Genomic DNA, 56016 nt, shown 5'->3' with positions numbered 1-56016 from the left:
CGTGGCGAAAATGGTTAGACTTCGCTACGCTTGCGGGACCTCAAAGGGTCGTCCATGGTGGACGGCTCAGCACCAGGAGGGTCACGTGAAGTTGTCGATCGAGACTCGTCCCTCGGATCAGCGCGAGGCAGTGCTGACACTGAGTGGCGAAATCGACTATGAGACCGCTCAGGAGCTCCGCACCTCGGTGAGCTCAGTGCTCGACGGAAGCATCGACCTCCTCGTCATCGATCTCGCGGGGGTCACCTTCCTCGACTCCACCGGCATCGGCACCCTCGTCGTTGCCAAGCGCATCTGCCACAGCATGGGCGTCAAGCTCGACATTCGCCGGCCCAACCCCTTCATCGCGCGCCTGTTCGCGGTGGTGGGAGTGAGCGACATCCTCGGCGTGCCGATCCCGCCCGGCACGGTCTCCGGCCGCCTCCCCGCCCCTCGCGGCGGGGTGACCCAGCCGGCCTGACCGCTACAGAACGTAGTTCCTCTCTCGGCTCCGGCCGCACTCCTTGACGACAGCGCGAGGAGCGCCCCGCCCACACCCCAGCGGCGGCGCTCCCGCGCTCGAGCCGTCACAGTCAGTGGCACCGAGTATCGCCCTCTTGACGGAGCGTCACAGAATCACCCTCCGGGGTGACCGTCGGCGATTTTTCATAAGACTGTCATGTTTCTCTTGTGCCACCACTGATCTTCACCACTGCGCGGCACTTGAGCACCACCAGGCGGCTCTGGTCGCCACGCGACGCCCGACCGCCTCCACCACGGGGTCGTTCCCGTCCGCAGTGGTACTGCAGCGCCCCTCGGCACGGGTTCAGGGGCCCGCGGGCGCGCCGTGCGTTCCAGTCGCACATTGAGCGCCGCCAAAGACCACACCGGAGTCGTCCCGGTCGCAGGAACTCTGGCCTTCTTGGCAGGCGCATCGGACGTGACCTCGCCGCCGCCGCGATGCCGGCCACTTGGAAGCGGTCTGCTGTGGTCGTTCACCGGCTTTGGCCCGCCAACCGCCCATACAGCCTTACCCCGCCCGCTTACCCTCGCGAGATCCGCACACCGACGCGGTGCAGCACCGCCGCGCCGGCCCCGCCACGACGACGGCGGGGTCACCGACCAGCGCGGTCAGCTGCCGGGTCCGCCGCGCCCACCGGGTGGTCAGTTCAGGCACCTGCTCGCGGAACGTCTGCTGCGGGCAGTCCGCGGTCAGGCACCGCAACCTTCGGACCGCAATTCCACCACGACGCCACGCCCAGCAACTGGCAGCGCAGCAAGCCGCCGACGGTGATACGGATGAACGCGTCCGGTCAGTCCACCACACGCTGGGCACTCCACCGGCGTCCTCTGCGTCCTCGCCGACACCCGCACAACCCGGCCCTCATCGACCACCTCATCGATGAGCAGCGAAGACAGCTCCGGCAGCAGCGCTCTGACCCAAGCAAGATCGCACCGCCGTCAGTGGTCCGCGCCGCCATCGACCTCGATCGGCCGGCACCACCGTTTCTGCGCCAGAGCCGTTTCTCTTGCAGTCCCGACACTTCGTGTCACGACTTATCGGAAATATGCCCCGACGCCGGATAAATCCGATAAGTCGCGGCGCGGAGCGCCCGACTTATCGAAGAAGCGGCGCGGCGCGGAGCGCCCGACTTATCGAAGAACACCAGTGGCGAGCGGCGAGGGCAGAGATCGGATACACGGCCGGACCGAGGCCGGGAGCTGGGTGGGGGGTTGTGGTTCGCGTGGGGCTTCGAGGGGTCTCACGGCGCCTCTGGGGCGTTGTGAGGGCCGGGAGTAGCAAGAGGACACCCCCGGGCGCCTTGGCGGCCGGGGGCGTCCTCAGTGGAGTTGGCGAGCGGGGTCAGCGCTGTTCTTGGTAGGAGGCTCCGCCGTCGGCCTCGGCGCTCAGTGGCTTGGCGCCGCCCGGGGGTGGGGCGTCCAGGGAGTGGCCGGGGGCGTGGGCGGGGAAGCGGGCGTCGAAGGCGGGGCGCTCCGAGCGGATGCGCGGCATGCTGTCGAAGTTGCGCAGTGGGGGTGGGCAGGACGTGGCCCACTCCAGTGACATGCCGTGGCCCCACGGGTCGTTGACCTCGACGACGCGGCCGGTCTTGTAGGACTTCCAGACGTTCCAGATGAACGGCAGGGTCGACAGGCCGGTGATGAACGAGCCGATCGTGGAGATCGTGTTCAGCGTGGTGAAGCCGTCGGTGGCCAGGTAGTCCGCGTAGCGGCGGGGCATGCCCTGGGTGCCGAGCCAGTGCTGCACCAGGAACGTGGTGTGGAAGCCGATCGTGGTCAGCCAGAAGTGGACCTTGCCCAGGCGGTCGTCGAGCATCCGGCCGGTCATCTTCGGGAACCAGAAGTAGATGCCGGAGTAGACCGCGAACACGATCGTGCCGAAGAGCACGTAGTGGAAGTGGGCGACCACGAAGTAGGTGTCCGACACGTGGAAGTCGATCGGCGGGCTGGCCAGGAGCACGCCGGAGAGGCCGCCGAAGAGGAAGGTCACCAGGAAGCCGATCGCGAAGAGCATCGGTGTCTCGAAGGTGATCTGGCCCCGCCACATCGTGCCGATCCAGTTGAAGAACTTCATGCCGGTCGGGACCGCGATCACGAAGCTCAGGAACGAGAAGAACGGCATCAGGACCTGGCCCGTGGCGAACATGTGGTGGGCCCACACGCTCATCGACAGGGCGCCGATCGCGATCGTCGCGCCGACGAGGCCCTTGTAGCCGAAGACCGGCTTGCGGCTGAAGACCGGGATGACCTCGGTGATGATGCCGAAGAACGGCAGCGCCACGATGTAGACCTCGGGGTGGCCGAAAAACCAGAAGAGGTGCTGCCAGAGCATCGCGCCGCCGGTCTCGGCGTCGTAGACGTGTGCGCCCAGGCGGCGGTCGGCCTCCAGGGCCAGCAGCGCGGCCGCCAGGATCGGGAAGACCATGATGACCAGGACGCTGGTGACCAGGATGTTCCAGGTGAACATCGGCATCCGGAACATCGTCATGCCGGGCGCGCGCAGGGTCAGCACCGTGGTGATCATGTTGACGGCGCCGAGGATCGTGCCGAGGCCGGAGAGCACCAGGCCGACGATCCACAGGTCGGAGCCGACGCCGGGCGAGTGGATGATGCTGTTGAGCGGCGCGTAGGCGAACCAGCCGAAGTCGGCGGCGCCGCCCGGCGTGATGAAGCCGATCAGCGTGATCGAGCCACCGAACGCGTAGAGCCAGTAGGCGAACGCGTTGAGCCGGGGGAACGAGACGTCCGGGGCGCCGATCTGCAGCGGCGTGATGTAGTTGGCGAACGCGAAGACGATCGGCGTCGCGAAGAACAGCAGCATGATCGTGCCGTGCATGGTGAACAGCTGGTTGTACTGCTCAGGGGAGAGGAACTGCAGGCCCGGACGGGCGAGCTCGGCGCGCATGAGCAGCGCCATGAACCCGCCGATCATGAAGAACACGAACGACGTGACGAGATACATCAGGCCGATCTGCTTCGCGTCCGTGGTGCGCAGCAGCCGAGCGAACGCCGAGCCCTTGACCGGCTGGTGCACCGGCCATGGCCTGGTGACGATCGGCTTCGGTGCGACGGTGGTCACGAAAGGCCTCCTGAGGCTGTTGAACCAGCTGGCAAGCCAGCTCCGCAGGGGACCGGGCGATCGCACCAGCGATCAACAAGTCACCCCGCAGGCAGAATAGTCCTCTCGCCCGACGCGAAATCGCTGGGGTTCAGCTACCGCCCTTGGCCCCGAAGTCGAAGCTGATGGCGCCCGCCGCGATCGCGGCCAGCACCAACAAGATGATCCCCCAGAAGATCAGCCGATCGGCGGGAGTCGGGCTTTTCACCGCGCCGAAAAGCCGGCTGCTGATCGGCTCGGCCGGCAGGGCCGCCACCGGCACCGCGATCGGCTCGGTCAGCGCGGTGTCCGGATTATCCGGGACGGGGGCAACCGGGGCCGGGCGCGCCGGGCGGTCGCCGAGGGCCTGCAGAACGATCAGCACGGCGCCGGCGAGGACCAGCAGCACCCCCAGCACGGCGACGATCACCGCGATCCAGTCGCGCATCGGGGCCTCCAAGTCAGAGATCTACCTGCCTCAGCAGGCTAGAGACCGGGAGGGAGTCAGTACAGACCCAAGGGAGACCCGGCTCACGGCGCGGCGCTGAAATTTACAGACAGAACCCCGGTCGCGAAACCTTGCGGCAATCTCGTGTTGACACCGCAGAAACCGTGTATGACGCTGCGGTATGGAAGCGCTCCCAAAATCGACGACTTGCTATCTGAGGAGGTCGCGATGTCGATTACCGCCGCTCCAGAAACGCTGGATCCCACGCACTCCCCCATGCGTGACACCGCCGAACACCCCACTCTCGCCCACGTCGCCGCCCTTGCCGGCGTGTCTTCCGCTACTGCCTCACGCGTGCTCAACGGCTCCGCCCGAGTCTCGCCGACCGCCCGTCAGCAGGTTCGCGACGCCGTTGATCAGCTCGGTTACGTCCGTCAGCGCGCCGCCCGCGCTGTGGACCGCCGCCCCCGTTCCGTCGCCGCCGTGGTGTGTGAACCCAACGCACGCCTCTTCGCCGATCCGTTCTACTCCCGGGTGCTGGCCGGCGCCAGTGCCGCGTTCGCCGAGCGGGACATGCCCATGCTGCTGGCCGCGGGTGAACGGCCGGCATCGCTGCAGCGCTACCTCAGCAGCGGCCACATCGACGGCGTGATGCTGATCTACTGCCGCAGCAGCCACCCCCTCGTCGTCACGCTCCCGGCCCTGGGCGTCCCGGTCACCCTGATCGGCCGCCCGCTGCAGGGCAGCGCACTGTCCTACGTCGACGCGGACAACCGGGGTGGCGCCCGGCAGGCCGTGGAGTACCTGGCCCGCACGGGCCGCCGGCGGATCGTCACGATCGCCGGGCCGCCGGACGTCTCGGCCGGGGTGGACCGGCTCGCCGGGTTCCGCGAGGGGCTCGAGCGCGCCGGACTGGACCCGGGCCCGATCGCGTACGGCGACTTCACCCGCCCGGCTGGAGTACACGCGATGACCCGGCTTCTGGATCATCGCCCCAACCTCGACGCCGTGTTCTGCGCGTCCGACCTGATGGCCGTCGGGGCACTGCACGCACTGCGCCAGTCGGGCCGGCGGGTCCCGGAGGACGTGGCCCTGGTCGGCTTCGACGACCTGCCCCTCGCCGCGTTCACCCAGCCGCCGCTGACCACCATCAAGCAGCCGGTCGAGGAGATCGGCGCGGCCGCGGCCCGTCAGCTCCTCGCGCAGATGAGCAACGAGTCGTGGGACGAACCGCCGGTCCTGCCGACCACCCTGGTGCGCCGGCAGAGTGCCTGACCGCCCGGTCCTGCCGCCCACACCGGCAGGACCGGGAACAGAAGCTGCATCCAAGCGCCGCTATCCAGCCGAATGACTGGGTATGCGGCTCTTGGACCTGGTGGACGCGGCCCGGGATCTGGACTGCGGCGCCGTCGCCGGCATCGTCGTCACCCTGACGGCGCGGCACGGTGTCGCCGCGACCTGGACCGGGGCCTGCGTCCCGGCCCTGCGCCGGGTGGTCGCCGGCCCGGGCCCGATCGACATCGCGGCTGAGCACACCCTCAGCGTGGGCATCGCCCGCGGGCTCGACCTGGTCACCGTGCCCCGCCACGACGACATCCGCAGCAACCACGTGCTGCTGGCCTGCGCGCCCGGCGAGCGGCACGACCTGGCGCTCAAGGCGCTGTCCGCGGCCCTGTTCGAGCTGCGGGTCGGCACCTTCGCGCTGGGCGCCGACCTGCCGTGGGAGTCTTTGTTCCTGGCGATCGAGCGGACAGTACCCACAACCGTCGTTGTCTGGTCGCAAACGGCGGACACCGCCGACCCCGCCGGCCTGCTCACAGTCGCGGGCTGCTTCCCCGACACCACGTTCTGCGCGAGCGGCCCGGGCTGGCTCGCGGCCGGGGTGGTGCCCCGCCTCACCCAGGCCGGGCTGCCGTATCTCACCTCCCTCGACCTGGCCGTATCCGCCTGCGCCCGGGTCCGCGAGCCGCTAGACATGGAGGCGTGAAGGCGATCACGCTCACCGCAGACCATCACCTGGCCCTGCAGGACCTGCCCGATCCGCGACCGGCCCCGGACCAGCTCCTGCTGGAGATCCGGGCCGCCGGCGTGGACCGGGCCGACCTGGAGGGCCCCGAGGGTGTACCCGGCCGGGAGGTGGCCGGCGTTGTGGTCGCCCGGGGCCCCGAGGTCACCGCGTTCGTGGTGGGCGACGAGGTGTACGCGTGGGCCGACGGCGCCTACGCGGAGCGGGTCACGGTTCCCGAGCGAGCGGCCGCCCACAAGCCCGCCGGTCTCACTTTTGTCGAAGCGGCGGCGGTACCGCGTGCGGCTGCGACCGCACTCCAAGCGCTCCGCGCGGCCGGCACCGGGGAGGGCGACGTGGTCCTCGTGCACGACGCGGCGAGCGGCCCCGGCCACTTCGCGGTGCAGATCGCCCGCGCCCTGGGAGCGGAGCGCGTCCTGGGCACCGCTCCCCCGGAGGACCACGACTTCCTGCGGGAACTGGGCGCCGAGCCGGTCATCGCGCCCGAGCCGGTCGACGTGGCCGTGGACTTCGCCGGCGGGGACACGACCGCGGCCGTGCTCCGCGAGGTCACCGACCCGCCGCGCGCGGTCTCGACGGTGAACCCGGCGATCACCGCCGCCGGCGGCCGCTACGTGCCGCCCACGCCGTCCGCGGCCGACCTGCGCTGGCTGGCCGACCTGGCCGACCGCGGGCTGCTGCGGGTGGCCCTGCACCGCGAGCTCCCGCTGGCCGAGGCGGCCGACGCGCATCGGCTCCTCGGGACGGGCAACGTGCGCGGGAAGCTGGTCCTGACGCCGTAGGGCTCGGAAAGGGCATCGAACCCGTCCTGGTTTCAAGGTCAAGGTGGCGTGGCCAGATGTAACGTGGACGTAACGTTGCGTGATCTGTCTGGAGTCGGTCATGGGCATTGAGCTGTCGATCGTTGCGGGGCAGTGTTATGCGTCGTCCAGCGTCAACGCCCACGGTGAGGATCGGCATCCGACCGGCGAGGCCGAGGTCGAGCTTTTCGGGCTGGGTGAGGACGGGCTCATCGACGCCGTCGCGGCTTGCCTCGGGCGGCGGCCGGACCGGGTGCAGATCGATGGGCTGCTGCACGGTACCCATGGGTGGACGCCGGTCGCCACGACGTTCAGGGTGGCCAGCGCTTCGATCACCGGGGTCGGGTCCGAGCCGGTCGAGCTGCCGCTCGGGGACGGGGCGCGGCTCACCGCCACCGCGGCGCATCTCTGGTCGCCGAACGGCGGCGTGGTGGCGGCGGAGCAGGTCGGGTACCACATCGAAATGCCAAATGGGCAGCGGCTGACCTATGAGCACGCCTGGGGTGCCGACACCATCGAGTCGTCGAGCGTCGAGCTCGCCCAGAAGCCCGCGACCGGCCCGAACGCCACCGAGGACCTGCTGCTCGCGCTGCGGATCGAGCTCGGGGTGCGGATCGTCTACGACGCCTACCTCAGCGGGGACGTGGCCGTGCAGTTCCGCGAGGGCCACGAAGGGCACCGGGTGTGGGGTGTCGACATCGGCACGATCATGGCCGCGGGCGGGCTGCCCAACGGGAAGAACTTCGCGGAGAACATGAGCGTGCGGTACCTCGCCGGGGCCCGGGTCGTGCACGCGGGGCCCGGTGGCGAGGTCAGTACCGTCGGCGGCCCCGGCATCCGCGCCGGCGAGGATCTCGCGCTGATTCACGCCTGAAAGGCGTATGGCTCGGCATCGCGCCTCACCACTACGTTGGCCGTCGTGGCCTACCTGCTGTCGCTGAACGTCGGCGCCCTCGTGCCGACCACGCACTCCGACGTGCCCCTGACCGGCATCGACAAGCAGCCGGTCGACGGGCCGGTCGCGATCACGGTGCCGGGGCCGCGCGGGACCGAGCCCACGGGTGTGGCGGGTGACCGGGTCGCGGACACGCGCCACCACGGGGGTCCGGATCAGGCGGTATACGCCTACGCCCGCGAAGACCTCGACAAGTGGGGCGCGGAGCTGGGCCGTGACCTGGCCAACGGCGTGTTCGGCGAGAATCTGACGACGGCCGGCCTCGACGTCACCGGCGCCCGCATCGGCGAGCGGTGGCTGGTCGGCGACGAGACCGTGCTGGAGGTCACAGCGCCGCGCATCCCGTGCCGGACCTTCGCGGGGTGGCTGGGTGAGCGGGGGTGGATCAAGACGTTCACGCAGCGCGCGCTGCCGGGGGCCTACCTGCGGGTGATCACGCCGGGGCGGGTGCGGGCCGGCGACGACATCCGGATCGTGTACTCCCCGGCGCACGACGTCACGGCCGGGCTCGCGTTCCGGGCGCTGACCCTCGAGTCGGAGCTGCTGCCCCGGCTCGAGGTCGCGGTCGACACGATGTCGGCGGACACGCGGCGCAAAGTGCTAGGCCGTCTGCAGCGAGCGCTTTGACAGCCCCATGAAGTACCCCTCGATGACCGACCGCACCGGAGCGTCCGGCTGATCGGCGGCGCCGAGGGTGACGAACAGCGGCGTGTAGTGCTCGACCGTCGGGTGCGCGAACGGCATGCCCGGGGCCTGGCTGGCGAACCGGCTGAGGGTGTCGACGTCGCCCTTCGCGAGCGCGTCGGCGGCCCAGGCGTCGAAGTCGGAAGACCAGCCGGGAGTGGTACCGCCCCCGCCCCAATGTTCCCGCTTGAGGAACGGCAGCCCATGGGTCATGAACCCGGACCCGATCACGAGGACGCCCTCCTGGCGCAGGGGGCGCAGCCGGCGGCCGAGCTCGAGGAGCCGGTCGGGGTCGTGGGTGGGCAGGCTGAGCTGGAGCACGGGGACGTCGGCGAGCGGGTACATGACCATCAACGGCACCCAGGCGCCGTGGTCGAGGCCACGGCTGCGGTGCTCGTGCAGGGGCTCCGTGTCGGGCATGACGGCCGCGACCCGCTGGGCCAGGTCCATGGCGTCGGGCGTCTCGTACTTGAGTGTGTAGAAGACAGGCTTGAACCCGCCGAAGTCGTACACCAGCGGGGTCTTCGCGGGCGTGGCCGACACCGCGAGCGGCGCCGACTCCCAGTGCGCGCTCACGATGAGGATGGCCTTGGGCTTGGGCAGGTCCAGCGCCCAGTCGGAGAGCTGGCGCATCCACGCCGCGTCCTCCAGCAGCGGCGGGGCGCCGTGGCTGATGTACAGGCTGGGCAGCGCCCCGTCCTCGGGCGTCCACGCGCGCTGCTCACGGCTCGCCGGAACCGTCGCGGCGAGGTGCTGCTCGAGAAGGGGAAGCTCGTTCATGTTTCCAGAGTACCGCTTTAGTTGAGCATTCAACAAGAGTCGGCGGCCCGGTGGAGTGCGGCGGCACGGGCTCGGGTGCCGTCCAGGCCGTACACCAGGATGAGCTCTCGATCTTTTCGCCCGTGACGGTCGGTCGCCGTCGCGCGCTCCACGACGACGCGGGTGGTGGTGAGCTGATCGTCGACGGCGATGTCCATCTCGGCGACGCCGATGTCCACCTGACGGACGATGAGTTCTTCCATGAGGGAAAGCGTGGCGCCGCGACCGGCCCCGGACGCCGCCCCGGCCGGGTGATCAGAAGCGCGCGCGGGCGGCCGTGGTGACGAGCAGCTTGCCCTCGTGCAGGTGAGCCTTCTCGTCGGCGGTGACGTTGGGGTCGGCGGAGCGGCGCTTCACGGCCGCCTCCAGCTGCGACAGCGGGTTGTCCCGGGTGCAGCTCATCAGCGTGTCGAGGAACGGCTCGGCGTGGTTGTTGAACTGGTGGCCGGGCAGGACGGCGACGGTGGCGATGATCAGCGCGGTCATCGCCACGTCGAGCTCCGGCGGGCCCTCGCAGCTGTTGCGCCAGTCGATGACCACCGGGCCGCCCTCGGTCATGATCACGTTTTCGGGGTGCAGGTCCAGGTGCAGGATCCGGGTGCCGGGGTCGGTGGCCGCGCGGACCCGAACCTTGTGCAGCCGCTCCAGCAGGTCGGCCAGCACGGTCGCCCCGGCGTGCAGGTCGAGGGTGCCGTCACGCAGCGCGCCCATCATCGTCGGGCCGTCGAGGCGCTCCATGACCAGGTCGGCACCGTGGGCCTCATAAATGCGCGGCACCGGGAACCCGTGGTCCGACACGTACCGCATGATCGCCGCTTCTCCGGTCACATCCCCGCCGCGGCGGTAACGCCGGAGCACTCGCCGCTCGTCGAGCGCATATACATCCGCGTCGCGGCCGCTGGCGAGAGGTGCGGTCATGCCGCGACTCTACGTCCCCAGACGGAATCATTCAGCCCTTCGGTGGGCCCATCCACCCGCATGAAAGCGCTGCTGGCGGTGGGAGCGCTCACAGCCAGCCGTTCTCGTCGGCCAGGCGGACGGCCTCGGCACGGGTGCGGGCGCCGGTCTTGCCGATCGCGGCCGACAGGTGGTTGCGCACGGTGCCCTCCGACAGTCCGAGCTGGCCGGCCACGTCGGCGACGGTGCCGCCCTCCCGGGCCGCCCGCAGCACGTCCGCCTCGCGGGGCGTCAGGGGGCTGTCGCCGCTGGCCAGGGTCTCCGCGGCAAGGGTCGGATCGACCACGCGCAGGCCCTGGGCGATGCGGCGCACGGCGTCGGCGAGCTGCTTCGCGGGCGTGTCCTTCACCACGAACCCGGAGGCGCCCGCGGCCATCGCCCGGCGCAGGTACCCCGGCCGCCCGAACGTCGTGACCATGAGCACCTTGCAGGACGGCAGCGCCTTGCGCAGCGCCGCCGCGGCCGCGATCCCGTCCAGGCCGGGCATCTCCACGTCGAGCAGGGCCACGTCGGGCCGGTGCTCGCGGGCGGCCGCGACGACCTCGTCCCCGCGCCCGACCTCGGCGACGACGGTGAGATCGGCCTCCAGGTCGAGCAGGGCCGCGAGCGCACCTCGCACGAGGGCCTGGTCGTCGGCGATCAGCAGCCGGATCGAGCCGGTCGACGCCGTCACTGGGCGATCGCGGTGATCGTCCGGACCGCGGCCTTGACGACGGCCGCCGCGAAGTCGTAGTCGAGCGTGTCCGCGGTGTCGGACTCGTGGTGATAGTGCGGATTGCGATACTCGGCCGTGTCCGTCACCAGCAGCGAGCGGCGGCCCGCCTCCCAATACGGCACGTGGTCACTGCGCATCGCCACTTCCTTGGCGAACTCCGGAAGCACAAGCGGCAGCGTTGGTACTTCCAGCTGCCGCGCGAACCGCGCCAGAAGCCCTTGGGAGTTGTCGTCGGCGACCAGCGCGATGAAGTCGCCCCGCTCAGGCGCCTCCAGGAAGCCCGCGAGCTCCTCGGGCAGCCGCTGAGCCGCTCCGGTGAAGCCGATCATCTCGAACACGATCGACTCGGTCTTCTCGGTGATGAACGCCTGGTGCGCCGCGCTCCCGTCGAAGTGCGACTCTTCCCCGCCGAACAGGCAGAACCGGATCGTGCGGGCCGGCAGGTCGGCGTCGCGCAGGGCCCGCGCGGCCTCCAGCACCCCGGCCACGCCGCTCGCGTTGTCGTCGGCGCCGGGACTGTTCTCGACGGAGTCCCAGTGCGCGCAGAGCTCGACCGCGTCGTCGGAGGTCCCGCCCTCGATCTCGGCCACGAGGTTGACCTCGTGCAGCTCCCGCCCGTAGCGCTCGACGCGCACCTTCAGCCCCATCGCACTGAGCTGGTCAGTGGCGTAACGCAGGGTGGCCGGCACGCCGGGCAGGTCCTCGAACCGCGGGCCGTGCGCGGTGAGTGCCTCGACGTGCTCACGTAACCGCTTCGCTTCGATCACGATCACAGGATAAATGGAACAGCCCCCGAGGTTCCCGCGCTAGGCGCGTGGGCCGGTCGGACTACACCGGAAAGCCTCGGGGGCTGGGTTGCTGTCTCGTATTCGCCTGACCGCCATCCGGGCGGACACACGAAGTGCGAGTCCAGAGGACGGCGACTAGCGGACAGCCACCTCACGAGTCCCATTGCTACACAACTTTGGACCACCTCCTTTCCCGTGTACAACCAACCTAGCCAGCTCCGTGGATCACCTGCAACGGTTTTTCGGGAGCATCTTGGTTGTCGCCCCTGACCTGCGGAAGCCGCTTGATCATCCGGCGCACGATCAGCAAGGGGATGATCCCGAAGACCCCGAACGAGATGTCGATCACCGACCACCAGAGCGGGATGCCGCGCACGGGCCCGGCGAACAGCGCGAGCGGCACGACCCCGACGCAGGCGACCATGCCCCACTCGATCACCCAGATGTTGCGCACCGGATCGCGCAACGGCCCCCAGAACGCGGCCGCGATCACGAGATGCGCGAAGGCGAGCCAGTCGGTGCCATACATGATGAAGGGGTACTGGTCATTGGTCTCGGTGATGCCCCGGTCCACCCGTGCGATCCAGTCGACCAGCACCTGCGGCGCGGGGGAACCGTCGAGCAGGTGGTGCAGCCAGCGCACCTCGTGCTCGAGCGGGAACGCGGTGACCCCACTGGCCACCAGCCCCACCAGGAAGACCACCAGCCAGATGCGCACCTTCGTCATGCCCGCAGCGTAGGGCCAGCCGCCGCCCCCCGGCGGCCGCCGTCACGAGATCTGCACAACATACGCTCCGTGATGTGAGAGACATCGAGATCCGCGGCGACATGATCCGGCTCGGGCAGTTCCTGAAGCTGGCCGACATCATGGAATCGGGCGGGGAGAGCAAGGAGCTGATCCTCGACGGCGAAGTCACCGTCAACGGCGAGGTGGACACCCGGCGCGGCCGGCAGCTGCACAAGGGCGACGTCGTGCGGGTCCTGGGCGAGAGCCTCCGGGTGGCCTGAGGCCCGCGGAGCCGCACTCAGGAACTTCACAGCGCCGTTTGGGGCGGCCCTCAGGTCGGCGGCGGATAGTTCTCCTTGTGACCGGCGCCGGAAAACCGGAAGCCTCCCTGGATGGTCCACCGGCGCACGGTCACGCCAAACGTTGCTCATGAGCAGTTGCCTGGGTGCTGGGGTGGTCAGCTAGCGGCAACCGTGATGCGGTCGAGGTCGGGGCGCCACCTGCCGGGGGTGCTCCGGCCTCGACTGTTTTCCAGCTTCGCGAGCACACCGCCGGCCGGGCCGCGGACGGATGCATCACCAACGCCGTGTCCGGTGAGCGCACGCGGGCCGGTCCCCGGTCGACCGAGGCACAGGCGGCCGAAAATGCTCCGTTGTCACCGACGCCGACGGCATTCCCGCGGCATCATCGCCGTCGACGGCGGAGCGGCCGCAGATCCTCGAGCTGCACGAGCCGGCGCCGATGAACCGGGACTGGCGTGTGTCCGGCCCTGGACGTAGAACGCCTGGTAGATCTGTCTCGTGGGACACGCGCAGCTCGCTTCGGCCGGGGTGGTCGCGGCGCAGCCGGGCGTTGATCTGCGCCGGCGTTGATCTGCGTCGGGCGTCGCGAGCTGTTCGTCTGGTCCGGTCAGCCCGTGGTGCTGACAATCCGCGGCATACCGCCTGACCACTTCGCCATGGCCAATTCCGCTCAGAGCACCCGAAACGGATTTGTCGCCCGTCGCCGGATAAATCCGATAAGTCGTGGCGCGGAGCGCCCGACTTATCGGGACAGCACGCCCGCGCGCACGCGGCGAGCCGAGCCGAGCCGGTCCAAGCGGGTCGAACTGGTCCTAGCGGGTCGTGGTGCGGAGCGCCCGACTTATCGGGACAACACGCACGCCCGCACGCCGCACGTACGCACGCGGCGAGTGGAGCCAAGTCGAGTCGGTCCTAGCGGGCGGTTGCGGCCTGCAGGGCGGAGGCGGTCTTCTCCGGCGTCACGGCGGTGGCCTTGCGGAGCTTGAGTTCGGCGTTGAACTTCTCGTCGTCCAGGCTTCGCTTCGACGCGGCGGCCAGGTCGGCGGCCTTCGCGGCGTGGCGTTCGATCTCGGAGGCTTCCTGGTAGGCGCGGAACTTGCGGTCCGCGATGACCTTGCGGAGCATCATCTGCTGGGCGAAGGGGTGGGCCTGCGGGTCCCAGCCGTTGCGGTGCATCAGGGCGTCGGCCAGGTGGGAGGCGGAGATGTCGCCGCGGTCGTGGGCGGCGTTGACCATGCGGACCAGGTGGCGGCGGCGGCTTTCCGGGTCGTCCTCGGTCAGCGGGAAGGCGTTGGCGCGGCGGAGGCGGTGCACGTCCTGCTCGGCCTCCTCGAAGGCGCGCCAGGCGGCCTCCTGCGTCCGCTGCGCGGCTTCCCACTCGTTGCGCCGGCGGTCGGCCATCGAGGTCGCGCGCTCGGCGGCCACGCCGAGTTCAGTGCAGTACCGCTGCAGCTCCTGAATCTCTTTGGCACTTCGCTCGGCCTTGGCGAGCTTCTCGCGCTTCCGGTCCGGGTTGTGGATCGCCTTGCGGATGCGGCTCCACCAGGACGGGCCGCCGGTCGCGCGGCGGTTGATGTGGGACATCACGAAGAACGCGATGATGGCGGCGGCCAGCAGGGCGAGCCAGATGGTCAGGGCCTGCTGCATACCGTTTGCGAAGTTTTGCATGACTTGGGCACCTCGGGGGGAACGAGACCGGTCAGGGAGGGGTTCGTCTCATACCGGGTACCCAGGAGGGGCTCGTCCTACTACTGCACCGACCGGCCGACCGGCGAGCCGCGGCTGATCAACCAAGATCCGGTCGACGAAAACCGCCACCGGCTCGGCGACCGGGGCCGGATCGTCCACTGTGGACTGCTCAACGACGGCCACCGAAGCCACCGCCGGACGGCCGGCGGCATGGTCCACTGTGGACGGCAGAGCGAGGACGAGGGCGCAGACAGCCATCGCCAATCGCCGCGCCCCACGCATACGTCAACCTTGCCCGTTATGAGCAAATGTCGCAACCGCGCCGGGTGCGCCTAGAGTGGCGCGGTGGATCTGACCCTCGTCCTCGGGCCGATGAAGAGCGGTAAGTCGCTGGAGCTTGTGAGCCTGCTCTCACCGCTGCAATACACGGACGCGCGGCACCGCGTGTTTCAGAGCGCCCGGCACGTGCGCGACGCCGGTGTGGTCTCGCGCAGCGGTGCCGCCCTCGCGACCGTGAAGGCGACGTCCCTCGCGGCGGCGCTGGACGAGGAGCTCGACATCGTCGGCATCGACGAGGTGCACATGTTCACCCTCGCCGACATGGACGTCGTGCGGCAGCTGCTGATCAGGGGCACCCGGGTGGTGGCCGCCGGCATCGACCTCGATCACCGCGGCGAGCTGTTCGCGCCGGTGCGGGCGCTGCTGGAGCTGGGGCCGGCCGCGGTCACCTACCGGCGGGCGGTGTGTGACCGCTGCCGGTCGTTCTCGGCCGTCTACACGCAGGTGCTGGAGCACGGCGAGCCGATGATCCGGGAGCTGCCGCCGTCGACGGCGCTGCCCGACGACGGGACGTACACCTACGAGGCCCGCTGCCGCACGTGTGTGGTCCGGCCGGCGTTCACGCCGCGGCCGACTCCAACGCGAACTGGGGACTAGGGGTCGGGCGGCCGAAGTGGTAGCCCTGCGCGTACCGGTACCCCAGCCGGTACAGCTCGGCCGCCTGCTCCGCGGTCTCCACGCCCTCCGCGATCGCCTCCAGGTTGAGCCCGTCGCTCACGTTGATCAACGCGGTCGCGATGACGGAGTGCCGGCCGGCCATCGTGACGTTGTCGACGAACGACTTGTCGACCTTGAGGATGTCGACCGGGCACGTCTGCAGGAGCCCGAGCGACGAGTGCCCGGTGCCGAAGTCGTCAAGAGCAATGCGCACCCCCAGCCGGTGTACTCCCTCGAGCGCCTCGATCGCCCGCCCGCCCCCGAACACCGCGGTCTCGGTGACCTCGATCGCCAGTCGATCCGCGGGGAGACCGGTCGCAGCCAGTACCGCGGCCACGACCTCGGCGAAGTCCGGCTCCGCGAGCTGCCGCGCCGAGACGTTGACGCTCACCTTGCCCGGTGCCGCCCGGCCGAGGGTGGCGATCCAGGTCGCGGCCTGGGAGCACGCCTCGAGCAGGATCCACGCCCCCAGCTCGACGATCTGCCCGTTGCGCTCGGCGACCGGGATGAAGTCGGCCGGGCTCATGAACCCGAGCTCCGGGTGGTGCCAGCGGATCAGGGCCTCCACGCCCGCGATCTCGCCCCGCGGCAGGGCCACGATCGGCTGGTACACCAGCTGGAACTGACCCTGGTCGATCGCCTCCCGCAGCTGCGCACCGAGCCGGGCGTGCTCGGCCGCCCGCTGGTCCAGCTCGGGGCGGAAGCGCTCCTGGCGGGACTTGGACTCCTTCGCCGCGTACATCGCGACGTCGGCCCGGCGCAGCAGCTCGAACGGGTCCCGGGTGCCGTCGGCGTCGGCGACGCCGATCCCGGCCTGCACGAGCAGGTGGTGCTCGCCGGCGAAGACCGGCTGGGCCAGGGTCGCGGCCAGCTCCCCGACCACGGCGTCGGCCGCGGCCGGCCGCGTGTCCGGCATGAGGACGGCGAACTCGTCGCCGCCCAGCCGGGCCACCACGTCGCCCGGGCGCAGGGCCCCGGTGAGCCGCTTGCCGACCGCGGCCAGCAGCTGGTCGCCGACGGCGTGCCCGAGCCCGTCGTTGATCCCCTTGAAGTCGTCGAGGTCGATGAACGCGACCTGCAGCGGCCGGTCGGTGCCGAGCTCGCCGCGGATCAGCTCCTCCAGGAACCGCCGGTTGGGCAGGCCGGTGAGGTCGTCGCGCATGGCGAGGTCGCTGAGCTGGTCGGCCTGGGTCTGCACCTGCCCCACCAGCCCCGCCATCCGCACCACTACCAGCAGGAACAGGGCGGCGGCGACGGCGCCGATGGCGAGCCAGTCCAGGTGCGCGACGCCGGCCAGGCCCTGCCCGACGAGCAGCGCGGGCGCGACCAGGGAGCTGACCGCGAGTACGGCCAGCCGTTTGCGTGACAGCAACGACTCGGTGCAGGCGGTCGTCTCGGTCAGTGCGCGCATGGACGGGTGGAGCGCGGCCGCGGCGAGCGCGGAACCGGACATCAGCCACCCGGTGCGCACGAACCCGTTGGGCACCGTCGAGAAGCTCGACAGCGCCGTGTACACCACGTCGGCCCCGAACATCAGCACCAGGCTCGCGGCCAGCAGCCAGAAGCCGGGCGTGCGGGAGAGCCGCCCGGCCAGCATCCGCGCGAGCGACGCGATCAGCACCACATCGCAGATCGGGTAGGCCAGCGATACGGCCCGCTGCCCGGCCGTGAGGTCCAGGGTGTGCACGATCGGGCGCATGGCGAACGTCCAGAGCAGCAGGCCGGCGCCGATCGCGACGATGCCGGCGTCGATCCAGCCGGCCCGGTCGTGGCCCTGCCGGCGCAGGACGAGCCAGATGCCGGCCGCGAGCGCCGGATAGGCGGCGAGGAAGCAGGCGTCGGCCACGGAAGGGTACGGGACGGTGCCGGCGCCCCGCGCGTAGATGGTGAAGGCGATGTCACCGACGGTCCAGGTGACGGCGCTGAGGGCGAAGCAGTGCCAGACCGCGCGGGCCTGGGGACGGTTGCGCCGGATGCCGTACACCAGCGCCGCGGCGGAGACGACGGAGCCCGTCACGTGGACGCCGTCGGCCACGGCGGAGCCGGCCGGCAGCAGCGCGAACAGCACCGCCACCAGGCTCGCTCCGAACAACCAGACGAGCCAGAGGCGTCTGGTCAGCCACTCCCCCACGGGAGGGTTATCGGCAGCAGCCGGTCACGGGTTGAGGGTTGTGACCCGGTTTCATACCCCCAGGGGGTTTCGCCGGCCGCGGGTATGCTTGGCCACATGACTGCGCCGACGCCGCGTGGGTACACCGCCACCAAGGATCAGCTCCAGGGCCGCCTGCGCCGCATCGAGGGCCAGGTCCGCGGCGTGGAGAAGATGGTCGATGAGGACCGCTACTGCATCGACGTGCTCACCCAGATCAGCGCGATCCAGGCCGCCCTGGACAAGGTGGCCCTCGGCCTGCTCGACGACCACGCCCGCCACTGCATGCACAACGGTGCGCAGGAGGGCCGGGCCGAGGAGATGACCAGCGAGATGATGGCCGCCGTGGGACGACTCCTGCGCCGCGGCTGAGGTCTGTTTATCGTCGTTGCGTGCCCGATTACGCCTTCGTGCGCCAGACCGACGGTTTCACCTGCGGCCCCACCGTCGCGCTCGTGGCGTCCGCCGCCCTCGACCCCGGCTACGGCGAGACCATCACCGACCCCGCGGCGGAGCAGCACCGCATCCACAAGGCGGCCAACTTCCTCTGGCCGCGCAAGCTCGGCACCACTCCCTGGGGCGTGGCCGCCGTCATCTCCCGGCACGCCGCCGCCCTCGGGGTCCGATACGGCTGGCGCTATTTCCGCCCGTCCGACCTGCCCGCCGCCATCGCCGCCGTCGAGTCCGACTGGCCGGTCGCGCTGCTGATCGGCGAGACGATCCCCCGCCACTGGATCCTGATCGTCGGCCACGACGACGGGCAGCTCCGGTGCTTCAACCCGGCCCGCGGCGCGGTGACCACCATCCCGGTCGACGATCTGCGCAACCGGCACGTGGAGCCGCTGGGCTTCCCGCGCCCGTTCGCCCTCGTACTGCCGCGCCGAGTCGTCTGACGTAGGTTGCTGCCGTGCTCCCGCTGCGCTACGTCCAGGGCGACGCGACCAGCCCTCAGGCCGCCGGTCCGAAGGTGATCGCGCACGTCTGCAACGACCTCGGCGGCTGGGGCAAGGGCTTCGTGCTGGCGGTGTCCCGCCGCTGGCCGGAGCCGGAGCGCGACTACCGCGCCTGGCACCGCGGCCGCGCCGGGAACGACTTCGGGCTGGGCGCGGTGCGGGTGATCCAGGTCCGCCCCGACATCTGGGTCGCCAACATGATCGGCCAGCACGGGATGCGCACCGGCTCCAACGGCCCGCCCATCCGCTACGACGCCCTCAACCGGTGCCTGGACGCCCTGGCCGGTCATGCCGCCACCCTCGGCGCCTCCGTGCACCTGCCCCGGATCGGCGCCGGCCTGGCCGGCGGCCGCTGGCCCCAGATCGAGCCGCTGATCATCACCAACCTGTGCGCACGCGACATTTCGACGACCGTCTACGACCTGAACTGATTCCGTTCGCTTTCTGGGAGTGTGCAGTGAGGCGCATCCTGAGTCTGTTGCTGGCCGCGAGCATCGTGGCCGGCTGCTCGAACGACGACACCGGCACCTCCGCCCCGGCCGGCCCCGCCACCGGCCCGGTGAAGGCCATGCGGCACGCCGACGCCCAGGGCCTGGCCGACAAGTACCGCACCGAGGCCGCCACCACCCTGGGCGTCCCGGCCGCCGGCACCCCGACGAGCACGCTGGGCTCGTGCGACGGCACCCACACGTTCACCGCCATCACCTACGGCGACCTACCGGTCCCGGCCGACCAGCAGCCGGCCGCCCTGGAGAAGCTGCGCCAGCACTACACGGCCGAGCAGTACACGGTCGCCCCGGCCCCGACCGACGGCTCGACCGCCCTGAACGCCACCACCCCGGACCGCGTCATGATCTCGATCGCCCCCGAGGGCACGGACACCCTGCGGGTCAACGTGGCCACCCCCTGCTACGAGTCCGAGGAGCCCCTCTGAGCTGACACGGTCCGTCAGAAACCTACGTGACGGACCCGCTCGAGGCTGCCATCGCCCGCACCGGTGAGGCCATCCGGCTGGAGGGCGCGGCCGCGCGCTGGCCGTGGCACTTCGCCCGGTCCTGGCTGCTCGCGACCCGGGTCTCCGACCACGGCGGCAGTCCGGCCGAGCTCGACGCCGCGGTCGCCGACTTCCACCAACTGCCGGTCGACGCGCCGGGCCGTCCGAAGCTGGCGGCGGTACTGGTGGCAACGATGCTGCAACGCGCGCTCGTCGGAGCGGACGCGCGCCAGGCGATCGCGCTCGCCGCCGTCGCCGACACCGACCCGGAGCCGCTGCCCAACTGGGCCAAGGCGGCCGCGACGGTCCGCACGATGCACGTCATGCGCCGGGTCCAGCCGGGCGCGCGGCAGATGGATCTCGGCGCCGCGCTGGACGAGATCGACCGGTGCGCGGCGGTCGTCGGCGACGAGGAGCCGTATGCCCACACGATCGCGCTCGCCCGCTCCGCCGTGCACTACCAGCGGATGCTGACCGATCGCGACTTCGGCAGCCTGCAGGAGGCCGTGACCACCCTGACCGGGCTCAGTCGCGCGACCGCCGGCGACCCTCGGCTCGGCCCCCGGGCGGCGCTGCTGGCCGAGAGCTTCGGGGCGATGCAGTCGCTCGCCCGCGGTGACGTGCCGGCGGCGGAGGCGGCGCTGGCCCGGCTCGAGCGCCTCTACGCCGACCTGCCGCCCGAGCTCCGGGGCGGGTCCGCGGCCGCGATCGTCGACACCCTCCGCGCCGGAATCCACATGCTGCACGAAGCGGCCGGCCTGACGGCGGCCGACCGGGAGCGTGTCCGGGCCCAGGCCGACCTTCCGGGTGCCGACCCCGCGCAGCGCAGCTCCAACCTGGCGATGCTCGGCGTGATGGACCTGGCCGGCCCCGGCGTGGGCGGTGACCAGGGTGTCGAGCGTCTGCGGGCCGCCCTCGCCGGGCTGTCGGTCGGGAGCCCGTTCGAGCAGGAGTACCGGATGCTGCTCGGCGCCGCCCTCATCATGCGGTACGAGGAGCGCCACGACCCCGACGATCTCGCCGACGGGCTCTCCGCCCTGGGCCGGGCCCGGGCCCTCGCCGAGTCGCCCGCCCATCCGCAGTGGGCCACCACCCTGCTCGGCCTCGGGCACGCGTATCGGCTGGCCGGCCACGCCGAGCGGGGGCGCGCGGCCGGGGTCGCCGCCCTGCGCGGGCACACCTGGGGTGTCCTGCTGCAGACCGGGACGGTGGAGCGCACGAACGCCGGTGGGCACGCCGCGAGCGACGCCGTCGACGTGGCCCGCTGGTGCATCCACGACAACGACGCCGCGGCGGCGATGACCGCGCTGGACGCGGGCCGGAGCCTGATGCTGTTCGCCGCGACGGAGCACCGCTCGGTCGCGGACCGGCTGCTGGCCCGGGGCGAGCCGGCCCTGGCCGCGCGGTGGCGGGCGGCGATCGCCGCGGCCGACGTCACCGCCCTGCCGCTGGAGCTGCGCCGCAGCATCCTGCACACCCTGGCGGAGGACGGGCGGCTCGACCCGCCGGCGCCGGACGCGGTGCGGCGGGCGCTGGGCGACCTCGGCCTCGACGCGCTGGTCTATCTGGTGCCGGGCGACGAGGGCCTGGGCGCCGCGGTCATCGTCCACGCCGACCGGCCGCCCGAGGTGGTCGGCCTGCCGGAGATCCGGCGCGGCTTCATGCCCGATCTGACGGTCCTCGTCCGGGGCGGCCCGGCGGTGCGAGACCTCCGCCCCGGCTCCGCCCAGGCCGACGTCGGCCCGTGGGCCTGGCGGGCGGCCGTGTCGCCGGTGCTCAAGCGGGTCACCGGCGCCGGCGGCCGGCTACCGCGGATCGCGCTCATCCCCATGCGGGAGCTGGCCCTGGTGCCGTGGCACGCGGCCCGGACGGTCGAGGACGGCCGTGTGGTGCACGCCGTGGAGCGCGCGGTGTTCACCTACGCCCTCTCCGCCCGGCTGCTCTGCGACTCCGCGGCCGCGCCGCCGGTGCCGCCGAGCGACGTCGGCCTGTTCGTCGGCGACCCGGACACCGGCGATCCGGCCGCCGACCTCCCGGCCGCGCGGGCCGAGGCGTGGGCGATCCGGGAGCGGTTCTACCCGCGGGCCCGCTATGTCGGCCGGCGGCCCGACGGCACCGTCAGCCCGGCCGGCCCCGGCTCCGCCGACGACATCGTGGGCCTGCTGTCCGGCCCGGCGGCCGGCTCGGTGCTGCACCTGGCGTGCCACGGCGCGGTCGAACCGGTCGGCGCCAACGCCAACCCGGCACCCGGCGAGGCACCGACCGGCACCGCCTATCTGCTGCTCAGCGGGGCGGAGCGGCTCTTCGCGGAGCGCATCCTGGCCGTCGCCGGGCAGCGGCCGGTCGGGCTGGTCGTCCTGGCCGCCTGCAACACGGGGGTGGCGGGCCGGGGCGGGCGGGACGAGGCGTTCAGCCTCGCGGCGACCTTCCTGGCCACCGGGGCCCGCACCGTGATCAGCAGTCTCTGGCGGGTCCCCGACCGGGCCACCTCGCTGCTGATGTACATGTTCCACCACTTCCTCCGCGCCGGTGCCGCCCCGATGGACGCGCTGCACCGCGCCCAGCTGTGGATGCTCGACGCCGGCCGCGAGGTCCCGGCGGACGTGCCCGCCGCGCTGACCGCCGGACTGGCCGCCACGGACCTGGCCGCCGTGCCCAACTGGGCGGGTTTCGTCCACATCGGGCGCTGACCACAGGAAGGAGCCGACCGTGCTCGATCTCACCGCGCCGGCCGAGGCGATCCGCCGGCTCGCGGGCGCGTCCCGCGCGGAGGCGGCCAGGGCCGCGGCCGAGCTGACCGCCGGGCCGGGCTTCACCCCCAATGGCCTGCAGCTGCTGGTGCGGGCCGCGGCCCGGGCCCGGCTGCACGAGCTCGGCGGCGACGGCACCGAGCTGCGGGCGGCCCTGGCCGACCTCGACGGCTCCGCGGTCGCCGGCCCGGTCCGCGACGCCGTGGCCCGCCACCTGGTGCTGGCCCAGCTGCGGGCCGCCCGGCGCGGCCACCCGGCCGACCCGGCCCGGCTCCGCGACCTGCTCGACCTGCCCGACCTGCCCGACGACCCTGAGGCCCCCGGGACCCTCGACACCCTGCGCGGCCTGGCGCTGGCCGCGGAGACGCTCGCGCGCCCCGGCACCGGCCCGCGCGCGGCGCTGGAGGCTCTCGACCGGCTCGCCGCACCGCCCGAGCTCGGCCCGCTCGTGGCCGAGTATCGGGCCGCGCTGCTCGCGGTGCCCGCGCCGGACCTGGACGCCCAGGCCGACGCCGACCGCGTGGCGGCCGAGGTGCGGGCCCGGCGCGAAGTGCCCCCGCCCAGCTCCAACTGGCTGCGCTCCGAGCTGATCCGGCTCGGCCAGGAGGCGATGGCCGCGGCGCAGCGCTTCGACGTCCCGACCGCGCTGAGCATCCTGCGCCGGGCCGAGCCGATCGCCGAGCAGCTGCCGCTGGACGACCCCGCCGCCAACCGGCTGCGCGCTCTGCTGGAGCAGCTCAAGAACCTGGACATGACGGTGCCGGAGATCCCGGACGGCTTCGGGATCGCCCCGGCCGAGCGGGCCTTCCTCGAAGGCATGGCCGAGTGCGCGCAGGCCGGCGAGCGCAAGGACGGAGCACTGCTGGAGCGGGGTACCGGCCGCATCCGGGCGGCGCTCGGCCTGGCCACCGCCGACGACCCGAAGCGGATCACCTACCTGGCCTCGCTCGGCCAGATGGAGACCCAGCTGTTCCGGCTCGGCCGCGCCTCGGGGCGGCTGCCCGAGGCCATCGGTCACCTGGAGGACGCCGCGGCACTGGCCGGCGGCGCGACCCACCCGCTGTGGTCGATGGTGAGCCACGAGCTGGCCGTGGCCTACCGGCTCGACACCAGAACCCCAGGCCGGGCGGCCGCGGCCCGCCGGTGGGGCCGGCACGCGCTGGACGGCCACGTCGCCGTCGTCCGCGAGCACGAGCGGCCCGACGACGCCCGGTCCGCGGCCCGGCACGCGATGACCGAGGCGACGGAGATCGCCCGCTGGAGCCTGGCCGACGGCGACGCCGCCGCAGCCGCCGCCGCCCTGGAGATCGGCCTGGGGCTGCTGGCCGACCCGGCGCTGGAGCCGCCGGGCCTGGATGAGGTGCGGGCGGCGCTGACCCGGCTCGGCGCCGACGCGCTGGCCTACCTGGTGCCCGCGGACGAGCACGGGCCGGACGTGGCGGTGCTGGTGCCGCGGGCCGAACACCCGTACCACATCCCCCTGTCCGAGCTGGCCGGGCCGCGGGTGGTCCGCATCCCCACGGACGACCCGTCGGCCCGCCGGCTCTGCGACCGCGCGTGGCACGGTCCGTCTTAGCCGCCGGTCCGGCCGCCGCTCCCGAGCGGGACCGCCTCGACTACCTCACGGCGTGGACCGGCGGCGTCCGGGCGGCCCTTCGCTCGGCGCGAGAAGGCGACGATGAGCAGTACCCCACCCAGAAATGCCACTAGAGCGGCCGACGCGGCGGTCACGTGCATCGCGGCGATGAACGCGTCGTTGGCCGCCTGGGTGAGGTCCGGGCGGTGCAGGGCGTCGGCGACCGCGCGGGTGTGCTCGGCCGACGGGGCCGCGGCGTCGCGGGCGGCGTCCGGGAGCGCGGCCAGGGCCGGGGCGATGCGGTCGCGATACGAGGTGGTCAGCACCGTACCCAGCAGTGCGATGCCGAGGACGCTGCCGACCTGGCGGAGCGTGTTGTTGACCGCGGACCCCGCGCCCATCCGGTCCAGCGGCAACGCGGCGATGACCGCGGCGGACGTCGGGGCGATGGTGAGGCCCATGGCGGTACCGCTGACCAGACCCACGAGACAGAACCACACCAGCGGCGTGTCGACGTCGAAGGCCAGGTTGGCCAGGAACGCGGCCGCGACCACAAGGAGGCCGGCGCCGCTGACCCAGGCGATCCCGAACCGCTTGGCCAGCCGCGCGCCCAGGACCGAGCCGGCCGCCACGCCGAGCGCGCCGGGCAGGAACGCGAAGCCCGTGTCCAGGGCGCTCATCCCGCGGGCACCCTGCAGATAGAAGTTGCCGTAGAACATCTGGCCGGTGATCGCGAAGAACAGCGCGGCCAGGGCGAGGTTGCCGGCGCTGAACCGGAAGCTGCGGAACAGCCGGGGGTCGAACGACGGCTCGGGCGTGCGCCACTCGAACACCGTGAACAGTGTCAGCAGGGCGAGTCCGGCGGCGACCGGGCCCCACACCGTCCAGCGGGTCCAGTCGGTGTCCTGACCGGCCTCGATGAGGCCATAGGCGAGGGCGGCCAGACCGGCCGTGGACAGCAGGAGCCCAATGGGATCAGGACGGCGTCGCTGTGCGAGCTTCGGATTTGGTACTGCCAGTGCGATGCCGATCAGCGCCAGCGCCACGACGGGCAGGTTCACCAGGAAGACCGACCCCCACCAGAAGTGGTCGACGAGCACCCCGCCGAGCAGCGGGCCGAGCGCGACGCCGACGCCGCTGGACGCTGCCCAGATCGCGATCGCACCCGCGCGGCGCTCGGGCGGGAACGTGGCCCCGATGATCGCCATCGAGGTCGGCATCATCATCGCGCCGCCGAGGCCCATCAGGCCGCGGGCCAGGATCAGGCCGGTGGCGCCGCCGGCCCAGGCGGCCCAGATGGAGGCCGCGCCGAAGACGAGCAGGCCGAGCACCAGGATCGTGCGGTGCCCGTAGCGGTCGCCGAGCGCGCCGGCGGCGAACAGGGCGGTGGCGAAGAGCAGTGCGTAGGAGCCGACGGCCCACTGGAGCTGGCCCGGGGTCGCGCCCAGGCCGGTGCGCGGGTCGGCGATGCGCTCCAGGGCGATGCCCAGGATGGTCGTGTCGATCCAGATCAGTACCGCGGCGAACACCAGCACCGACAACACGCGCCGCGGCCGGGTTAGACTGATTGACAGGTCCCTGACGGTCATGTCGTCACACTCGCAAGATTGGCAGGTTCCTGTCAATAGCCATGTGGAGGAGAATAGTCGAATGGCCGCCCCCATCGACGCCTGCTCGACGTTCCTCGTCCGCCACGCCTGGCTCACCCTGCGCGGGGTGGTCGCCGAGGCGCTGGTCGAGCACGACCTGTCGGTGGCGCAGTTCGCGTCACTGCTGTTGCTCGACGAGTCCCCCGGGATGTCCGTGGCCGATGTGGCCCGCAAGGTCTCGACCGCCCGGCAGTCGGCCAACGAGATGCTGACCGGGCTGGAGAAGGCCGGCCTGGTCGAGCGCCGGCCACACCCGTCCGATCGCCGCTCCCAGCAGATCTTCCTGACCGACGCCGGCCGGGCCCGGCTCAACGAGGCCGTCCCGGCCGTGCAGGCGGTCGAGGCGCGGCTCTCCAGCGGGTTCAGCACGGAGGATTTGGCAATAGTTAACGCTTGGCTGCACCGGATGACCGAGGCCCCAGCTGCGGAAACAGAAGAGATCCCCACACTCTGAGGCATTGCCATGGGTGTGTCCCGCGTCACATCATGGATGGGGGGCGGGAGGTGCGCATGGAACTGCTCGGCGGCATTCAGGGCATGCAACACGCCATCCGGACACCGGTCGGCGACCCGGCATTCGGGCCCGCGGTGACCCACGCGGTGGCGCAGCTCAAGTTGGCGTTCGCCCGGCATGTGGCGGCGACCGAGGGGCCCAGCGGCCTCTACGCGGGGGTGATCGACGACGCGCCGCGGCTGGCCCCATACCTCAATGACCTCGTCGGCGACCACCGCACGATGTGGTCGGCGCTGGACGAGCTCGAGGGCCGGCTGTCGGACCGGCACCCGCCCGAGGCCGTGCGCCGGCACGCGGACCGGCTCATCCGCGAGGTGTGGCAGCACCGGCAGCGGGGCGCGGACCTGCTGTACGAGGCCTACGAGACGGACCTCGGCGGCGAGACCTGACGGTTCGCTTACGGCACTGGTTTTTCTGGGGCTCCTGATACTTCGGGCTCTACGCTCGAACGATGGGGCAACGCGTACTGGTCGTGGACGACGACCCGACCGTCAGCGACGTCGTGCGGCGATACCTGGAGCGGGCCGACTTCGGCGTGCGGCTGGCCGGGGACGGGCCGATGGCGCTGGAGGAGTACCGCCGCGACCGCCCCGACCTCGTCGTGCTCGACCTGATGCTGCCCGGCATCGACGGGCTCGAGGTCTGCCGGCGGCTGCGGACCCAGGACCCGAGCCTGCCGATCATCATGCTGACCGCGCTCGGCGAGGAGTCCGACCGCGTGCTCGGCCTGGAGCTGGGGGCCGACGACTACATCACCAAGCCGTTCTCCCCGCGCGAGCTGGTGCTGCGGGTCCAGTCGGTGCTGCGCCGCATCGCCCCGGCCCCGGCGCTCGCCCCGGCCGAGCTGGCCGACGGCGACCTGCACGTCGACGCGGCCCGCCGGATCGCGACGCTGCACGGCCAGGAGCTGGCCCTCACCGTGCGCGAGTTCGACCTGCTGGTGTTCCTCATGCGCAACCCGGGCCGGGTCCTGCGCCGGGCCGAGCTCCTCGAGCAGGTCTGGGGCTGGACCTTCGGCGACCAGTCCACCGTCACCGTCCACATGCGACGCCTGCGGGAGAAGGTCGAGGACGACCCGGCCGAGCCGAAGCGGATCCTCACCGTGTGGGGCGTCGGCTACCGGTACGAATATGCGTGACGTCATCCACACGTTCCTGATGGCGCTGGCCGGCTCGCTGGCCGTGGCCCTCGGCGGCCTGGCCGCGCTGCGGGCCCTGCGCCGCCGCTCCGTCACCGCGCACATCGTCGTCATCCTGCTCATCACCGTGCTCAGCGTGCTCGCCGGCGTCATCGGCGCCGCCATGCGCATGTTCATCTCCGACCACGACCTGCACGTCCTGCTGATCGTCGTCGGCACCGCGGCCACCGTCTCGCTCATCGTGGGGCTCCTGGCCGGTCGGCGCCTGGCCCGGGCCAGCATGTGGGCGGCCGAGGCCCGGGACCAGGAGCGGGAGGCCGAGGCCCGGCGGCGGGAGCTGGTCGCGTGGGTGTCACACGACCTGCGCACCCCCCTCGCCGGCCTGCGCGCGATGGCCGAGGCCCTCGACGACGGCGTCGTGTCCGACCCGGAGACCGTCGCCGACTACCACCGCCGGATCAGCGCCGAGACCGACCGGATGGCCGCCCTCGTCGACGACCTGTTCGAACTGTCCCGGATCAACGCCGGCGCACTGCGGCTGTCGCTGTCGGACGTCCCGCTCGGCGACGTCGTCTCCGACGCGATCGCCTCCGCGACCCCCCTCGCCGCGGCCGGACACATCAACATCGTCGCCGAACCGGCCGCCGGCTGGCCCGTCGTCCGCGGGTCGGTCCCGGAACTTTCCCGGGTCGTGAACAACCTCATCCGCAACGCGATCCGCTACACCCCGCCCGACGGCACCGTGACCGTCACCGGTGGCCAGGACGCGGAGGGTGGCTGGGTCGCCGTCAGCGACACGTGCGGCGGGATACCCGAGGCCGACCTGCCCCGCGTGTTCGACGTGGCGTTTCGCGGGGCTCCAGCCCGTACCCCCGAAAAAAGCGTTGGGGGTGGATTGGGACTCGCGATCGTCCGCGGACTCGTCGAGGCCCACGACGGCTCGGTCTCGGCGGACAATGTCGGTGCCGGGTGCCGGTTTGTCGTGAAGCTGCCTAGCGCAGACCGTCCAGTGCGTGCCGGCATGGGTCATCCGGCTGCTCCGGCAACCGCGGGATGACGTCGAGGAGCAGCCCGCGGAGCCGGTCGGTGTTCTCCCGGAACACCCGGAAGACCTCCTCCTGGGTGACCCCGTGCTCGCCCTCGACCCCCGCGTCCAAGTCCGTGACCAGGGCGATCGAGGTGTAGCAGAGCGCCAGCTCGCGGGCCAGCACCGCCTCCGGATGCCCGGTCATGTTGACGACCGCGCCCCCGATCGAGGTGAACCACCGCGACTCCGCCCGCGTCGAGAACCGCGGCCCCTCCACGACCACCATCGTGCCGCTGTGCGTCTCGATGTCGTGCTCGGCCGCGGTCTTGGCGACGATGGCCCGCCCGTTCGCACAATATGGGTCGGCGAAGTTCACGTGCACGGCACCGTCGTCGTAGAACGTCTGCGTCCGGTGCGTCGTGCGGTCGATCAGCTGATCCGGCACCACGAACGTCCCCGGCCCCAGCTCCGGCCGCAGCCCACCCACCGCACACGGCGCCAGCACCTGCGCCACACCGATCTCCTTCAGCGCCCACAGGTTCGCCCGATAGGGGATCCGATGCGGCGGAAACCGGTGATCCTTTCCGTGCCGGGGCAGGAACGCCACCCGCCGTTTTCCGACGGTCGCGACGGTGATCGGGTCCGACGGTGGGCCATAAGGCGTGTCGACCACGTGTTCCTCAGCGTCGTCGAGCAGTGCGTAAAGCCCCGATCCGCCGATCACGGCGACGTCCGCGAGTGAGGTCACGGAACAGACCCTAACCGGGACGCGCGGGTCAGGCTATGGTGCGAGACATGACCCTGGTTGTTTGTTGGTGGGACTGATGTCTATGCACGGGGACGTCGGTGAGCCCCCGACCGGACGCGGGTCACCAAGACCGGGAAATTCCGGTAGAAATGCCGGGAGTGGCCGCGGCACCAGCAGGCAGCGTCGAGGGAGGGCGATGGAGTCGTTGACCGGGCGATTGCTGGTGGCGACGCCCGCGCTCCGCGACCCGAACTTCGAGCGCACGGTAGTCCTGGTAGTCGCACACGAAGAGGGCGGCGCCCTGGGCGTGGTCCTCAACCGAGCCACGGAAGTCCAGGTCGCCGACGTCCTCGGCGGCTGGGGCGCCCTGGCGGGTGAACCGCCGGTAGTGTTCGAAGGCGGCCCCGTCCAACCCGAAGCCGCCATCTGCCTGGCCCGCACCCGCCCGGGCGTAGAAGACCTGGCCGGCTTCAACCGCGTCTCCGGCGCCGTGGGCACAGTAGACCTCTCCGGCGACCCCGACCTCCTCGTAGCCGGCGTCCTGGGCGTCCGCGTCTTCGCCGGCTACGCGGGCTGGTCCCCCGGCCAACTCGAACGCGAAATCGAAGGCGGCTCCTGGTTCGTCTTCGACGCCCTCCCAAGCGACGCCTTCGCCCCCCGCCCCGACGACCTGTGGCAGATGGTCCTACGCCGCCAAGGCGGCCTGATGGCCGCGGTCGCCCACTACCCAACCGACCCGACGCAGAACTAGGGATACCCGATGTGACCCGGTCGCCGGGTGTGTGTACTATTCCGTGAGTGCCCGCGCGAAAGCGCGGAACACGCAAGATGGGGTCGTGGCGCAGCTGGTAGCGCACCACACTGGCAGTGTGGGGGTCAGGGGTTCGAGTCCCCTCGACTCCACCATCGATCGGCGCTCCCTGCTCAGGCACGGAGCGCCTTCGCGTTTGCGATGGTGGCATTCCTCGCGCAAACGCAAGCGTTTGCTCCCCGGTGGGGGCCTTCGGCCACCCACGCCCCTATTCGTCGCGCCCAGTGGCCCTCGTCTGCGTGGCCTCCCTTCACTCCGCTCGCCTTCGGCTTCGCTCGTGCTGCTTCGGGGGTACTTCTCGTGGGTGCACTTCGCTCTGAGCGCTCGCGGAAGCCTGAGTGTGGAGTGGCGATGTGGGCTATGAGTTCATTGGGCGTCGAACTGGGTACCGTCCTCCAGTTCGATGGTGGCCCCGCCGGACCAACAGCTCTATCGCCTCCAGGCCGATGCTCCGGCGGCGCAGCGCCATCAGCTCACCGAACCGCGTTTCGTCAAGGTCGCCGGCAGCACGAGCAACCGACAGCGCGGCTGAATCTCGGCCGCGAGGATGAACACCTGGTCGAAGGTCGCGATCGGCCGCTCCTCGACCTTGACCGCGGCGGCGAGGCACTCCCGAAGCGGCACGCTGCCCGCGTCCGGGTCGAGCTTGTCGCCGCGCATCATGTCCATCTCGGTCTTCACCGACCACCGCTCAGCCGCCTCTCGCCGACTCGAACTTTCGACGGCTTCATTCCGAAGTGAACCGTACGGGTGACACGTCCTGCACGTAAATGGGTTACTAAGGACCGTAGTTCATGCCATCCTAAATAGACGCATCCAAGTCATCGGGCAGGGGGAAGTGGTGGCCGATTTTAGTGATGGCTTTCTTCCGCTGATTCCACCCGATCGAGATCGAACGGCCCGCTTGCTCAAAGAAGGACTGGTGGTCGTAGATACCAATGTCCTTCTAGATGCGTACCGCTACACCCAAGCGGCGAGGCTAGAACTCTTTTCTGCCCTGAAGGCGCTAGGCGACAGACTGTGGATACCTCACCAAGTCGCACTGGAGTTTCACCGCAACCGGCTTACCGTCATTGCTTCCCACGGCGATGCATACAGCGAGGTAGTGAAGACGGTCGGGGATTTCAGAAAAAGCTACGAAGATTCAGCAATGCAGCAACTACGAAAGTTCATCAACCGAGTAGCATTGAATGAGAATGCAGCAGACGAGCTATTGGGAACCGCCGGCTCCGTCGGTGCCGCATTGGGAAAACTCACCGAAAGGATTAATGAACTACAGGCTGCCCACGGTGTTTCGGACCGATTTTGCGCAGCGATCCCGTCCTGGAAGAGCTTCAGACGCTGTTCTCTGGCCGAGTCGGCGAACAATTGCCGCCCGATGACCTAAAAGTCGCCAGGCTAGAGGCAGAGGAGCGCGTTCGCGTCGGCCGCCCCCCTGGCTTCAAGGATGCTTCGAAGGAGGATCCATGCGGCGATTACCTACTTTGGTATCAAAGCCTGCTGGAGGCAAAGCGTCGCTCACTTCCATTTATCCTTGTCACTCGGGACGGAAAGGCTGATTGGTTTTTGCAGATTAGAGGCAAATCAGTTGGTGCGTTGCCCGAGCTGGTGTCAGAGGCTTACGAATTCACTGGCGCCGACTTTATTGCGCTACAGACCAAGACTTTCTTGATATACGCCCAATCAGAGCTGAATGCACAAGTGAGCGTCGCCACGCTGGCACAAACAGATGCAATTAGAACCAATGCAGCGAGGCGCTCTCATGTTATCCACCATTTCACGCCCGACGCTGTCGACCAACTGCGCCTCCAACTACAGGAGGAAGCAATGAAAATTGACAATGCGTATAAATCGGCTGAAGCCCGGCTAGCAGCACTTGAAGAAGTTCAGCGCAGCGAAGCCACAGAGTTGAGCGGTGTCGACCGGGAGCAAGTGGCGCACCAACTATCTCGCGAGCAGGCCATCGTTGCACACCTGCGTCAAGCTAGGACCTCGCACCTCGACTTGTTCCGGACGATGGCAACGCCCATCCACGACCACGAAGGGGACGCACTTGCATTCCAACTTACGGCGATCCAAGTCGAACTAATTCGAGAAATTGAAGCCAACTCCGGTCGTAAGTTTATCCCGATCGACCGCAATTTCTGGCGCCGGCCCAGGCCAGCTATCGACTCGCGGAACGCATTGCGAACAGGCGCCATTACGATCGATAAACTTACCCTCGCTGACATGAGGCAAATATTGGAAGAAGCAGGTATGCACCTGCCTCTTCGGGCCTCGAGGTCGGTTGTCCGCGGACATGTTCTGGCCCTGCTAGCGTCTGAAGACCCTGGTGCCGCCGCCGCTACAGACGTCATGCCAGATCCCGACTAGATATCCGCCTCCGGTTCTGCGACGTATGCAGAGCCTGGCGACCGCCGGGTCAGAGAGCGTGTGCCACATCCGTCGTCCCACAACTCGAAGCCGATCACGGTGCTGACGGGAAGTCACGGAGAACCCGCCCTACGATGCGGCGCTGACCCGCACGCACGTCAGCGGCGGTCGCAAGACCGGTCCTGGCGGCCGGAGTCAGGGGTTCGAGTCCTCTCGGCCCAACCACCGATCGGCGCTCCCTGCGCAGGCACGGAGCGCCTTCGCGTTCGCGATGGCAACATTCCTCGCGCAAGCGCAAGCGCTTGCTTCCCGGCCGGGGCTTCCGCCACCGCACCCCTGCTTCGGCTTTGCTCTTGCGGTGATCGCGCCTGTCACCTCCGCTCTCGGTCGTCGGGCTCGCCGTGGGCACGGAGGAAGGGCTCGTCGGAGTTGGAGGAGCAGGGCGACGGGCTTCTGGCGGGTTGCGGGCGGTGACTGCCTACTGGCGTTCGGGCGCTTTCTGCTTCACCGGGTCTCGGGTGGGTAGCTGGTGCGGTTCTGCTCAGGTGGGCTGTTGGGCGTCCGATTAGCGCGGCGTGGGTATCTTTTCCGTGTTTGACAACCGGTCGGTGCGGGCCAAGATCGCGTCTGTCGTGCTTGTGGCTACCGCCTGCGGTGTTGTGGTCGGGACGATTGGGATCTCGGCGGTTCGGGGTGTCAAGGCTGACGCTGACGCGGCGCAGCGGAAGAGTCTGCAAGTGTTCGAGGCGGCCGGGTCGTTCGGGAAGAGTATCGAGGCCTTCAGCGGCAACATCTCGGCCATGCGGCTCTACCCGTCGCTCGCGGACCGTATCCAAGCAGGGCTCGCCAGCAACAAGCAGGCGGTCGAGGATGCGCTCGGCACGCTGCAGAGGGCGCTCGCCGACGACTCGGCGGCGGCTGCGGTCGTCACGAAGGCGGCCGGGGACTGGAAGGCGTACACGGACTTCATCGCCGTCGACCGCACCAAGGCGACGCCGGCCGAGTTGGCGACCGTGGTCACCCAGTATGACCAGCTCTACGGGGCCCTCGGCGACGACCAGAAGGCGCTGAGCGACACCGCGCACCGGTTCGTCGACGCGACGTCCAAGTCCAGCGCCGCCCGGGCCAATGACGCGACGACCACCATCGCGATCGTGCTCGCCGTCGGCGTACTGCTGAGCCTGTTCCTCGGCCTCCGCGTCGCGAGCCGCATCCGGCAGGCCGTCCGCGGTGTGTCGCAGGTGACCGACGGGCTCGCCGACGGCGATCTCACCCGCACCTCCGACGTCGTCGACCACGACGAGATCGGCCAGATGGCGACGTCGCTGAACCGGGGTATCGCCCGCCTGCGCGACGACGTGGTCGGCCTGGCCCGCAACGCCACCGGGCTGCGCGGGGCCGCCGACCAGCTCAACGCGGTCGCCGGTGGGGTTGAGCACGCGGCGAAGGACGCGTCGTCGCGTGCCGGTACCGTCGCCACCACCGCCGACACCGTGTCCAGCAGTCTGCACGTCGTGTCGGCCGGTGCGGAGGAGATGGGCTCGTCGATCCGGGAGATCAGCCGGTCGACTTCGGAGGCGGCGCAGGTCGCGGCGCAGGCCGTGCAGGTCGCGGCGCAGACCAACGAGACCGTGTCGCGCCTGGGCGACTCGTCGACCGAGATCGCCACCGTCGTCAAGGTGATCACGCAGATCGCCGAGCAGACGAACCTGCTGGCCCTCAACGCGACGATCGAGGCGGCCCGCGCGGGTGAGGCCGGCAAGGGCTTCGCCGTGGTCGCCAGCGAGGTGAAGGACCTGGCCCAGGAGACCGCCAAGGCCACCGAGGACATCGTCCACCGCGTCGAGGCCATCCAGAGCGACACGACCCGCGCGGTCGACGCCATCGGCGAGATCTCCGGGATCATCGAGCGGATCAACTCGATCCAGCTCACGATCGCGTCGTCGGTCGAGGAGCAGACCGCGACCACGCAGGAGATGAACCGCACCCTCTCCACCGCCGCCCAGGGCGCGGGCGACATCGCCGTCACCATCGCCGGCGTCTCGGACGCCACCCGCCGCACCACGGACTCGATCGGCGAGACCACCAAGGCCGCCCAGCTTCTCGCCGCGACGTCGAACGAGCTACAGACCCTGGTGTCCCGCTTCCGCTACTGAGCCGGGGACCACTACCGACTTTCGATTTGCCGGCCCGCTGACTTTCAGTTTGCGGGCCGGCAGGCTTTCGGTCTGCGCGACTGCCGACGCGGACAACCGATGCTGTCATCGCCTCGTGGCCCCGGCGCCGCGAGGCGATCGTCTGTGCGCGGACACACCAGCAAGGTCATCTTTCATGTTTCATCAGGCGTTTTCGCTGTGTGATTGACGCGAAATAGATACAAGCCTATCTTCTGCCGACAACGTTTTCGGACCCCCCTAGCTGTCCGTATGTGGAGCTAGCCGAAAAGTATGGAGGCACAGACATGCGTCGAGCTTTGCTCGTCCTGGCCACCGCCACAGCGCTCGTCGTCACCGCCGCCGGCGTCGCGGCGGCGGTCACCACCGCGGCGGCTGACCCGGATCGGATCGGTGGTGAGGTGCCCGGGTTGACCGGGGCGGCCGCGCAGGCGGCGGCCGGGGCCGCGGGCGTGCACTTCCGGGAGCTGGCCGAGCAGCGGCAGCAGCGGGTGGCGGCGGCCGCACAGGCGCAGCCGTTGGCGGCGGTGCTGCACGAGGCCTGGGGCACCATGTTCCAGCAGCCCAACAACCAGGGCATCCGGGCCACCCACAGCGTGTTCACCGGGTCGGCCGCGGTCACGCACGGGCAGGATGTCGTCTACTCGCCGACGGTCATGTCGCCCGGCGGGGCCTGCATGGAGATGACGACGGCGTACACGAGCAGCGGGCCGGTGCTGTGGGCCTGGGACTGGTGCGGGGGCAATCCCGGGGTCGGCAAGCTGGTCAACATCGATGCCAACTTCCTCGCCACCTACACGACATCGGTCAACGGGTACGCCGCCTACCGCACCGACGTCCACAAGACCAACGCGTCGAACAATCAGTGGACCGGGTACCTCTACAACTACAAGACGTCCGCCTGGGACACGTTCTACGTCGACTCCGGCGCGTACGACCTGGACAGCCCCGGGTTCGGCTGGGACATCTTCGAGATCTACTCCGAGCGGAACCCGGCGACCAACCAGGCCTGGTACTGCGGCTCGATGTCGGGGCGCAAGTTCGAGGCCTCCAGCATCGAGATCAACCTCAACGGCACGTGGCAGGCGGCCACGTCCGGCAACTCGTTCCCGTCGAGCACGTCGGCGAACGGCAGCCTGCTCGACTGCCCGGCGCTCACGTTCACGATGGTGACGGCGAACAGCCACTGGATCGGGCAGATCGGGCCCGCGCCGACCCTGAGCCCCAGCGCCACCCGGAGCGCCAGCGCGAGTCCCACTCCGAGCCGGACCTCGAGCCCGACCCCGACCCAGACAACGGCGAGTGGCGCCTGCACCGCGACCTACAAGACCACCAACAGCTGGGGCGGCGGCTTCCAGGGTGAGGTCACGGTCAAGGCCGGCGCTTCCGTCATCAGCAGCTGGACGACCCGGTGGACGCTCGCCAGCGGTCAGGCGGTCAACCAGGTCTGGAACGGCCGGCTCACGACGAGCGGCATCACCGCCACGGTGACCAACGAGACCTACAACGGCGGGCTGGCCGCGGGAGCCTCGACGACGTTCGGCTTCCTGGCTACCGGCACGCCGACGACGCCGACCGTCACCTGCACCAGCCCGTAAAACTCGGGGCTACCATCGCGGCATGGAGCTGACCGCGGCGGACGTTGAGCGGTTCGAGGCCTCCCGGCACCGCCTGGAGGCCATCGGATATCGGCTGCTCGGCTCGGCCGCGGAGGCCGAGGACGCCGTCCAGGAGACGTTCCTGCGCTGGCAGGCGGCCGACATCGGGCGGATCGACGTGCCCGAGGCGTGGCTCACGAAGGTGCTCACCAACCTGTGCCTCAACCAGCTGAACTCGGCCCGGGTGCGGCGCGAGACCTACGTCGGGCAGTGGCTGCCGGAGCCGCTCCTGGCCGGCGACCCGATGCTGGGCCCGGCCGACACGGCCGAGCAGCGGGAGTCCGTCTCCTACGCCGTCCTCACGCTCATGGAGCGGCTCGCCCCCAACGAGCGCGCCGTCTACGTGCTGCGTGAGGCCTTCGACTACCCGCACCGGGAGATCGCCGAGTTCCTCGACATCAGCGAGGCCACCAGTCAGCAGGTCTTCCACCGGGCCAAGCAGCACATCGCGCAGGGCCGGGCGCGGGTCGCGGTCGACGCGGCCGAGGCCCGCCGGATCGTGGAGGAGTTCCTGGCCGCGGCGACCAGCGGGCGGCCGGAGCCGCTGGTGAAGCTGCTGACCGCAGACGCCGTCTCGATCGGGGACGGCGGCGGGAAGGTCCCGGCCCGGGCCAAGGCGTTCGAGGGCGCCGTCGCGGTCGCGAAGTTCATCTGGGGCCTGTTCCGGCCGGCGCCGGCGAAGCGGGCCATCGCCGGCGACGTGGTCGAGCTCTATGTGACCACCGTCAACGGCCGGCCGGGGGCCGTCGCGATCGCCGGCGGGCGGGTCTTCGGGATCATGAGCTTCGACGTCACCTCGGAAGGCGTCAGCCAGATCCTCAACCAGGTCAACCCGGACAAGCTCGAGCGCGCGACGGAGCGTTGGACGGCAAGCGACCACGGAAAGCCAGTGTTCATAGCCATGTGAGGTGCTTCACAGGCGGTACCTGTCAGGAAAGCGCGGCCCATCCGGCTCAAGGAGCGACAAGGAGCGAAACACACGAGCCACACCGCGCGAGACAGGAGCACGGACATGCAGCACCGCATCATCGTCCTCGGCGCCGGCTACTCCGGGGCCATCGCGGCCGGCCGGCTGGCCAAGCGCCTGCGGCCGGAGGACGTCGCCATCACCCTGGTCAACGCCGAGCCCGACTTCGTCGAGCGGGTCCGGATGCACCAGCTCGCGACCGGCCAGGCCCTCAAGCCCCGCCCGCTCGCCGCGATGTTCAAGGGCACCGGCGTCCAGGTCCGGATCGCCCGGGTCGAGGCGGTCGACGCCGACCGCAGGCGGGTCACCCTCAGCGGCGGCGACGAGCTCGAGTACGACACGCTCGTCTACGCCCTCGGCAGCGGCTGGAACAGCCAGGGCGTTTCCGGCACGGCCGAGCACGCCGAAGAGATCGCCAGCCGCCCCGGCGCCCTCCGCCTCCGCGGACGGCTGGCCGCGCTCCGAGCCGGCCGGCCGATCCTGGTGGTCGGCGGCGGCCTGACCGGCGTCGAGGCCGCGACCGAGATCGCGGAGGCCCGCCCCGACCTGGACGTCGCCCTGGCCACCAGCGGCGAGCTCGGCGACTGGCTCGCCCCGAAGGGCCGCGGCCACCTCCGCAAGGTCTTCACCAAGCTCGGCATCACCGTCCACGAGCACGCGACCGTGACCCGGGTGACCGCCGATCACGTGGCCACCGCGGCCGGCGAGATCCCGGCGGACGTCACGGTGTGGACCGGCGGCTTCGCTGTACACCCGATTGCCGCCGCGACCACGTTGGAGATCACGGGGTCCGGGCAGATCGTGGTCGACAAGACCATGCGTTCGGTGTCGCACCCGGACGTCTATGCGGTCGGGGACGCGGCCTGGGCGATGGGGCCGGGCGACAAGCCGCTGCGGATGTCGTGCGCGTCCGGGACTCCGGCGGCGTGGCAGGCGGCCGACGCGATCGCGGCCCGGCTGACCGGCGGCCAGATTCCGAATATGCCGGTCCGCTACTTCAACCAGTGCATTTCCCTGGGCCGGCGCGAGGGCCTGATTCAGTATGTGACCGCCGACGACCGTGCGGTTTCGGCCGCTCTGACCGGACGCCTGGCCGCTTTCTACAAGGAGCTGGTCTGCAAAGGGGCGGCCTGGGGCGTGGCCAATCCGACGCTCGGCGTGCCGAGCCGGCGCCGGCCGATGACCCGGCCGCAGACGGCCGAAGTCCAAGCGTAAAAAGCGAAAGGCGCGGACTCGGGTCCGCGGTGGGCACGACCGTAGCTCCCGCCAGACAACGGGAGGCCCTGGGGGGCCTCCCTTCGGCGTCCGTATTTGGAAACGGTGCAAAGCAAAGAAGCAACGGCAGCATCTAGCGATGCTGCAGATACATCAGAACAGCCAGAACACGGCGGTTGGAGTCCTCGGTGGGCGGCAGCGTCAACTTGGCGAAGATGTTGCCGATGTGCTTGGCCACGGCCGCCTCGGACAGGTGCAGGCGGCGGGCGATCGCGGTGTTCGAGTGGCCCTCGGCGACCACCGCGAGCACTTCCCGTTCGCGGGCCGACAGGCCGGCCAGGGGCTCGGCGCGGCGGCCCAGGAGGCGGCGGATCACCTCCGGGTCGAGGACCGTGCCGCCCGCCGCGACCCGGCGCAGGGTCGCGACGAAGTCCTCGACGTCCACGACCCGGTCCTTGAGCAGATAGCCGATGCCCTGCCCGGACCGGGACTCGAGGAGTTCGGCGGCGTACGCGTGCTGGACGAACTGGCTCAGCGCGACCACGGCCAGCCGCGGGTCGCGTTTGCGGAGCAGTACCGCCGCCCGAAGTCCTTCATCGGTGAACGTCGGCGGCATCCGGATGTCGGTGATCACCAGGTCGGGGCCGTGCGCCTCCACGGCCGCGACCAGCTCGGCGGCGTCCCCGGCGGTGCCGACGACCGCGAACCCGAACCGGGTCAGCAGCCCGGCCAGGCCCTCCCGGAGCAACACGCCGTCCTCGGCCAGGACGACGCGGATGGGGCTCTCAGCAACCGCCGGTTCGTTCACAGCGCCCGCACCGGAAGCTCGATCCGGACCACCGTCGGGCCGCCGGGCGGGCTGGACAGCAGCATCCGCCCGTCGGCCACGGCGACGCGGTCGGCCAGCCCGGTGAGCCCGGTGCCGCGCCCGGGATCGGCGCCACCGTGCCCGCTGTCCACGACCTCCACGACGAGCCGCCCGGCATCCACGAAGGCGTGGACGGAGGCGGACGCGGCCGCGCTGTGTTTCGCGACGTTGGTGAGGGCCTCGGCGACGACGAAGTACGCGGTCGACTCCACGTGCGGCGGCAGGCGGTCCGGCAGGTCGGCGTCGACGGTCACCGGCACCGCGAACCGCTCGGCGAGCTCCGGCAGCGCCGCCGGCAGGCCGAGGTCGCCGAGCACCTGCGGGCGGATGCCGTGGATCAGTTCCCGCAGCTCGACCATGAGCTCCTTGGCCTGCTCGTGCGCGGTGGTGACGGCGGTCGTCGCGGCCGCGTCGGGCGGCAGGTCGAGGCGGGCCAGGCCGAGCTGCAGGGTGAGACCGATCAGTTTCTGCTGCGCGCCGTCGTGCAGGTCGCGCTCGATCCGGTGCCGCTCGGCCTCGAACGCGTCGGCGAGCCGCGCCCGCGACCGCGCCACCTCGACGAGCTCGGCCCGCAGCCGCTCGTCGGCAGCACCGGCCAGCAGCGCCCGGATGAGCGACCCGTGCACCGCGGCGACCCACGTGAGCAGGTACGGCGCGGCGAAGAGCAGCACCAGCGAGGCGGCGATCGAGAACGGCACGGCCCCGGCCACCGTGGTGATCCGCCCGCTGCCGAACACCATCGGTCCACTGTGGACAAGTAGCGGGCTCAGCGCGAAGACCGTGAGCGTCATGAGCACGACCGTGAGCGTGCCGTACACCAGCGGAATCACGGTCACGAACAGCGCCAGGTAGCCGAGCGCCCGCCACAGCCAGGGCCGCGGCCGGGGCCCCAGCGGCCGGTCGTCGGCGATCCGCAGCCGCCGCCGCTCGACCGCGGCCAGCACCCAGGCCACCGGCGGCGCGACCGCGGCGATCGCGAGCGCCCCGGCGACGAACAGCAGCGCATCGGTGGGCCGAGCGACCCCGGTCGCGATCCGGCGCACGCACACCGCCGCCGGAACAGCGAGGGACGCCAATGGTACGGCGACAAAGCCCACGACCGGCAACGTCGTCAGCAGATACGCAAGCGCCCGCCAGGTGCGGACGGTCAGCAACAGTGGCACGGCATTCAAGCTATGCAACCGCGTGCCGCCGGCCCAGGTCCCCAGCTGTACTCCACCGCGTATACCTAGGTGTAGTGCGCGAACCGCGGCCGGCCTGTTTGGCTCCCGCCTCATGATTGCTCGCCGACCACTGCTGTCCTACTTCGTGCTGTCCTACTCGCTCACCTGGCTCGCGTGGCTGCCGTACATCCTCTCGGAGAACGGTCTCGGCCTGCTCCCGATCCGCATCCCGGCGATCCTCGGCAGCTCCCAGACGCTGGGCGTGCTGCCGGGCGGCTATCTGGGCCCGATCACGTCGGCCCTCATCGTGACCGCGATCGCCGAGGGCCGCCCGGGCCTGCGCCGCTGGGCCGCCCGGCTGGTCCGCTGGCGCGTGAACTGGCGGTGGTACCTGGGGATTCTCGTGCTGGTGCCGGCGATCGGCGTGCTGGCCACGCTGCCCATTCCCGGTGCGCTGGACGATATGCGCAGCCCCGGCCGGGCCGTCCTGCTGGCCTATCTGCCGCTCCTGGTCCTGCAGTTCCTGACCACCGGCGTCGCCGAAGAACCGGGCTGGCGCGACTTCGCTCAGCCGCGGCTGCAGTCCCGCTTCGGCTCGTTGCCGGGTTCGCTGATCCTGGGACCGCTGTGGGGCGCCTGGCACCTGCCGCTGTTCCTGACCGAGTGGGCCGGCTGGCCGGATGTCGACTGGTGGCTCGCCGCGGAGTTCATCGTCGCGGCGGTTCCGTTGAGCATTGTCATGACGTGGGTCTTCAACCGCACCGGTGAGAGCCTGCCGTTGGTCATGCTCTTCCACGCCAACGTGAACACGTTGTTCTCATTGGCCTGGACGGCGATCTTCCCCGCGCTGGACGCGTTCAGCGATTCGCTGCACGCCTTGCTCATCGGCGCTACGGCCGCGGCCGTCGTGCTGCTGCTCGCCACTCGCGGTCGGCTGGGGGCCCAGGGGGCGGAGCCCCCGGCCCGGGGCGGGAGCGAAGCGGCCCCGGAATCCAAACCGCCTTTCAATGCTTTTCGCAGTTGCGTTTTTATAATCTCACCGGCAGACCGAATCGGGCGAACAGGGCCGGGTCGAGAAAGGACGTGATTTCGGCGATCTGGTCGTTGCGGAGCGTCAGGACGTTCAGCGACCACGCCTCGTGCGGGCCGTCCGGGCCGGGGCGGCGATAGGACGCGATCGCCGGTTGTGCATTGGCGAACGTCGTCAGATGGCGCCAGCTGCCGCACGTCGACAGCGGCAGGCGGATCGCGAAGTCGGTGACCGCCGGCAGTCCGTGATACCAGCTCGGCAGCGGCGGCATCGACCACGTGACGTCCTCGGTGAGCAGCGCGACCAGCGCCGGCGCGTCCCCGTGCTCCAGCGCCGTGGCGTAGGCGGCGACGATCCCGCGGATGCGCTCGTCGCCGATGCGGCGCAAGGTCGGCTGCTGCGCGGCCGGCGGGACCTTCTCCGCGAGCGTGCGGCGGGCCCGGGCCAGGGCCGAGTTGACCGAGCCGACGGTCGTCGCCATGATCTCGGCGATCTCGGCCGCGCTGAAGCCGAGGACCTCGAACAGGAGCAGGGCGGCACGCTGGTTGCCGGGCAGGTGCTGCAGCGCGGCGACAAAGGCGAGCTCGACCGTCTCGCGCTGCTCGCAGACGACGTCGGGGTATGGCTCCAGCCAGGCGACATCGGTGCGGGGCCGTTCGTCGACGGCGGCGGAGTCGGCGGCCGGGCTCAGGTCGATCGGCAGGGCCCGGCGGCCCCGGGCGGCGACGAGGTCGAGGCACGTCCGCGTCGCGACGGTGAAGAGCCAGGCCCGCAGCGAGCCCCGCCCCTGGTATCCCGGCAGCCCCAACCAGGCCCGGACCAGGGCGTCCTGCAGTGCGTCGTCGGCGTCGTGGACCGAGCCGAGCATCCGATAGCAGTGCGCGTGCAGCTGGCCCCGCAGCGGTGCGACCAGGCGGGCGAACGCGTCGTCGTCACCCTTCCGGGCGCGCGCGAGGTCGTCGGCGAAGTCGGGCTCGAGCAAGCGACGAGTTTGCGGCATCGGACCGGTCTCCTTTCTTGAGAGAAGGAGGTCCCCACATGCAGTACGACACCCTGCGCGTTTCGGATGCCGCGATCTACTACGAGCTTCGCGGTCACGGACCGCTCCTGGTGCTGGTCGGCGCCCCGATGGGCACGCGCTTCTTCGCACCGGTCGCCGACCTGCTCGCCGCCGACCATACCGTGCTGACCACCGATCCGCGGGGCATCGGCGCGAGCGTGCTCGATATCCCGGAATCGGACTCGACGGCCGCGGCCCGGGCCGGCGATCTGGCCCGGCTCATCGCCCACGTCGACGCCGGCCCGGCCGCGGTCTTCGGCTCCAGCGGGGGCGCGGTCACCGCCCTCGCCCTGGCCCAGCACCACCCCGGCGTCGCACACACCGTGATCGCCCACGAGCCGCCCGTCAACGCGGTGCTGCCGGACCGGGCGGAGCGCGACGCGGCCATCGAGGACATCATCGCCACCTACGAGGCCGGCGACCCGGCCGGCGCCTGGAAGAAGTTCATGATCAACGCGAACATCCACGAGGGTCCGCCGCCCGGCCCCGAGCCGGACGCGCAGCAGCTCGCCGACGAGGCCTTCTGGTTCCGCCACGAGATGCGCGGCACCACCTATTTCGAGCCCGACATTCCGGTACTGCGCGACGGCCCGACCAAGGTGCGCGTCGCACTCGGCACCGACTCGGCCGGGCAGCTCCTGGACCGCACCTCCCACGCCCTCGCCGAGCGGCTCGGCCAAGCGGTGCTCCCGTTCCCGGGCGGCCACATCGCCTTCGTGATGGACCCGCCCGGATTCGCCCAGCGGCTGCGGGAGGTACTCGCGGCGGCTTGACCTGGAGCGCGCTCCAGGTGGAATCGTGAGGCTCATGGATACACGTTCCTTGGGCCGCAGTGGTATCGAGGTCAGCGCACTCGGGATGGGCTGCTGGGCGATCGGCGGCCCGTTCTGGGCCGGTGCGCAGCCCCTCGGCTGGGGCGAGGTGGACGACGAGGAGTCGATCCGGGCCGTCCGCCGCGCCCTCGAACTGGGCGTCACGTTCTTCGACACCGCCAACGTCTACGGCGCGGGCCATAGCGAGCAGGTGCTGGCCCGCGCCCTGGCCGGGCGCCGCGACGAGGTCGTGATCGCCACGAAGTTCGGCGCCACCTTCGACGAGGAGACCCGCCAGACCGGCCCCGACGACGGCACACCGGCCAACGTCCAGCGCTCCGTCCGCGAGTCCCTGCGCCGCCTCGACACCGACCGCATCGACCTGTATCAGCTGCACATCAACAGCCTGCCGATCCCGCAGGCCCTCGACCTCATCCCGACGCTGGAGTCGCTGGTCGACGAGGGGCTGATCCGCGCCTACGGCTGGAGCACCGACTTCCCGGAGCGCGCCGACGCCTTCGCCGCCGCCGGCCCGCGCTGCGCCACGATCCAGGCCGACCTGTCGGTGCTCCGCGGCTCGTTCGAGGTCCTGCCGGTCGCCGCGAAGCACGACCTCGGCGTCATCATCCGCGGCCCGCTCGCGATGGGCCTGCTGGGCGGCCGTTACACCGCGGGGTCCGAACTCCCCCGCGATGACGTCCGGGGCCTGAGCCCCGAATGGATGACGTACTTCACCGACGGCCGCCCAACACCAGCGTTCCTTACCCGCATCGCGGCGATCCGCGACATTCTCACCGCGGACGGCCGGACGCTGGCTCAGGGCGCTCTGGCCTGGCTGTGGGCGTACGACGCCCGCACTGTTCCTATTCCCGGCGGCCGCACCGTCGCTCAGGTCGAAGAGAATGCCGGCGCACTGGCCCACGGCCCGTTGACACCGGCGGAACTGGCCGACGTGGAGCGGCTGCTGGGGCGCGCCTGACTTTCGTGTGGACGCCCGGCTCTGCGATGATCGCGGTCTCGCCCGCGAATCGATGGAGGACGACATCCACGCGAACTGGGTCCTGGTGTCCGGCGTCGTATTGTTCGTGGCGGGAGTGGTCGGCTGGTTCGTCGGCCGCTCCATGCAGGGCCGGAGTCCGCAGCGCACGCCGCGGTATCCGCAGCCGGGCGAGGTCTGGTGGGCGGCGGTGCCGTTCCGGGAGACCGCGGGCGAGAAGGTCCGACCCTGCCTGGTGCTGCGCGGCGACGGGCAGACCTTCGAGGTCCTGAAGATCACCAGCCAGGACAAGAGCCAGCGCCACGATCACGTGCCGATCCCGACGCAGTCGTGGGACCGGCGCGCGACGTCGCCCAGCTACCTCGACCTGTCGGCACCGTTCCGGTTGAGCCGTGGCGACTTCCACAACTACGCCGGCCCCGTCGACCCGGGCACCTGGCACCGCGTCGTGCAGGTACACCCGGTGGGTATGGCACCGATGACGACCACCCCGCCCGGCGCGACCGCGCGGCTGGCCGGCCGGGCCCTGACCGTCCTGAGCAGCCTCGCCGCCGTCGCCGGACTGGTCATGGTCTGCGCCGGCGCCACCATCGTCCCCTGGCTCGGCCGCAGCGGGTCGGACAGCGAGGCGGCCACGGGCGACGACCGGCCGCTGTCCCGCATCCCGATCGCCGCCAGCGACGTCGGCTCCTCCGGCCAGCAGCTCGACAGCACCCTCAACGGCCGGCACTTCCCGGTGTCGACCGGCTTCTGGGTCGGCTGCGACGGCAAGGCGGCCAGCGCCACCTACCAGCTCGACGGCAAGTGGCACCGCCTCACCGCGACGGCCGGCCTGGACGTCACCGCCCCGGCCGACGTCCAGGCCAAGCTCATCATCGAGCTCGACGGCAAGGCGGCCCTGACCGACACCGTGAGCCGCAGCCGCTCCGTCGCCGTCGACCTGGACCTGACCTCGGTCCGCATGCTCACCGTGTCGGCCGAGCGCACGAAGGGCTCGTGCGGCACCGCGACCCGCCCCTACGGAGCCCTCGGCGACGCGGTCGTCCACCATTAGCCGAGGGTCTTACACAGGTTCTCCATCGTGCCGAGCTGGACCGGCACCTCCCGGCTGTGATCGGGGTGGTCGATCACTACGAAGTCGCCGTGGGTGATGTAGTCGCCGCCGGGGAAGCCGGTGTTGGTCGCCTTGACCGGCAGGGCGTTGTTGCCCTTCAACTGCTGGATCTTGGTACCGTCCGGCAGGTAATAGACCCGGATGGAGCCGGTCGCGTCCCGCACGACGGTCTTGTGGTTGCTCGTGTTCGTGTAGCGGATCACCAGCACACCCTCGAAGTCCTGCACCTTCGGCGACCCGTCGGCATACGTGGCCGGCGTCCGCATCCGCTCGCGGTCCCGGACGATGTCACCTTTGACCTCGAACGAACACACCGCCCCGGCCGGGATGACGAACGGCGGCGTGCTCGTCGGCTCCCACCCCCCGTTCCCGGGCGAAGCCGCCGCCGGCGCCGCGCCGACTCCCACGAGGACCGCCGCCAGCCCCAGAACCTTCACCACACGCATATTCGAGCCTCCTCAGGTCTGTGTTCGACCCGGACCATGCTCGACGCCGCCGCGCGGCCGCTCCACGATTCGCCTGTCCCCGAATGGTCAACCGCTCTGCCCGAGAAGATCAGTGCCAAGAGCGGTTCGCTGGTACAGCACCTGCCGCCCCGACCGCCGCGACGCGACCAGCCCCGACCGTCGCAGCACCGTCAGATGCTCACTCACCGAGGCCGCACTCAACCCCAGCTCCCGAGCCACCTGGGTGGTCGACAGCGGAAGATCGAGCCAGGCCAGCAACTTCGCCCGCCGCCGCCCGAGCAGCTCGTCGACGGGCTTGTCCGCGGTCCGCCGGGTTTCGCCCCAGACGTTGCCGACACCACGGGGGCTGTAGACGAGGGCCGGCGCTTGCGGCCCGGTGTCGACCAGCAGCGATGGCCAGGCGAACACGCACGGAACCAGGAGCATCCCGCCCCCGTCGAGCTTGTTCCGCGACTGCCAGGTGGGCCAGAGAATCCGCAGCGCATCTTCGGCATACTCGACTTCGGGGTGCAGGTTCCCCAGCACCCGAACAACACCACCGGACGTGAGCTGATCGGCCCGATACCCGATCTCGGCGTTGAGCACCCCGACGACTCGAGCCCAAACCGGCGCGAGGGCCACCTCCCAGTAGGCGTGCAACTCCCCCGCCAACCGCCCGAGCTCCCGCTCCGGGTCGTCGTACAACGCGAGCAGCGCTTCGTCGTCGCTTTTGCGCATCAGGTCGAGCTGTGCCCGTACCGCCACCGCGGGAGTGCCGCGGACCCGGTCCACTTCCTCGGCGAACGTCATGCTCGCGTGATCCGGCGGAGGCGTCAGAAAGTCCGGCACATAACGAGGGTCCTTCACCAACGCCGGCAACAACTCGAGCCCGAGCCCCCCAACCGCCCCCCGAACAGCCTCCACCCAAACCCGATGCATCCGCACCCGATCCGCCCGCCCGAAGATCCGCAAACTGCTGACAAGCTCCTGCACGGGCGACCGCGCAAACCGAATCCGAGCCAGATCACCAGCCTCGAACAACAGCTCGATCACGAGCCCACGATACTGAGCAACCCATCGAAGCAACCCACTTCAGTCCGGAACTGTCCTCCCCCCGCCGCCGCCCCTTTCTCAGCTGCGCAGCAGACCCTCCTGGCCGGCCTCCATCGGCTCGGGCCCGTCCTGCGAAGAAATCGCGGTGGAGCTCAACGAAGGCGCGACGGGCTCGACCGGGATCGTCTCCTCAGCCAAGCGCAGCTTCGGCGGCGCCGGCATCCATGGCTTCAGGTTCTGAATCACGTCCTCGTAGAAGGCGTCGATCGCCTCGAGGACCGAGTCGATGAACGCGCCCCGCCCCGTACCCCGCTTGGAGCCCGCGACCGAGTTCTGGGCGACGCGAAAGGCGCGCAGATCCTTCGGCGGGTCCCCGATCAGCGCGGCCGGGTTCTCCCGGACCGTGCGCAGCAGCTCCGCGTTGCCGGGCCCGCGCGCGTGCAGCGCGTACGACTCGATCCGCAGGGTCTCGGGAGCGTTGCGCAACTGCCGCGTCAGCCAGTTCACCTTCGTCGTGATCCGTCCATCGCGCGGCGCTTCCAGGTCGACGTGGCACACGATCTTGCCGGCCCGCAGGTCGGCGGTGACGTAAAGGTGGCCGACGGCGCCGGGGATGCGCAGCCCGCCGGTCATCGAACCGGTCGTCGAGAGCTGGGCGATCAGCGCCTGCATGCGCAGCGACGGATCCGCGGCCTCGCGCCGGGCCAGGGCGGGTACGACCTCGATGCCCAACTGCCGGCCGAGCCGCAGCCCGGCGTAACGCACCAGCGCGTCGAAGCGTCCGGCGACCTGGGAAACCGTGGCGTCGGTCGGCCGGAGGGTGCCCGCACTGACCGACTCGCGTACCGACACCCACGCGGGGCCCATGTCGCTGAACTCCATGGCACCGGACTTCGGGTGCTCCAGATAGCGGATCAACTCGCCGAGAATCCACGCCTGATCCGGGTCGGCGACACCGCGGTACTCCTTCTGCATGACCGCCGTCGTGAGGATCTCGGACCACGGAATGTGGAACAGCGCGACCTTCTTCAGCTTCCGCCGATCCACGGCTGTCGGGTGCTGACCCGGCACCGGCGGAATCTCGTTCGAGATCGTGACGACCGCGTCGAACCCCTGATCACGCGCGATGTCGAGATAGTTCTCCAGCTGTTGCGCTTCGAGCTCGTTGGCGCCGGTCTTCACCTCGACAAGCGCTGTCCACCGGCGCCCGCCCCGCGTCACCCGGATCAGCCCGTCGGGGAAGAGCTGACGGTCGCCAAGCTTGAAAGGCACCTCGATGTATGTCTCCACGGCGCCGGCCGGAGCTCCGAGCGGCTGCGTCAGCGCCCGGCCGAATTCCCGGACCGCACTGACAACGGCCAGCAGCGCCGACGTCGCCCGCCGCTCCTGCTCGGCGGCGCCATTGATACCAGACGTCGGAATGAGCCGAGCGGCAAGCCACGTTTCCTGAGACACGGAGACTCCTCGCGATCGGGGTTAACGCAACGTACACCCCTGTTCACAAGTCGATCCGGCAGAACAAACCGTCAAGGGAACATCAACTTCCACCCATCCGGCCACGCCCCCGAAGAGATCTCCCGACCCGTTCCGGCTACGCATTCCAGCCACGGCGAAGATTCGCGAAATGCCGTCCGAGCTCCTCTCAATCAACACCCCGGGACGTGACCACGCAAAGCCCCACGCACGCCACAACGGCCCAGCGAACAACGGCCGCCACCCAAAGCTGGCGGCAGCGAGCTAGGTGATGCGAACGTCGCCAGTCCGAGCACGCCGCACGGCCCACCTAGCGGGGGCGTGGGTCGTGCGAAGCGCCCCCGCGCTGAGCAAGGGCGCCAGCGGTGGATGGCCTACTTGAACCCGGCGGAGTCGGCCTGACGCACGCCATAGCCGTACCCAGAAGGCCGGACTAAGCTCTTAGCTAAGGGGGTTGCCATGTCGAGCGATGCGATCGTTCCACAGTTCAACATCCACGATGCGAAGACCAACCTGTCCCGGATCATCGACCGCGTGGAGCACGGTGAGGAAATCATCATCAGCCGCGCCGGCACACCGGTCGCCAAGGTGATCCCGCTGCACCCGCGTGTCAAACGCACGGGCCGCGGATCGCTGGCCGGGCAGCTCGTCGCCGCCGACGACTGGGACTCCGCCGAGGTCAACGACAGCATCGCCGACGACTTCGGGCTGACGCCGTGAGCTTGCTGCTCGACACACACGTCGTGCTGTGGTGGCTGACCGAGGACGACACTCTGGCCGCCGACATCAAAGACCGCCTCGACCAAGACCTCAACGTCTACATCAGCGCCGCGACAATCTGGGAAATTGCCATCAAGCAATCCATCGGGAAACTTGGGCCGGCCGACCTCCCAGAACGCATCCGCGACAGCGGCTTCCGCGAACTGCACATCAGTTCCTCCCACGCCATCGCGGCCGGACGCCTGCCACCGATCCACCGCGACCCGTTCGACCGGATGCTCATCGCCCAGGCCCAGCTCGAAGGGCTCACCCTGGTCACCCGAGACGCCCACATCCAGAAGTACGACGTAGCCCTGCTCCTAGCGTGAATCCCGCCGCGCCGGCGCCATCGCTCGCCACGAGCCGGCAGCAGGGCGGCAGAGCGCGCCGAGCTCGGTACGGAAGCGATGAGATCGAGGCCGGGCTCAGCGCCGCCTCCTCCCCACTCCGCGCCGCGGCGCCCACAGAATCCGCGCCAAGCGCCTGGTGCGCCGCTGACTCCGAAGCACCCATTGCAGCACCCCAAGCCGAGCGAGTGACACGAGCTCAGCCATGACCGACGCGGCCAGAGCGCGTGCTCCAAGAACCATGGTGTCCATGCTCCCGGCCCACTATGAGCTGCGGAATACCGACTTAGTGTCCGACTTACAGTACCGACTTGATGTCCGACCGGGGCCTGAGCAGGTCATTTTCGAACGACGCGATTGCGCGCGACTTCGGCGTCGAACAGCGGTGCGACCAGACCTGACGGTGGTTCCTGTATGGCGACCGCAGCAAGGCGAACGCCGAGAATCGGGTTACCGCGCCCGTACGCCTCAGAGTAGTCGCCGTCACTGGTCAGAGCCGAGCCAAGTGACGCCATCCTTGCCAGGGAGTTGCTTCGACGCAAGCAGCACGTCGAGGGCATCGCCGAGGCGGACGAGTCCGCTCCTTGTCCGCGGATACCGCCGCGCCGGCACAAAAATAAGCCCGCAGTGAGCAGCTCCTTGTGACGCCAGGCGCGCGAAGTCACTCACGTTTTCCGTGACCACACATCGGTAGTTCCGCGCAGCCCAAGCCAAGACATCCTCATCGGACCTGGATGCCAGGCCCACCTCAATATCCAGCACAGCCACGACATCATGGCCACTGTCACGGAGCCGTTTTGCCAGCGTTGGCGGATACATTTCGTCAAGTAGGAGATTCGTTAGGCTTTCGGTCGCCGCAGAAGATTCTGCTGGGCCGTCCACAACTGTTCCTCCCGCTCCGCAACGTCCTTGTTGCCGGCTATACGCTCGTCGATCTCGTCCGGATAGGCGACGTAATACCTAAGCGCGACCGCCACGGCCGAGGCACTGAGACCTGTGACCGTGGCCAGTTCCTCCGTCAGCCGGTCCCCATCCAAGCCGGGATCGTCATCGCGAATCGCGTTCAGCGCCGCGATGACCTCCCAGATGTCCGGACCTCCAGACAGTGCGGCTCGGCGCCCGGTCGGACCAGGTCGGAACAAGATGCCTGGATGCTCATACGCCCGAAGGGACTCGTCGATAAACATGTTCGCGACCGACGATGACGACGAGCCTGGATGTTCCTTGACATATCGGTCAAGGCGGGAGAGCACCCCCTCCTCGAACCGGACCGATCGGGGAGTCGTCATGACTACATCGTAGCCATACGTAGTTGACGTAAGCACCATACTGGAGCAGCAAAGAGTTGTCAACTTCTCTTCGGAACTCTCTGACTTTAGATGTACACTCCTCCAGTGGAGAAGATTGAGGTCGACGACGCCACGTTTCGCGACTTGACGCTCATTGCCCGGACGGGCGGGCTGACGCACGGGCAAGCTGTCGCTTTTCTCGTCGAGCAGTTCCACCAGTGGTCTGGACCTGCGGGCCCTGACCGGATAGCACCAGATGGTGTGGCGGTCTATGCGACATACCAAGGTCAACGTGTCGAGGGAGTGTTCGACACCACGACTAGCGGCCTGACCGTGACGTCAACGCCACTGCCTGGCGCCTGGTTTCGCTCGCCCAGCGGCGCAGCAAAAGCGGTCGTCGCCGCGCTCAAGCCCGGCGTGACCCCGAATCGGAGCGGCTACGACTTCTGGTTCGTCGCCAGCACCGGCAAGACCCTTGCCTCTATCCGTACGCCAGCCCGCCGGTAATCCCCAATCGACCGCTCGACGCTAAAGACAGCCAGTCCGTGGACGCCAACCGCCTTGATTGCTACGCCGCGACCGCCCTGACGCAAGCGGCGCACGCTCCGAAGCCCTCCCTCGATCGGGATCGTCTGCTCAGGAAGCCGCGGCTTCGGCGGCACCGGCATCCACGGCTTCAAATTCTGGATCACGTCCTCGTAGAAGGCGTCGATCGCCCTCCAGCACCGAATCGATGAAGAAATTACTGGCGGAACGTCGACTTCCACCTATCCGACCACGCCCCAGACGAGATCGTCCGACCCGTTCCAGCTGCATTCCAGGCGCGGCCCAGTTCGGAGAAGACCGCCCGGGCCACCTCAAGCACATCCCACGTGGCCGCTCAATCCCGACTTACGCGGGCACGAAGTTCGCCGTTGCGCGATCGATGCCGACCCGTGCGCCCCGGGGATGACAACCTAAGGTTTCAGCAGCTCTCCCACAAACCGGTGGCCGAACTCAAGATTCCGCTGCTGGGCGGCGGTGTTTTCGAAGAACACAGCCTGAGTTCCGCGGGTCCCCTGCCACCAATTCGGGCCGCCACTTCGATCCGAGTTATCTGGGGCGCGGTTGGCAGTAATGATGCTGCGATGAATTCCGATTGAATTCCTGACGCCTGTCCGGCTGGTCCGACGTCCCGCTTGAGTATCATCCTACTGGGAAGCTCTAACGCAAGTTCGGTAACCGCCTGCGGGTCCAGAACGGTCGTAGGGTCGAAATTGAGCCGAAGAGCGGGAAGTTGACCAGAGCGCATGTCGACTTCGCCGCGCAGTTCCACAAGCGGCCCGGAATGCGGCGATCCGGGCGCATTATGGGCCTCATTCGCCGCTTCCCCAGCGGCGCCGGACACGCTACCGGAGAACGTAAATCCTTCCGGGTCGCGTCTCTGCAGAAGAGCCGTCGGCGACATTCGGTAGGAATCATGCCCGGACAGCCACGGACTCCAATGGGCAACGCTCAGAATCAAGGAAATTCCGGTCACGGTTTCGGCACCGTTCGACGGATTGTCGAAGACGACGCTCAACCGAAGAAATCCGTCCGACTCCGACGGCACCGCCTGCACGATTCGGATTGCATTAGCGCCTGTAATTCTGTCCGGTACGGTCGGCCCGCCGCGATTTGCGAGCCAGCCCACGATGGCGGCTATAGCGGCTACCGCGACAACCGCCAAGGCGGCCACCGAAGTACGCATCGTCCGTCGAACCGGCCTCGCCACGGGTCGCTTCGCACCGGGGCAATACCGAAGAGAAGCCTCCACACCGAAGAACTCCTCAACAATCCCAGGAAGTGTCCGAAGCCTGCGCGACAGAGCCTCTCCGTCCCAGATTTCGAAGCGAACCCCGGAACTTTCCAGGCTGTCTCGCGCCGCTTCGACGGCCTCGAGCAATAATGTGTTGCGAATCCCCTGCCGAGTTGCCAGGACGAAGAGTTCCGACTTTTTCACCCATCTTCCGGACCGGAACTTCCGAACCAAGGCGGCTATGTCGGCCGGACCCATCGCGGCCGTATTACGGCACTGGACTGTCACATATCGCCGGTCGGCCTGGCCGGCCGAGCGCAGCGGCGCATACAGATCGATTCCGCCCTGAGACTGCCCGCCGTTGCCCCACTGCCGACAATATTCGACTTCCGGCATTAACTCGACGAGCGAGAGCACCAGTTTTTCAAAACGTTGCGGCGTCAACTGATGAAAGGGAAGCACTTCAGGCGCCGTGACGATCAACAAAGGTCGACCGAGATCTTCTGCATCGTCGCCGGAGGCGTCGGAAGGCATGCGCGCAGGTTATTGTAGATCCGCCAGCCCGAGCAAACTGGGTAGTTTGGCCAACCGCGGCACACAACAATCCGACCAGTTCCGGTCCCGTCAGCCAGCCGATCCCCTCAGACGCCGAGACTCCGAGCACGCCGCCGCATATACACGGGCCGAACCTCAACCGCTGCGCGGCAACATCCGTTGGCCCTGCTAGATGACCAACCGTCGAGGCGCTCCAGGCACGACTCCTCCGACGCGCCTGGAGGCTCGCGGACGGCGGCCTCTGACATGCGTTTCCGCAGAACCGCTTCGGCGGCCCCATCCGGTCTGGATGGTGCCGCCGAGTTGATCTTCAGTGGAGCTGCCGCTTGCCTACTTGAACCATGAAGGACGAGCCGGGGACCGCCGTCGCCGGGCGCTGCGATCTCCACGAACACCTGACCGCTAATCATGATTATCGGGGCAACCTCCATCAAGTCGTCAGGACCGGCTCGATCCCGGTCGATACGGCCTGGACTCGGCCCACCACTGTCGCCTGGATGGTTGAGATCGTCTCCAAACGGCTCCGAGCACAGGGACCGCAGGCTGGAGCTCGTCGAATACACCGAAGCCTGGCGTCCGAGTCGATGCCGTTCCGACTCGACGGCAGTCACTACGTGGAATGCGGCTCAAAGTTCAGCTCGATGATCTCCCGGCGAGCGACGATCCCAACCCGAGCTGGCCTCGCTCCGTTTGCCAGGTTCAGTACTGTGACGACATGGACGATCAGCCTCACGAGGAGATCGCACAGGCTCATGCGGACTCGACGACTGCGGGTAACGACACGGACCTCGATGGCACAGCCGGCAAGACCGGCCGAAAGCCCGAACGGGTCCGGGAACGCTTATGGATCTTGATTGGGCGCGTTGATGCATTACTTGGCATCAGTCTGGGTTCAGTGAGTATTTTTAACGGTCTGCCTGAATGGCTACGCATCGTTTTCCGAGTCCTGTCGATTATCTTACTTCTGGCCGCCCTGGTGCCGATCACCCGCTGGCTGCACAAAACTATCGCGAGGAGGCTCTTGCGTTTTTCGGCCATGGCCGTCGCGATCCTGATCGTCTTGTCCGCGGTGGGGTACCTGGCATTCGTTCCCGCCAAGACGGGCGGCAGCAGAGCATTCGTCACCGCCAAGACGGGCGGCAGCAAATGCTCAAGCTCTTCGATGAAGCGCCTTACTGACTTGTCGCCCAACTTCACCGTGAAGTCTTCATGGCAGCCCGAGGAGTGGCCGTACGGACCCCCGACCACTGACGAAGCCGGCCGGGGATACGTTATGGACGGCGCCGGCGAGAAACTGGAGAAAGGCAATGCCAGCAGCGATGCAATGAAGTTCTCCACTCCGGCGAACAGCAAAGGCGGAGGTTACGTACGCCTCAATGTCCACCTGCCGGGGAATCCTTCGATAACGTGCTTCGCAGCCGATGTCGCACTGGGTATCGCCGACGCCTCCAATAAGCTGGGCTATACCGTTGGATGTTCGAGAATTGGCCAGGCGCTCGATTCCAAGCGAACGCCCTATCAGCAGTTCGGCCTGTCGGCGGTCCTACATCTGGTGATTCCATTGAGTTGCGCCGATCTTCAGCAGCTGACTGTTGAGGTTTCCCACGCCGCCGGAGACGGGTCGGCTCGTGCATACTTCAGCAATATCCAAGTTGGCGTGCCTGCCGCCGCCTGAGCCACCGCGGGCTGCCAAGGCCAACCCGCTGCTTAAAGGGGCCGGCCGCAGCGGCAAGCCGGCCCGGGCCTACCGGATGGCCCTCGGGTCGACGGTGATCGGCTAGCCAGTCCACGCGGGCCGCCCGTCGTCGAGCAGCCAGTGGCCACGTCGAATGCGTGCTGGCGCAACGGGAAGACGACGTACCGCAGACCGGCCAGGCTGCGGCATGCGCGGGCCACACCTGCCAGCACCCCCGACCGGCCGCGCTGACCTAGACCGGCGGCCATGTCGCCGGTGACGACGCAGGTGCGGCCATCTCGGCCATGTGACATCCGTGAACGAACTTCGGCGGCCCTCCCATCGGGAACGGCCGCCGAAGTTGATCTCCAGTGGACGTGACTATGGCTTACTTGAACCACCGCTCTTGCGTCTGATGGTGCGCTACGACCAGGGTGGCGGGTCAGTGCCGAACGCGCCGGCTGGCAGCGTCTGTGGCAGCCAGAAGAGCCAGCGCGGCGGTGCGGCCGGCCACGAAGGATCCGGACGCCAGCCAGAAGAGGGTGTCCATCCCAGCGGTGCCGGCGGCCAACCAGGGGGCGGATTGAACCGCCAAGTCCCCGGCTCCTCAATCGCCTCGAGCGTCAAGGCATTGCTCCCGTTGGCGGCAGCGGCCAGCTCGGGCACCCTCCGGGCGGAGCGCATATTATCGTCGGCTGGCGCCGAAGGCTGGGTCGCTATCTTGTCGAGCCACTCACCTGACAGCTGATTCGCGCGAGCAGCGTGCAGGACGATATCGGCCTTGATCCGATTGCCCTTGAGAATGGCGCGGGCCGCTGCGACGGTTCCCTGCTCGGCCAGCATCCGTATCACCGGTAGATACTCGCCACTCATCTTCGGAGTGAGCGTTCCGCCGACGCTGCCGTTTACTCTAACTTCGACAACAGCCCGCACCGACCGAGTCGTCTGCTCCAGCACCTCGTGCAGCGTGACGTAGATCCACCCCTCGCCTTCCGACCGTAGCCAAGGCGTCAGCGTCTCCAGATGCGCTTCCTCGCCAGTGACCTGGAGTGCGTTGCCATACGGCAGAAGGACGTACGGATCCTCTGGCGGTGTATTGGCTGGCACGATGAGATGCGGTTCGGCGAGGTCCAGCCGGACCGAACCAAGGAAGTCGGGTCGATCCGCAGAGCGGCCGTCGTCGTCATACTCGTAATCAGACCGATATCCACACCAGATTCGGGCCGTCACCTGCGGCCGCCAACCCTGCGCGACAAGCGCTGCGAGAATTGGAAAGTATGACCGAGCCTCCTCCCGAGGCAGGGGCCGCGTCCGCTGGCGTGGTGTAGGAACGGCCAGCGTAGATCCAGTTGGTTGGATGTTAGGCCGCTGCCAGTTCGGCGGCGACGGGTTCGGTGT

At 69.6% G+C, this 56016-nt stretch carries 57 protein-coding genes and 1 tRNA gene; 34 read left to right on the top strand and 24 right to left on the bottom strand.

All coding sequences use genetic code 11. The features are described 5' to 3' along the window. Positions 1-85 precede the first annotated feature (85 nt). Positions 86-460: an STAS domain-containing protein gene (locus ACIA8L_RS52275; protein ID WP_395917155.1), complete on the top strand. Its 375-nt coding sequence runs from the start codon at positions 86-88 to the stop codon at positions 458-460. Positions 461-1191: 731 nt separating this feature from the next. Here ACIA8L_RS52275 and ACIA8L_RS52270 read toward each other — a convergent pair. The 3 genes from ACIA8L_RS52270 to ACIA8L_RS52260 form a co-directional block, all read right to left on the bottom strand. Then, positions 1192-1320, bottom strand: coding sequence for a transposase family protein (locus ACIA8L_RS52270; RefSeq protein WP_395917270.1), 129 nt, complete (start codon positions 1318-1320; stop codon positions 1192-1194). A 523-nt stretch (positions 1321-1843) separates the two neighbouring features. Then, positions 1844-3580 carry a cytochrome c oxidase subunit I gene (ctaD, locus tag ACIA8L_RS52265; RefSeq protein ID WP_395917154.1) on the bottom strand — a complete coding sequence of 579 codons (1737 nt, stop codon included), beginning with the start codon at positions 3578-3580 and terminating at the stop codon, positions 1844-1846. A 130-nt stretch (positions 3581-3710) separates the two neighbouring features. Further along, positions 3711-4046: a hypothetical protein gene (locus ACIA8L_RS52260; protein ID WP_395917152.1), complete on the bottom strand. Its 336-nt coding sequence runs from the start codon at positions 4044-4046 to the stop codon at positions 3711-3713. Between the two features lie 276 nt (positions 4047-4322). On the opposite strand from ACIA8L_RS52260, the gene ACIA8L_RS52255 reads away from it, so the two are divergent. The 5 genes from ACIA8L_RS52255 to ACIA8L_RS52235 all read left to right on the top strand — a co-directional run bounded on the left by ACIA8L_RS52255 (position 4323) and on the right by ACIA8L_RS52235 (position 8454). After that, positions 4323-5321, top strand: a complete 999-nt coding sequence (locus ACIA8L_RS52255; RefSeq protein WP_395917151.1) for a LacI family DNA-binding transcriptional regulator — start codon at positions 4323-4325, stop codon at positions 5319-5321. An 82-nt stretch (positions 5322-5403) separates the two neighbouring features. Beyond that, positions 5404-6033: a transcriptional regulator gene (locus ACIA8L_RS52250; protein WP_395917149.1), complete on the top strand. Its 630-nt coding sequence runs from the start codon at positions 5404-5406 to the stop codon at positions 6031-6033. Continuing rightward, positions 6030-6854, top strand: coding sequence for an NADP-dependent oxidoreductase (locus ACIA8L_RS52245; RefSeq protein ID WP_395917147.1), 825 nt, complete (start codon positions 6030-6032; stop codon positions 6852-6854). The genes ACIA8L_RS52250 and ACIA8L_RS52245 overlap by 4 nt, the downstream gene beginning before the upstream one ends. 100 nt (positions 6855-6954) lie before the next feature. Further along, positions 6955-7746 (top strand): hypothetical protein, encoded by a 792-nt coding sequence (locus ACIA8L_RS52240; protein ID WP_395917146.1) that lies wholly within the window; start codon positions 6955-6957, stop codon positions 7744-7746. Positions 7747-7791: 45 nt separating this feature from the next. Further along, positions 7792-8454, top strand: a complete 663-nt coding sequence (locus ACIA8L_RS52235; protein ID WP_395917144.1) for an MOSC domain-containing protein — start codon at positions 7792-7794, stop codon at positions 8452-8454. On the opposite strand, the gene ACIA8L_RS52230 is transcribed toward ACIA8L_RS52235, so the two are convergent. The 6 genes from ACIA8L_RS52230 to ACIA8L_RS52205 all read right to left on the bottom strand — a co-directional run bounded on the left by ACIA8L_RS52230 (position 8428) and on the right by ACIA8L_RS52205 (position 12517). Further along, complete coding sequence (locus ACIA8L_RS52230) at positions 8428-9291, bottom strand: dioxygenase (RefSeq protein ID WP_395917142.1); 864 nt, start codon at positions 9289-9291, stop codon at positions 8428-8430. The two genes, ACIA8L_RS52235 and ACIA8L_RS52230, sit on opposite strands and share 27 nt — an antisense overlap. A gap of 29 nt (positions 9292-9320) precedes the next feature. Continuing rightward, the gene (locus tag ACIA8L_RS52225) at positions 9321-9533 is read right to left on the bottom strand and encodes a hypothetical protein (RefSeq protein WP_395917141.1); all 213 of its coding nucleotides are present in this window, start codon (positions 9531-9533) and stop codon (positions 9321-9323) included. A gap of 52 nt (positions 9534-9585) precedes the next feature. Continuing rightward, positions 9586-10248 carry a phosphotransferase gene (locus ACIA8L_RS52220; RefSeq protein WP_395917140.1) on the bottom strand — a complete coding sequence of 221 codons (663 nt, stop codon included), beginning with the start codon at positions 10246-10248 and terminating at the stop codon, positions 9586-9588. Between the two features lie 88 nt (positions 10249-10336). Further along, the gene (locus tag ACIA8L_RS52215; protein ID WP_395917138.1) at positions 10337-10960 is read right to left on the bottom strand and encodes a response regulator; all 624 of its coding nucleotides are present in this window, start codon (positions 10958-10960) and stop codon (positions 10337-10339) included. Beyond that, positions 10957-11769, bottom strand: a complete 813-nt coding sequence (locus ACIA8L_RS52210) for a M20/M25/M40 family metallo-hydrolase (protein ID WP_395917136.1) — start codon at positions 11767-11769, stop codon at positions 10957-10959. Before ACIA8L_RS52210 ends, ACIA8L_RS52215 begins: the two co-directional genes overlap by 4 nt. 229 nt (positions 11770-11998) lie before the next feature. Beyond that, on the bottom strand, positions 11999-12517 hold the full coding sequence (locus ACIA8L_RS52205) for a hypothetical protein (protein WP_395917134.1): 519 nt from the start codon (positions 12515-12517) through the stop codon (positions 11999-12001). A 74-nt stretch (positions 12518-12591) separates the two neighbouring features. On the opposite strand from ACIA8L_RS52205, the gene ACIA8L_RS52200 reads away from it, so the two are divergent. Then, complete coding sequence (locus tag ACIA8L_RS52200; RefSeq protein ID WP_395917133.1) at positions 12592-12798, top strand: RNA-binding S4 domain-containing protein; 207 nt, start codon at positions 12592-12594, stop codon at positions 12796-12798. A gap of 933 nt (positions 12799-13731) precedes the next feature. On the opposite strand, the gene ACIA8L_RS52195 is transcribed toward ACIA8L_RS52200, so the two are convergent. Next, positions 13732-14487, bottom strand: coding sequence for a hypothetical protein (locus ACIA8L_RS52195; protein ID WP_395917131.1), 756 nt, complete (start codon positions 14485-14487; stop codon positions 13732-13734). 366 nt (positions 14488-14853) lie between these two features. On the opposite strand from ACIA8L_RS52195, the gene ACIA8L_RS52190 reads away from it, so the two are divergent. Further along, positions 14854-15444: a thymidine kinase gene (locus ACIA8L_RS52190; RefSeq protein ID WP_395917129.1), complete on the top strand. Its 591-nt coding sequence runs from the start codon at positions 14854-14856 to the stop codon at positions 15442-15444. On the opposite strand, the gene ACIA8L_RS52185 is transcribed toward ACIA8L_RS52190, so the two are convergent. After that, positions 15407-17635: a putative bifunctional diguanylate cyclase/phosphodiesterase gene (locus tag ACIA8L_RS52185; protein WP_395917127.1), complete on the bottom strand. Its 2229-nt coding sequence runs from the start codon at positions 17633-17635 to the stop codon at positions 15407-15409. The two genes, ACIA8L_RS52190 and ACIA8L_RS52185, sit on opposite strands and share 38 nt — an antisense overlap. Positions 17636-17731: 96 nt before the next feature. On the opposite strand from ACIA8L_RS52185, the gene ACIA8L_RS52180 reads away from it, so the two are divergent. From ACIA8L_RS52180 to ACIA8L_RS52155, 6 genes are read left to right on the top strand one after another with little or no spacing between them, the layout of a single operon-like run. Next, on the top strand, positions 17732-18025 hold the full coding sequence (locus tag ACIA8L_RS52180) for a metal-sensitive transcriptional regulator (RefSeq protein ID WP_395917125.1): 294 nt from the start codon (positions 17732-17734) through the stop codon (positions 18023-18025). A gap of 20 nt (positions 18026-18045) precedes the next feature. Continuing rightward, positions 18046-18546, top strand: coding sequence for a hypothetical protein (locus ACIA8L_RS52175; protein WP_395917123.1), 501 nt, complete (start codon positions 18046-18048; stop codon positions 18544-18546). A gap of 14 nt (positions 18547-18560) precedes the next feature. Further along, on the top strand, positions 18561-19037 hold the full coding sequence (locus tag ACIA8L_RS52170; protein ID WP_395917121.1) for a macro domain-containing protein: 477 nt from the start codon (positions 18561-18563) through the stop codon (positions 19035-19037). Positions 19038-19063: 26 nt separating this feature from the next. Beyond that, a complete protein-coding gene (locus ACIA8L_RS52165) occupies positions 19064-19540 on the top strand; it encodes a hypothetical protein (protein ID WP_395917120.1) in 477 nt (158 codons plus the stop codon). A 26-nt stretch (positions 19541-19566) separates the two neighbouring features. Continuing rightward, positions 19567-22290 carry a CHAT domain-containing protein gene (locus ACIA8L_RS52160; RefSeq protein ID WP_395917118.1) on the top strand — a complete coding sequence of 908 codons (2724 nt, stop codon included), beginning with the start codon at positions 19567-19569 and terminating at the stop codon, positions 22288-22290. A 19-nt stretch (positions 22291-22309) separates the two neighbouring features. Beyond that, positions 22310-23926 (top strand): hypothetical protein, encoded by a 1617-nt coding sequence (locus ACIA8L_RS52155; protein WP_395917116.1) that lies wholly within the window; start codon positions 22310-22312, stop codon positions 23924-23926. Here ACIA8L_RS52155 and ACIA8L_RS52150 read toward each other — a convergent pair. Continuing rightward, positions 23923-25515 carry an MFS transporter gene (locus ACIA8L_RS52150; protein ID WP_395917114.1) on the bottom strand — a complete coding sequence of 531 codons (1593 nt, stop codon included), beginning with the start codon at positions 25513-25515 and terminating at the stop codon, positions 23923-23925. The two genes, ACIA8L_RS52155 and ACIA8L_RS52150, sit on opposite strands and share 4 nt — an antisense overlap. Positions 25516-25576: 61 nt before the next feature. Here ACIA8L_RS52150 and ACIA8L_RS52145 point away from each other — a divergent pair, with 61 nt between their 5' ends. The 4 genes from ACIA8L_RS52145 to ACIA8L_RS52130 all read left to right on the top strand — a co-directional run bounded on the left by ACIA8L_RS52145 (position 25577) and on the right by ACIA8L_RS52130 (position 28284). Next, entirely contained in the window at positions 25577-26029 is a 453-nt protein-coding gene (locus ACIA8L_RS52145; RefSeq protein WP_395917112.1) for a MarR family winged helix-turn-helix transcriptional regulator, read from the top strand. Positions 26030-26085: 56 nt separating this feature from the next. Then, positions 26086-26478, top strand: coding sequence for a hypothetical protein (locus tag ACIA8L_RS52140; RefSeq protein ID WP_395917110.1), 393 nt, complete (start codon positions 26086-26088; stop codon positions 26476-26478). 62 nt (positions 26479-26540) lie between these two features. Then, positions 26541-27227, top strand: a complete 687-nt coding sequence (locus tag ACIA8L_RS52135) for a response regulator transcription factor (protein ID WP_395917108.1) — start codon at positions 26541-26543, stop codon at positions 27225-27227. After that, positions 27220-28284 carry a sensor histidine kinase gene (locus ACIA8L_RS52130; RefSeq protein ID WP_395917106.1) on the top strand — a complete coding sequence of 355 codons (1065 nt, stop codon included), beginning with the start codon at positions 27220-27222 and terminating at the stop codon, positions 28282-28284. The genes ACIA8L_RS52135 and ACIA8L_RS52130 overlap by 8 nt, the downstream gene beginning before the upstream one ends. On the opposite strand, the gene ACIA8L_RS52125 is transcribed toward ACIA8L_RS52130, so the two are convergent. Further along, positions 28220-29002 (bottom strand): S-methyl-5'-thioadenosine phosphorylase, encoded by a 783-nt coding sequence (locus tag ACIA8L_RS52125; RefSeq protein WP_395917104.1) that lies wholly within the window; start codon positions 29000-29002, stop codon positions 28220-28222. The two genes, ACIA8L_RS52130 and ACIA8L_RS52125, sit on opposite strands and share 65 nt — an antisense overlap. Positions 29003-29198: 196 nt before the next feature. Between ACIA8L_RS52125 and ACIA8L_RS52120 the strand changes: the two genes are divergently transcribed. Next, a complete protein-coding gene (locus tag ACIA8L_RS52120; RefSeq protein ID WP_395917103.1) occupies positions 29199-29753 on the top strand; it encodes a YqgE/AlgH family protein in 555 nt (184 codons plus the stop codon). Between the two features lie 79 nt (positions 29754-29832). Next, a tRNA-Ala gene (locus tag ACIA8L_RS52115) sits at positions 29833-29908 on the top strand. 373 nt (positions 29909-30281) lie between these two features. Here ACIA8L_RS52115 and ACIA8L_RS52110 read toward each other — a convergent pair. After that, positions 30282-30476 (bottom strand): hypothetical protein, encoded by a 195-nt coding sequence (locus tag ACIA8L_RS52110; RefSeq protein WP_395917101.1) that lies wholly within the window; start codon positions 30474-30476, stop codon positions 30282-30284. 175 nt (positions 30477-30651) lie between these two features. Here ACIA8L_RS52110 and ACIA8L_RS52105 point away from each other — a divergent pair, with 175 nt between their 5' ends. The 6 genes from ACIA8L_RS52105 to ACIA8L_RS52080 all read left to right on the top strand — a co-directional run bounded on the left by ACIA8L_RS52105 (position 30652) and on the right by ACIA8L_RS52080 (position 38200). Beyond that, complete coding sequence (locus tag ACIA8L_RS52105) at positions 30652-31200, top strand: PIN-like domain-containing protein (RefSeq protein ID WP_395917099.1); 549 nt, start codon at positions 30652-30654, stop codon at positions 31198-31200. After that, a complete protein-coding gene (locus tag ACIA8L_RS52100) occupies positions 31119-32186 on the top strand; it encodes a PIN-like domain-containing protein (protein ID WP_395917098.1) in 1068 nt (355 codons plus the stop codon). The genes ACIA8L_RS52105 and ACIA8L_RS52100 overlap by 82 nt, the downstream gene beginning before the upstream one ends. A 737-nt stretch (positions 32187-32923) precedes the next feature. Continuing rightward, positions 32924-34342: a methyl-accepting chemotaxis protein gene (locus tag ACIA8L_RS52095; RefSeq protein ID WP_395917096.1), complete on the top strand. Its 1419-nt coding sequence runs from the start codon at positions 32924-32926 to the stop codon at positions 34340-34342. A gap of 305 nt (positions 34343-34647) precedes the next feature. Next, the gene (locus ACIA8L_RS52090; RefSeq protein ID WP_395917094.1) at positions 34648-35958 is read left to right on the top strand and encodes a cellulose binding domain-containing protein; all 1311 of its coding nucleotides are present in this window, start codon (positions 34648-34650) and stop codon (positions 35956-35958) included. Positions 35959-35980: 22 nt separating this feature from the next. Further along, positions 35981-36925: an RNA polymerase sigma factor SigJ gene (sigJ, locus tag ACIA8L_RS52085; protein ID WP_395917093.1), complete on the top strand. Its 945-nt coding sequence runs from the start codon at positions 35981-35983 to the stop codon at positions 36923-36925. A 105-nt stretch (positions 36926-37030) separates the two neighbouring features. Next, positions 37031-38200 (top strand): NAD(P)/FAD-dependent oxidoreductase, encoded by a 1170-nt coding sequence (locus ACIA8L_RS52080; protein WP_395917091.1) that lies wholly within the window; start codon positions 37031-37033, stop codon positions 38198-38200. A 133-nt stretch (positions 38201-38333) separates the two neighbouring features. Here the strand turns inward: ACIA8L_RS52080 and ACIA8L_RS52075 are convergent, their stop codons facing one another. Together ACIA8L_RS52075 and ACIA8L_RS52070 are read right to left on the bottom strand one after the other, a co-directional pair. Next, on the bottom strand, positions 38334-39008 hold the full coding sequence (locus ACIA8L_RS52075) for a response regulator (RefSeq protein ID WP_395917090.1): 675 nt from the start codon (positions 39006-39008) through the stop codon (positions 38334-38336). Beyond that, positions 39005-40231 carry a histidine kinase gene (locus tag ACIA8L_RS52070; RefSeq protein WP_395917088.1) on the bottom strand — a complete coding sequence of 409 codons (1227 nt, stop codon included), beginning with the start codon at positions 40229-40231 and terminating at the stop codon, positions 39005-39007. Before ACIA8L_RS52070 ends, ACIA8L_RS52075 begins: the two co-directional genes overlap by 4 nt. Before the next feature lie 112 nt (positions 40232-40343). Here ACIA8L_RS52070 and ACIA8L_RS52065 point away from each other — a divergent pair, with 112 nt between their 5' ends. Next, positions 40344-41318, top strand: coding sequence for a CPBP family intramembrane glutamic endopeptidase (locus ACIA8L_RS52065; protein ID WP_395917087.1), 975 nt, complete (start codon positions 40344-40346; stop codon positions 41316-41318). Here ACIA8L_RS52065 and ACIA8L_RS52060 read toward each other — a convergent pair. Beyond that, entirely contained in the window at positions 41260-42243 is a 984-nt protein-coding gene (locus ACIA8L_RS52060) for a sigma-70 family RNA polymerase sigma factor (protein WP_395917085.1), read from the bottom strand. The genes ACIA8L_RS52065 and ACIA8L_RS52060 overlap by 59 nt on opposite strands. A gap of 56 nt (positions 42244-42299) precedes the next feature. Between ACIA8L_RS52060 and ACIA8L_RS52055 the strand changes: the two genes are divergently transcribed. From ACIA8L_RS52055 to ACIA8L_RS52045, 3 genes are read left to right on the top strand one after another with little or no spacing between them, the layout of a single operon-like run. Continuing rightward, on the top strand, positions 42300-43094 hold the full coding sequence (locus tag ACIA8L_RS52055) for an alpha/beta fold hydrolase (protein WP_395917083.1): 795 nt from the start codon (positions 42300-42302) through the stop codon (positions 43092-43094). Between the two features lie 34 nt (positions 43095-43128). Continuing rightward, the gene (locus ACIA8L_RS52050; RefSeq protein WP_395917082.1) at positions 43129-44112 is read left to right on the top strand and encodes an aldo/keto reductase; all 984 of its coding nucleotides are present in this window, start codon (positions 43129-43131) and stop codon (positions 44110-44112) included. A gap of 52 nt (positions 44113-44164) precedes the next feature. Further along, positions 44165-45184: an NPCBM/NEW2 domain-containing protein gene (locus ACIA8L_RS52045; RefSeq protein WP_395917080.1), complete on the top strand. Its 1020-nt coding sequence runs from the start codon at positions 44165-44167 to the stop codon at positions 45182-45184. On the opposite strand, the gene ACIA8L_RS52040 is transcribed toward ACIA8L_RS52045, so the two are convergent. The 3 genes from ACIA8L_RS52040 to ACIA8L_RS52030 form a co-directional block, all read right to left on the bottom strand. Beyond that, on the bottom strand, positions 45181-45690 hold the full coding sequence (locus tag ACIA8L_RS52040; protein ID WP_395917078.1) for a hypothetical protein: 510 nt from the start codon (positions 45688-45690) through the stop codon (positions 45181-45183). The two genes, ACIA8L_RS52045 and ACIA8L_RS52040, sit on opposite strands and share 4 nt — an antisense overlap. Before the next feature lie 87 nt (positions 45691-45777). Beyond that, a complete protein-coding gene (locus ACIA8L_RS52035; RefSeq protein WP_395917076.1) occupies positions 45778-46743 on the bottom strand; it encodes a DUF5937 family protein in 966 nt (321 codons plus the stop codon). Positions 46744-46821: 78 nt separating this feature from the next. Beyond that, positions 46822-48198 (bottom strand): stress response protein, encoded by a 1377-nt coding sequence (locus ACIA8L_RS52030; RefSeq protein WP_395917075.1) that lies wholly within the window; start codon positions 48196-48198, stop codon positions 46822-46824. Positions 48199-48675: 477 nt separating this feature from the next. On the opposite strand from ACIA8L_RS52030, the gene ACIA8L_RS52025 reads away from it, so the two are divergent. Together ACIA8L_RS52025 and ACIA8L_RS52020 are read left to right on the top strand one after the other, a co-directional pair. Then, positions 48676-48936, top strand: a complete 261-nt coding sequence (locus ACIA8L_RS52025; RefSeq protein WP_395917073.1) for a type II toxin-antitoxin system Phd/YefM family antitoxin — start codon at positions 48676-48678, stop codon at positions 48934-48936. Further along, positions 48933-49304, top strand: coding sequence for a type II toxin-antitoxin system VapC family toxin (locus tag ACIA8L_RS52020; protein ID WP_395917071.1), 372 nt, complete (start codon positions 48933-48935; stop codon positions 49302-49304). The genes ACIA8L_RS52025 and ACIA8L_RS52020 overlap by 4 nt, the downstream gene beginning before the upstream one ends. 501 nt (positions 49305-49805) lie before the next feature. Here ACIA8L_RS52020 and ACIA8L_RS52015 read toward each other — a convergent pair. Both ACIA8L_RS52015 and ACIA8L_RS52010 read right to left on the bottom strand, forming a co-directional pair. Then, positions 49806-50204, bottom strand: coding sequence for a DUF5615 family PIN-like protein (locus ACIA8L_RS52015; RefSeq protein ID WP_395917069.1), 399 nt, complete (start codon positions 50202-50204; stop codon positions 49806-49808). Next, positions 50162-50611 carry a hypothetical protein gene (locus ACIA8L_RS52010; protein WP_395917068.1) on the bottom strand — a complete coding sequence of 150 codons (450 nt, stop codon included), beginning with the start codon at positions 50609-50611 and terminating at the stop codon, positions 50162-50164. Before ACIA8L_RS52010 ends, ACIA8L_RS52015 begins: the two co-directional genes overlap by 43 nt. 105 nt (positions 50612-50716) lie before the next feature. On the opposite strand from ACIA8L_RS52010, the gene ACIA8L_RS52005 reads away from it, so the two are divergent. Next, positions 50717-51118 carry a hypothetical protein gene (locus ACIA8L_RS52005; protein WP_395917066.1) on the top strand — a complete coding sequence of 134 codons (402 nt, stop codon included), beginning with the start codon at positions 50717-50719 and terminating at the stop codon, positions 51116-51118. A 457-nt stretch (positions 51119-51575) separates the two neighbouring features. Here ACIA8L_RS52005 and ACIA8L_RS52000 read toward each other — a convergent pair whose 3' ends face one another. After that, complete coding sequence (locus tag ACIA8L_RS52000; RefSeq protein ID WP_395917064.1) at positions 51576-52922, bottom strand: hypothetical protein; 1347 nt, start codon at positions 52920-52922, stop codon at positions 51576-51578. A gap of 736 nt (positions 52923-53658) precedes the next feature. Between ACIA8L_RS52000 and ACIA8L_RS51995 the strand changes: the two genes are divergently transcribed. Further along, positions 53659-54618 carry a hypothetical protein gene (locus ACIA8L_RS51995; protein WP_395917062.1) on the top strand — a complete coding sequence of 320 codons (960 nt, stop codon included), beginning with the start codon at positions 53659-53661 and terminating at the stop codon, positions 54616-54618. A 423-nt stretch (positions 54619-55041) separates the two neighbouring features. On the opposite strand, the gene ACIA8L_RS51990 is transcribed toward ACIA8L_RS51995, so the two are convergent. Next, positions 55042-55848, bottom strand: a complete 807-nt coding sequence (locus ACIA8L_RS51990) for a hypothetical protein (protein ID WP_395917061.1) — start codon at positions 55846-55848, stop codon at positions 55042-55044. Between the last annotated feature and the right edge of the window lie 168 nt (positions 55849-56016).

It is taken from the genome of Dactylosporangium sp. NPDC051541, from assembly GCF_044454505.1.
Taxonomy (GTDB): domain Bacteria; phylum Actinomycetota; class Actinomycetes; order Mycobacteriales; family Micromonosporaceae; genus Dactylosporangium.
Note: the sequence above shows the minus strand (reverse complement) of the source record. Positions and strands in the feature narration are given on the sequence as shown.

What these genes read in the sequence shown, in the direction of transcription:
- ACIA8L_RS52045 (WP_395917080.1), top strand. Translation starts at nt 44,165, where the DNA reads ATGGAGGACGACATCCACGCGAACTGGGTCCTGGTGTCCGGCGTCGTA.
- ACIA8L_RS52135 (WP_395917108.1), top strand. Translation starts at nt 26,541, where the DNA reads ATGGGGCAACGCGTACTGGTCGTGGACGACGACCCGACCGTCAGCGAC.
- sigJ (WP_395917093.1), top strand. Translation starts at nt 35,981, where the DNA reads ATGGAGCTGACCGCGGCGGACGTTGAGCGGTTCGAGGCCTCCCGGCAC.
- ACIA8L_RS52250 (WP_395917149.1), top strand. Translation starts at nt 5,404, where the DNA reads ATGCGGCTCTTGGACCTGGTGGACGCGGCCCGGGATCTGGACTGCGGC.
- ACIA8L_RS52040 (WP_395917078.1), bottom strand. Translation starts at nt 45,690, where the DNA reads ATGCGTGTGGTGAAGGTTCTGGGGCTGGCGGCGGTCCTCGTGGGAGTC.
- ACIA8L_RS52080 (WP_395917091.1), top strand. Translation starts at nt 37,031, where the DNA reads ATGCAGCACCGCATCATCGTCCTCGGCGCCGGCTACTCCGGGGCCATC.
- ACIA8L_RS52010 (WP_395917068.1), bottom strand. Translation starts at nt 50,611, where the DNA reads ATGACGACTCCCCGATCGGTCCGGTTCGAGGAGGGGGTGCTCTCCCGC.
- ACIA8L_RS52195 (WP_395917131.1), bottom strand. Translation starts at nt 14,487, where the DNA reads ATGCAAAACTTCGCAAACGGTATGCAGCAGGCCCTGACCATCTGGCTC.
- ACIA8L_RS52110 (WP_395917101.1), bottom strand. Translation starts at nt 30,476, where the DNA reads ATGATGCGCGGCGACAAGCTCGACCCGGACGCGGGCAGCGTGCCGCTT.
- ACIA8L_RS52065 (WP_395917087.1), top strand. Translation starts at nt 40,344, where the DNA reads ATGATTGCTCGCCGACCACTGCTGTCCTACTTCGTGCTGTCCTACTCG.
- ACIA8L_RS52055 (WP_395917083.1), top strand. Translation starts at nt 42,300, where the DNA reads ATGCAGTACGACACCCTGCGCGTTTCGGATGCCGCGATCTACTACGAG.
- ACIA8L_RS52130 (WP_395917106.1), top strand. Translation starts at nt 27,220, where the DNA reads ATGCGTGACGTCATCCACACGTTCCTGATGGCGCTGGCCGGCTCGCTG.
- ACIA8L_RS51995 (WP_395917062.1), top strand. Translation starts at nt 53,659, where the DNA reads ATGGACGATCAGCCTCACGAGGAGATCGCACAGGCTCATGCGGACTCG.
- ACIA8L_RS52120 (WP_395917103.1), top strand. Translation starts at nt 29,199, where the DNA reads ATGGAGTCGTTGACCGGGCGATTGCTGGTGGCGACGCCCGCGCTCCGC.
- ACIA8L_RS52000 (WP_395917064.1), bottom strand. Translation starts at nt 52,922, where the DNA reads ATGCCTTCCGACGCCTCCGGCGACGATGCAGAAGATCTCGGTCGACCT.
- ACIA8L_RS52140 (WP_395917110.1), top strand. Translation starts at nt 26,086, where the DNA reads ATGGAACTGCTCGGCGGCATTCAGGGCATGCAACACGCCATCCGGACA.
- ACIA8L_RS52090 (WP_395917094.1), top strand. Translation starts at nt 34,648, where the DNA reads ATGCGTCGAGCTTTGCTCGTCCTGGCCACCGCCACAGCGCTCGTCGTC.
- ACIA8L_RS52220 (WP_395917140.1), bottom strand. Translation starts at nt 10,248, where the DNA reads ATGACCGCACCTCTCGCCAGCGGCCGCGACGCGGATGTATATGCGCTC.
- ACIA8L_RS52145 (WP_395917112.1), top strand. Translation starts at nt 25,577, where the DNA reads ATGGCCGCCCCCATCGACGCCTGCTCGACGTTCCTCGTCCGCCACGCC.
- ACIA8L_RS52205 (WP_395917134.1), bottom strand. Translation starts at nt 12,517, where the DNA reads ATGACGAAGGTGCGCATCTGGCTGGTGGTCTTCCTGGTGGGGCTGGTG.
- ACIA8L_RS52240 (WP_395917146.1), top strand. Translation starts at nt 6,955, where the DNA reads ATGGGCATTGAGCTGTCGATCGTTGCGGGGCAGTGTTATGCGTCGTCC.
- ACIA8L_RS52225 (WP_395917141.1), bottom strand. Translation starts at nt 9,533, where the DNA reads ATGGAAGAACTCATCGTCCGTCAGGTGGACATCGGCGTCGCCGAGATG.
- ACIA8L_RS52230 (WP_395917142.1), bottom strand. Translation starts at nt 9,291, where the DNA reads ATGAACGAGCTTCCCCTTCTCGAGCAGCACCTCGCCGCGACGGTTCCG.
- ACIA8L_RS52255 (WP_395917151.1), top strand. Translation starts at nt 4,323, where the DNA reads ATGCGTGACACCGCCGAACACCCCACTCTCGCCCACGTCGCCGCCCTT.
- ACIA8L_RS52180 (WP_395917125.1), top strand. Translation starts at nt 17,732, where the DNA reads ATGACTGCGCCGACGCCGCGTGGGTACACCGCCACCAAGGATCAGCTC.
- ACIA8L_RS52260 (WP_395917152.1), bottom strand. Translation starts at nt 4,046, where the DNA reads ATGCGCGACTGGATCGCGGTGATCGTCGCCGTGCTGGGGGTGCTGCTG.
- ACIA8L_RS52150 (WP_395917114.1), bottom strand. Translation starts at nt 25,515, where the DNA reads ATGACCGTCAGGGACCTGTCAATCAGTCTAACCCGGCCGCGGCGCGTG.
- ACIA8L_RS52050 (WP_395917082.1), top strand. Translation starts at nt 43,129, where the DNA reads ATGGATACACGTTCCTTGGGCCGCAGTGGTATCGAGGTCAGCGCACTC.
- ACIA8L_RS52025 (WP_395917073.1), top strand. Translation starts at nt 48,676, where the DNA reads ATGTCGAGCGATGCGATCGTTCCACAGTTCAACATCCACGATGCGAAG.